Genomic DNA, 57,411 nt, shown 5'->3' with positions numbered 1-57,411 from the left:
CGAGCCGGCGGTGCTTGAAAGCATGGCAGCGTTGCTCGAAGGTTGGGGTTGTGAGGTGTTTCCCGCCGACGGCGAATCCAGTGCCCTGGACATGCTGAGCGAGGGCCTGCTCCCCGACGTGATTCTGGCGGATTTCCACCTGGACAATAACGCAACCGGTTGTGAGGCTGTCTACGCCGTTCGCCGTGCACTTGACCATGATGTTCCGGCAGCCATCATCACTGCTGATCGCAGTGATGAAGTGCGCACGCTGCTTAGGGCCCAGTACCTGCCCATCCTTAACAAACCGGTCAAGCCCAACCGCTTACGGGCGCTGCTGGCGAGTCTTGCCGCGCAGTCAACCTGACCCCACGCGCTTGCGCTTTACGACTACACTTATTCCTGAACCAGTCCTTGATTCAGGAGACCGTCATGAGCCACACCGAGCATTCCCTTACCAACCATGAAGTCACCGTTTGCCTGGCCGGCGGAGCTGTGCTTGGCCCATTCAATGCGACCTGGAGCCAGGATGAGGGCGGCGACGTGCGGGAGCTTGTCCGCGAATACGATGCCTTCCTGCAGGGTGAGAAACAGCGCCGTTACAAATTTCATCTGCATGACACCTACACCAACACCGTCCACACACTGATTCTCAATTTTGAGCAAGTCACCGGCATTTGCGACCATGTCAGGCTAAGATCGCAGGACCGAGGGGCTTAGTGTCCCGCCTGGCAAGCAAAAAGGGAGGACGCAATGAGTGAGTTCAGAACGGAAAAAGACAGCCTGGGTGACGTGAAGGTGCCCGCGAATGCCCTGTGGGGCGCGCAAACCCAACGGGCCATCGATAACTTTCCGGTCAGTGGTCAGCCGATGCCGGCCCGGTTCATTGTGGCGGTGGCGCAAATCAAGTGGGCGGCAGCCCAGGCCAACGCGTCTTTGGGGTTGCTGGATGCCCGTTTGCGGGACGCTATTGCCGAAGCCTGTGATCAACTGATCCAGGGCGAACACGCGGACCAGTTTCCGGTGGATCGGTATCAGACCGGCTCCGGCACCAGCACCAACATGAATGTGAACGAAGTGATTGCGGCCATTGCCCGGAATCAGGGTGTCGATGTCCACCCTAATGATCACGTTAATATGAGCCAGAGCTCCAACGATGTGATACCAACGGCTATCCACGTCAGCTCGCTTTTAGCCGTAAAAGAGCAACTGCTGCCGGCCCTGTCGCACCTTCGGGGTGTCATTTACGAGCGGGAAGCGGAACTGAATGCCCAGGTCAAAACCGGTCGTACTCACCTGATGGACGCCATGCCGGTGACCCTGGGGCAGGAATTACGGACATGGCGGGAGCAGCTGGCCCTGGCTGAGAAACGTCTTGAGCAGGCAATGGATGAACTGGCGGATGTGCCCCAGGGCGGCACCGCAGTGGGCACCGGTGTGAATGCGGCGTCTGAATTCTCTGGTCAGTTCATCAAGTTCCTGCGCAGCAACACTGGCTACCCGTTCCGTTCCATGGAGCACAAGTTTGTTGGTCAAAGTGCTGTGGATGCGCCTGTCGCCCTGTCAGGCCAACTGCGGGGTGTGGCGGTGGTGCTCACCAAAATTGCCAACGATCTGCGCTGGATGAACAGCGGCCCGATTCACGGGCTGGCAGAAATCAGCCTGCCGGCATTGCAGCCTGGCAGTAGCATCATGCCGGGCAAGGTGAACCCGGTTATTCCGGAGTCGGTCGCCATGGTGGGCGCCCAGGTGATGGGGCTGGACAATGCGGTGGCCATTGCCGGCCAGTCCGGAAACTTTCAGCTCAATGTGATGCTGCCTCTGGTGGGGGGCAACCTGCTGGACATGATCGGTCTGTTAACCGGGGCCTCCGCTATCCTCGCGGACAAAGCGATGAAAGGCTTTACGGTGAACGCCGATAATCTGAATGCCGGTGTCGGGCGTAATCCGGTACTGGTGACGGCGTTGAATCCAGAGATTGGCTACACCTTGGCGGCGGATATCGCCAAGGAAGCCTACCGCACCGGTCGGCCGGTGATTGATGTGGCCGAGGAGCGCAGCGGTCTCAGCCGTCAACACCTGGAAAAACTGATGGACCCGCTCAAGCTCACCCGTGGCGGGTTGACCTGAGCGGGCAAGACCGGAGGAGTCATTCTTGCTGCTGTCCCTGGAGCTGTTTGTCATGCTGGTTCTGGCCAATGGCTCGCCGGTGGTCGTGGCCAGGCTGTTGCATCAGACCGGCAACCGGCCTGTGGATGGCGGTCGGGTTTGGCGGGACGGTCGCCCGGTGCTAGGCCCCAGCAAGACCTGGCGAGGGTTGGTCGCGGGCACGGTGTCTTGTCTGCTGTTTTCGGCCTGGGTTGGGCTGGGCTGGTTGTTTGGCGCGTTGTTCGGTTTGCTAGCCCTGCTGGGGGACCTTGTCAGCAGTTTTATCAAACGCCGGAAGGGTCTCGAGTCCAGTGCCCGGGCATTATGGCTGGACCAGTTGCCCGAGGCCTTGCTACCCATGGCCATGGCGTGGCTCTGGTTATCCTTGCCGTTGTGGGAAGCGGTTGCCGTGGCGCTGCTGTTTGCGCTCAGCAATATGCTGTTCTCTCCGGTGCTTTATCGTCTGGGTATCCGCAAACAGCCCCATTGAGTAAGCTATCCCGGCCCCCGGGACAAGGTGTGCAAGGTAACCTCCGGCGGGCAGTTCAGGCGGACATTCAGCACAGATGTGCCAGCGCCTGGCGAGGTGTAGCCTTGCATGCCGTTAACCTGCCAGAAACCGCGGCCAAGCCGGCGAGGGCAGTCGGAGTCGAGGGTGACCGGAACGCCCCCGGGCAGACAAAGTTGCCCGCCGTGGGTGTGTCCGCACAGAAACACGTCGTATCCGGCATGGGCAGCTTCCCGCCAGATCTCGGGCGTGTGGCTCAGCAGCAGGCTGATGCCGCCGGGAGGAATATCATCGCCGGCCCGGTGCAGGTTGTGAACCTTGTAGTAATGGGCATCGTCCACGCCGGACAGGTAGAGCTTGCTTGCTCCGCGGGCAATGGGTGCCATTTCGTTCATCAGCAGCCGGTAGCCCATGTCTTCGAGGGCAGGTACCATGCGCACGCTGTCGTGGTTGCCCAGTACCGCGTAGGCATCGCCCCGGATGGCCTGGCGCAGGCGGGCCATGCCCTCAAGGGCTGCGTCAATCGGCCCCCAGGTGAGCTTCCGGTAATCGCCGGTCAATACACACAGGTCATAGTCCAGAGGCGTGATCTGATCGATCACTGCATTCAGGTTCTGTTCATCCATATCAACGTGAAGGTCGGTCAGGTGCAGGATGCGAAAACCCTCGAACGCCTCGGGCAAATCGGGCAGGGTAAAAGTGTTCCGGGCAGTGGTCAGCTTGCGGCTGTTCTCCCGGGCCCGGCCAAACAAGCCAATGGCTTGCAGGCAAAACCGAATCAGCCTTGGCGCGTTGGCGACATTCTCAAGGTGGAACGAGCGACGATCGCGCCCGAACACCCGGGCCTCGGCTTCCTGTTCGATGCCCAGTCGCTGGCGGGCATGCACCGGGCCAAGCCGAAGGCTGAGTCGGTACTGGAGAAGTTCGTTCTGATCTTCTGGTGCGCGAACCCTTGCGGTCATGTGAATCGTCCTGATGCCGAGCGGAATCTTATGTTTGATTCCTTCACTCATTATGGATGGTCAGCGGGGTAGTGCAACCGGATAGACACAATGTTCATGTTTTACTGATGCACCGCAAATCCAGGAGAGACAACGAGTAATGACTGAATCCTACAAGCCGGTGCGATTAGGCAGCTGGCAGGTATTCCTGATCTTTCTGCGGCTGGGGCTGACGTCTTTTGGTGGCCCGGCAGCTCACCTGGCGTATTTCCATGATGAGTTTGTCAAGCGCCGGAAGTGGCTGTCAGACAGCGCCTACGGTGAGGTAGTGGCGCTTTGCCAGCTGTTACCGGGCCCCGCGTCCAGCCAGGTCGGGCTGACCATCGGTTTTCTGCGGGGGCATTATGGCGGTGCCTTGGCGGCCTGGGTGGGTTTTACCTTGCCCTCGGTACTGGTCATGGCGCTGTTTGCCTTCGGGCTTACGCTCTGGCCGGACCTAGGTGAGGGTGGCTGGGTCAGCGGCCTCAAGCTTTTTGTGGTGGCGGTGGTGGCACAGGCGGTCTGGCAGATGGGGCAGTCGCTGTGCCCTGATCGGCCTCGCATCGTCATTGCCATGTTGGTGGCGGTTGTTCTGCTGTTGGCTGGTGCCGTGTGGATGCAGGTACTGGTTCTGGCGTTGGCAGCCGTTGCAGGAGCGGCATTGGGATTGCCCTCGCAAAATAAGCAAGAATCCTTGCAGGTGCCGTTGCAATCGCGAAAGCCGGGAATGTTTGCTCTGCTGTTTTTGGTGTTGCTGGCACTGTCCTTTGTTCCCCAGGTAACGGGATCCCTGGCCTGGATCGGTGCGGAGCTTTATCGCGCCGGCGCCCTGGTATTTGGCGGCGGTCACGTGGTGTTGCCATGGCTCCAGGAGGGCTTTGTGGTCTCCGGTAATATGTCGGCCGATACCTTCCTGGCTGGCTACGGTGTCGCGCAGGCGGTGCCGGGGCCACTGTTCAGTTTCTCTGCGTTTCTCGGGGGTGCCGAGGGCGGCATTGCGGGCGTTCTGATTGCAGTGGTTGCGGTGTTTCTGCCTGGAACCCTGTTGGTGTTCGCCGGTCTACCGTTATGGCAGTGGTTACGTGAGCACGAGAAAGCACGAGCGGCACTGGCGGGCGTCAACGCCGGGGTGGTGGGCTTGCTCCTTGCAGCGCTGTACGACCCGGTCTGGACGTCGGCCATTCACGGTGCCGGCTATTTCGCTCTGGCATTGGTGTTCTGGCTGGCACTGGTCATCGTTCGGGTGCCGGTATGGCTGCTGGCACCCGCCAGTGCGCTGCTCGGAGCGGTCTTTTTGTAACACCCGTACGTATAAGAGCGTGAACTCCCCGTTTGGAATTCCGAACCAGAACCGCCACAATCGAATAAACTGAACCCACTGGAGCAACCTGATGAGTGACGCATGCAACATTCCAGGACTGACCGTGCCTCGTAGCCGGTTTCCGGCACCTGAGAAAGACCTGCACGAGCCCGCGGGTGAATCCCGGGTGGTTCTGGCTGGAGGTTGTTTCTGGTGTGTTGAAGCGGTTTTGGTGGCGATTGACGGTGTCATCCGTGTGGAATCCGGATACGCCGGTGGTGCGGCCGAAGCGGCCAACTATGAGGCTGTCTGCAGCGGGACCACCGGCCATGCGGAGGTGGTGGATGTTCACTACGACCCGGCGAAGGTCAGCTTTGGCGAGTTGCTAAGAGTGTTCTTTTCGGTGGCTCACGACCCCACCCAACTGAACCGCCAGGGTAACGATATTGGGAGCCAGTATCGCTCAGCGGTGTTCTACGAAACGGATGATCAGAGGCAGGTGACCGAGGCGTACATTCGCCAGCTTGATGCCGCCGGCGTGTATTCCGATCCGATTGTTACCCGGCTGGAGCCGCTCACCGCGTTCTACCCTGCGGAGGCATACCATCAGAATTTTGCGGCTCGTAATCCCAGGCAGCCATACATTCTGGCGGTGGCAGCACCCAAGATGGCCAAGCTGGTCAGCACCTGGCCAGACCACCTGAAACCTGAATTCAGTGACGATGATCCTGACCGGGCCTGAGGAGTTTCCCAATGACGGTATCGGCAAAAGGCTATGACCTGACCCCTCTGACGAAAGCAGAGGTTGAGGAAAGGGCAGCGGGATTGACCGCTGAGGAAAAACGGGTACTGCTGGATCACGGCACCGAGCACCCGTTCTGTGGCACCTTGCTGGATAACAAGAAAGCCGGGGTTTACCTGTGCCGGCTGTGTGATCTCCCGTTGTTCAGCTCGGACGCCAAATTTGATTCCGGAACCGGCTGGCCCAGTTTCTTTCAGCCGTTCGCCCCGGAGCATATCCGGTACATTGAAGACCACAGCCTGGGTATGAGCCGCACCGAGATCCGCTGCCCGCGCTGTGACAGCCACCTTGGGCACGTGTTCCCGGACGGCCCGGCGCCCACCGGTCAGCGGTATTGCCTGAACTCCATCGCCATGGTGTTTAAGGAGCAGGGGTGAAGCCCAAGGGGCTTTCCCCTTGGGCTTACTGGTCAGACGTGACCGACAGGATGTAGTCGGCCAGTGCCTGAATCTGTTCGGAAGACAGTGAATCTTCGAATGCCGGCATGACACCCACGCCGCCAAGCACTGCGTTGACGATCTGATCCCGGGTTGGCTTTAGCTCGTCCAGGTCCGGGCCGATGGCGCCGGACGAGCCAGCATCGGCGAGAGCATGGCAGATAGTGCAGGAGGGTTGTGCTGTCTGAGTGAAGACTTCCTTACCCAGGTCGGTATTGTCGGCCATTGCCCAGGGGCTCAGTCCGGCCAGGGCTGCGAGTACTGCAGTTTTTCGCATCTTGTTGTTTCCGTTTTAGCCAGGGCGAGTGGGGCTCCACCGCTCGCCCTGTCATGGTTCAACTGACGGTGACCGTTACTCCGTGGTCACTCCAGCCGTTATGGCCATAGCCACGTTCATTATCAACCCGGCCTTCGGGCTGGCTGTTGCCTTCTGCATCAGTGGCTCGGCTGACAATGCGGTGCTCCCCCGGTGTCAGTTCAGTGGCCATGACAAATGGTCTCCAGGCATAAGGGCCCAGATCAGGCCCCAGGAATCGGGCCTGTTTCCAACTTTTGCCACCGTCTATGGACACTTCAACCTTTTCCAGTGCGGTCACACCGCCGAACGCCACGCCGTATATCATGTTTCGACCACTGCGGCCTGTTTCCAGGGGTGCGGTCACCCAGGATTTGACGTTCATCTCCCACATGGAGGGCTGATCCGGGGAACCGGGTTTGCCAACCTCCCGAACCCGATAGCCTGAGGCCTGGATCTTGGCGTCGGTCTGGTTTTCGGTGAAGGCAATGTTCTTCACATACTTCACATTGTTCACGCCGTAGTACCCGGGCACCACCAGCCGTAGTGGCCCGCCATGGGTGTGCGTCAACGGCGTATCATTCATTTCCCAGGCCAGAAGTGCGGTGTCCAGGGCCCTTGTGGGTACCGAACGTTCCACCATGATGCTCTTGGGGTCCAGGCCATCAGGCAGGGATTCGCCGCCTGTGCCGGTGATGTATCGGACACCATCGGCCATACCGCCAAGCTCTTCAACCACGTTTTTCAGGGGAACGCCGGTCCACATCACGCAACCCGCCGCGCCGGTTTTCCACTGTGTTCCGCCTGCGCCGTGTGGGAAGAAGGCACGCCCGTTGCCGGAACACTGGAGTACGGAGGCTACTGTGGTGACGCCCATGGTTTTGAGTTCGCCTACGGTGAGGGTGCGCGGATTACGAACACCTTCAATGCGAACCTCCCAGGCATCGGCATTGTCGGTGATGGATGAGGGTGGCGCTGGAAGGTTGTTGCGCACAAACAACCGGTCGCTGGCGGTGATCACACCATTGCCAATGGCCCCCCTCTCGGTTTCCATGGTGTTGGCACTGTGAACGATCAGCGCAGTGCGATCCTTCCAGGCGGCGTAGTCGGGGAGTGATTTCGGCTCACTGGCTTTGGCCAGGGGCGTTATGCCCAGCAGACTGACCGCCGCCATGGCACCGGCACTGCCCACCAGAAGGTTTCGGCGTGTCGGGTTTTCCAGCCCAGGATCGTTGGGCCCCCGTGCAAGGGCTTGCTGCTGTTTCATGTTCCGTCTCCTTATTGGGATTGTCGTTGGACGGTGTACTGCCCGTATGGGCAGGTTATAACTTTATTACTTATAGTCGCTGGTCAAGAATTGAGCAATACGTTTGGCCGTTATTCACAGGGCGGTCGAACCGCTATAATTCGGTCCAGTTACACCGGTCCCATCGTGGCCCGGCTCATAGCGGAAAGGACGTGTGCATGAAACGATTGAACTTGAGCCCCCTGACGGAGTCTGCGACGCTGCTAAGACGTGCCGCTGTTGTATTGGGCTCGGTAGGGCTTACCGCCATCTACTCCTCGCTGGTGCTACTGAGGGCGTTGTTTGGTCGTTTGAATCGGCCGATTGTCGACAAATACTGCCGGGAGTGGTCTGCCGCGCTGCTGAAGCTGGTGCGGGCAAGCCTGACGGTGCGGGGCGAGGTTCCGGACTTCAATGACGGGCGTCGCTACATCATCATGAGTACCCATGCCAGCCACTACGATATTCCGGTGAGTTTTGTGTCTTTGCCAGGCTCCATCCGGATGCTGGCCAAGAAGGAACTTTTCCGGATTCCCCTGCTGGGGCAGGCGATGGCGGCAGCGGAGTTTCCCTCTATCGACCGGTCTAATCGTATCCGCGCCGTCCGGGACCTGGAGCGGGCAAAGCAGATGATGGAAAGCGGTATTGTGCTCTGGGCGGCTCCGGAGGGCACCCGCTCCTCCGACGGCACACTGTTGCCGTTCAAGAAAGGCTGTTTTCACCTGGCACTGGATACTGAGGCGGTGATTTTGCCGGTAGCCATTCGCGGTATACATCAGGTGCTACCGGCTCGGAGCTTGCAAATCAATCTTGGTCAGCCGGTCGACGTTCGAGTCGGAACGCCCATTGAAACAGCGGGTAAAAGCAAGGAAGACCTGGCGCAGATCATGTCAGATGTACGCCAGAGCCTGGAACAACTGTTGGGTGACGGAGAGCCCGAGTAACCGGGCTCTGTATTTTCTAGCCGCCTGTATTGGCGGCCACCACGGTGTAGAAAAGGTAGCCAGTGTAGGCGAAGTACACTGTCACCAGTATTGTGCCGTCCACCCGCGAGACCAGCTTGCGCCAGCCCGTCAGGCCGAAGCCCATCAACAGCAGGCCAACGGTGAGTGCCAGCATCAGAGTCCAGTCCCGGTAAAGCACTTCCGGGTCTACGGATAATGGCTGAATGGCAGCGGCCAGGCCAACCACGGCCAGGGTGTTGAATATGCCCGAACCAAGGATGTTGCCCAGAATCAGATCGTGCTCATTCTTGCGCACCGCTGCGATGGCCGAGGCCAGTTCCGGTAGTGACGTGCCAATGGCCACAATGGTCAGCCCGATGATCAGATCGCTTACGCCAAGAGTCTGGGCCACGGTGACGGCTCCCCAAACGAGCAATCTGGAACTGGCAATAAGCAGAACCAGCCCGATGATCAGCCAGATGACGGCGTGCTTTAGCGGCATGGGATGTTCTATCAATTCGGCATCGGCAGCGTTGCCCAATGGGTCGTCTTTGTTCTTGACGCCCTGGTAGATTGACCAGCCCATCACCGCTGCAAAAACGCCCAGTAACACCCATCCATCCAGTCGCGTTAGTTCACCATCTATTAATTGGGCCCCAGCGATGAGGGTCAATACCACCAGCAGTGGTAATTCCTTGCGTATGACCTGGGAGCGCATGGTGATGGGGGCTATGATGGCCGTCAAACCGACGATAAGGGCAATATTTGTGATGTTCGAACCGTAGCCGTTACCCAGTGCCAGACCGGGATTGCCATCGGAGGCGGCCATCGCAGATACCGCCAGTTCCGGTGCCGAGGTGCCGAAGCCGATAATCACCATGCCGATCAGCAGTGACGGTACGCCCAGATGCTTGGCGGAGGCTGCTGCGCCATCAACAAATTTGTCAGCGCTCCAGACCAGCAGGACAAGACCAGCAAGAATGGCACCTATCGCCATCAGCATAGAATAGACCTCAATCAAAATGGAGTGGCCCCCACGCAGGACTGCCGGTGGGGAACGGGTGGCGCACAAGATACCGCAAGTGGTGGATTCAGGTCAGCCCTGTTGGCAACGAACTTTTTGTTACTGGCACTGATCCGCACTATCAGGAAAGGGGTATCAGACTAAAGTGGCGCTGATATTGTTAACAAAACGCGCGAAAATCGTGGCAAACCATAATAGTTAGCCCGACACACATCGATTGACAATCGCAATTTATTATTCCGGCAAAAATCGGGATAATGCGCCCAATTTCAGACCGGAGGCATACAGCAGCGCCGTCTACCTCGCGCCCCGCTGGCTTCCGACAGGCCGCTTTCGCTGATCGTGGAGTGGCAACAGGCTCAACACTAGCTAGGGTGAAAACCAATGGCCGTTAGACAGGCAGACGTAGTGCTGGTCGGTGGGGGCGTCATGAGCGCAACCCTCGGCATGATGCTCAGGCAGCTGGACCCGTCACTGGATATCGTCATGGTGGAGCGTTTAGACCACGTTGCCCATGAAAGCACAGACGGATGGAATAACGCAGGTACCGGCCACGCCGGCTACTGTGAACTCAACTACACCCCCGAAACCGACGATGGCGACGTTGAAATTGCAAGAGCACTGCAAATCAATGCGCAGTTTGAGGTGTCACTGCAGTTCTGGTCGTACCTGGTAGAGCAGGGCATTCTGCCGGAGCCTTCTACTTTTATTAACCGCACGCCACACCAGAGCTTTGTCTGGGGCGAGAAAGACGTCGCTTTCCTAAAGCGTCGTTACGAGCGCCTGAAAGAACACCATCTGTTTCGCGAGATGGAATATACCGAGAGCCCAGACGATCTGTCCGAGTGGATGCCGCTGGTGGTCAAGCATCGCGACCCGATGCAGCGTGTGGCGGCAACCCGTATCAAGCACGGTTCGGATGTGGATTTCGGTTCCCTTACCCGCAGCATGGTCGAATGGCTGGAAACCCAGCCCAACTTTGAGTTGATGCTCAGCAGCCCGGTGCATTACATCGATCAGCGGGACAATGGCCGCTGGAAGTTGCGGGTGAAGAACCAGAAGACCGGCGAGCTGACCAAACTGGAGGCCGGCTTTGTGTTCCTGGGTGCCGGTGGCGGCGCGCTGCCGCTGTTGCAGAAATCCGGCATTGATGAAGCCCGCGGTTACGGCGGCTTCCCGGTCAGTGGCCAGTGGCTGGTGTGCCAGAAGCCGGACATTGTTGAGCAACATGATTCCAAGGTATACGGTAAAGCGCCCATTGGCGCGCCGCCGATGTCCGTTCCGCACCTGGATACCCGGATCATCAACGGTGAACCTGCACTTCTGTTCGGACCGTTCGCTGGTTTTACCACCCGCTTCCTGAAGCAGGGTTCGGTGTTTGATCTGTTCGGTTCCGTTCGCGCCACCAATCTTAGACCGATGCTCTCGGTGAGCAAAAGCAATATGGATTTGACGCGTTACCTCATTGGTGAGGTGTTCCAGTCCCATGGCGACCGGGTTGAATCTTTGCGCAATTTTTTCCCGGATGCCCGGGAAGACGACTGGAAGCTGCAGATGGCTGGCCAGCGGGTACAGATCATCAAGCAAACCCCGGAAGGGGGCGGCAAGCTGGAGTTTGGTACCGAGATCGTGGCAGCAAAGGATGGTTCGCTGGCGGCCCTGCTGGGCGCGTCTCCTGGCGCATCGACAGCGGCTAACGCAATGCTGAACGTGATTGAACGTTGCTTCCCGGAGAAGTTGAAGACGGACCAGTGGCAGGAGCGGATGAAGGAGCTGGTGCCTTCCTACGGACAATCTCTGGTGAACGATGAACAGCTGCTCAACCGGGTTCGAGAGCGCACGCTCTCGACTTTGAAGCTGGGTTAATCGGCACCGATTGATACACTCAGGCTGTCTCTTTAACGGGCTCCAGATTTGGTTCTGGCGCCCGTTTTTGTTTGACGTCGCTCTGCCCAAAAGTTGCGATTTTCAGCTAACAGGTGCAGGCTGAAAGGCCAACCCTGACGAGGAGAGCGCTGTGACTGAACAGAACTATAATCCCGACAAAGGGTATGTCGCCCTGCTGGGCTGGAGCCTGAATGCCGTCGAAGCGGCAGACAAGTTTGACCGCCGTTACGTGGTGGTGGCGCCAGACTGGGCAGAAGCCTATTGTGCAGAACACAACATTCCATACGTTCCCTGGAACTTTGAACGCCTGAACGACCGTTCCTTTGAAATTGCCCAAACGCTTCAGAAAATGGGCGTTGATGTAGCCATCCCCCTGTTTGAAGAAACGGTGGAGTGGGCTGGCGCTATCAACTCCGTACTTCTGGATAACCCGAGATTGTTCGGGCAGGCCATGCTGTTGCGGGATAAAGCCCTGATGAAGCGGCGTGCCCAGCTCGGTGGGATACGAGTGGGTATTTTCGAAGAAGCCCACGACCGTGATGATGTGGTCCGTTTCCTGAAACGGGTGAACCAGACCTTGCTAAAACTGGACGGCGATCCCAACGACCCAATCCACCTCAAGGCCTTTGATAAAGCGGGCTGCCTGGGCCATCGGGTTATTCGGACCCCTGATGAGGTCGACACCATTCCTGATGAGGAATTTCCGGTGTTGATGGAGTCCCACCTGGACGGCTGGGAGTTTGCCGTAGAAGCCTGGATTCACAACGGCAAGATCTGTTTTCTTAATATTTCCGAGTACGTTACGCTCGGCTATTCTGTGTTCGTTCCGGCCACACCGGACCTTGAGAAATACCGGGCACAGATCACGGCAGAAATCGAAAAGCTGATCAAAACCTTCGATATCGACTTCGGCTTTGTCCACCCGGAATACTTCGTGACCAGTGATGGCACCATGTACTTTGGCGAAGTGGCCTACCGCCCCCCTGGCTTCAAAGTGTTCGAACTGCTTGAGCGTGCCTATGGCTTCAATGCCTATCAAGGATTGATCATGGCCTTTGACCCGAAAACCACGGAAGAGGAAATCAAAGCCTTCTTCCCGAAAGAGGTGGTGGACGCCAAGGGCTATGCCGGCTGCTTCGGGGTATACCCACGCCGCCGTGTGGTCAGCCGCCTGGAGATCCCGGAGGAGACCGAAAGCCACGACTACTTCGAGTCCCACGAATTGACGCCACCGCTCGAAGAAACGGTGACCAAACGCACCGCCTTTGGTACCCACTGGGGTCTGGTGTATTTCTTCGGTGAGGATCCCTATGTTCTGAGGGATCTGCTCAAACATCAGGAAGAGCTCGATTTCTATGTATAATCAAGGAATGCATTAACGGAAAGGGTTTGATGCAGGCCCTGAGGAACCTCGTTTGAGTGATCACCAACCGGCCAGCCAGGTGCCAACTGTCAATATAGACAGGCTGGTGCAAAAACTGGACGAGTCCATTGTGGCTCTCGAGGAGAGCCGGCCGTTTGCAAAGGCCGGCAAGCTCCCGAAGCTGTTCGACCTTGCCCGGCGGGTACTGCTGCAACCGGGTGGTTGTGAGGTCATTGAAGCGCGATCCCGGAAGCTCGAACAGGCCGGGGTTTTCGCAGGCACTGACTGGGCCGATCCCTCCATCTTGTTACCTTCGCTGACCACCTATTCCCTGCAAAGCCCGAACGCCGACACGGTGGTTATCGAAGCTCTGAGCGAGTTGCGCCTGCTGGCCGTGGCCAAGGGAGATTATCAGCATACGGGCGTGTCAGCGGAACAAGCGCATCATTACCTGACCCAGGTGCTGGCCATCAATCTTGGATTGCTGTTTGGAATGACCGGCGAAGCCGAGCGCGAACAGGGCAAACTGGCTCTCATTGCGCAGGCGCTGGTTCAATATGTGGCCAGACACATCGGTTATGAGCATGTGATCGACAGCCTGATCGAAGAGATCTGGCGGATACTCGAGCAGCGGCCGATCCGCGTCAGCGACGTGCGCAGGATGATTACCCAGATTGCCATCTGCCGGGCAGAGCCCAATGCTGATCTGGGAACCGCAGGCCGGGGGGCGGATCGGCTGATTTCCAGTCTCTATGGCCCAACCCGGGCCTGTAGCGAAGACCCCGGCATCACGATCTACCAGCAGCGCCTGGAGACGATGGACAACTCGGCCTTGCAGAACGAAGCGACCGGGTTTGCGCGCTCCATGCATGACACGGGGCTGGTTTCGCCTTACCACGCGGTTTTCGTGCGCTATATTCTGGACGGTCAGGATTCATTGCTGAGCGACGCGCTGGGGTTATCCAGCACTGGCCGCGATTGCCTGCTGTGCTACCGGGAGTTGGCGCACGCCCTGATCCTCGAGTCCGCATTTCCTGAGACCGCCCAGGGGTTGTATGGCCTGGCACTGCTGCTTGAGCGAGGCATTCTATACCAGCCCCCGGTGGCACCGGCGCTCTGGCGCCAGTTACGGCTATCGCTGTGCCCACAAGCCTACGAGCGTTTGCAATTTGCCTATGGCTATCAGCCAAACCCCTCAGCCTGGTTGATTCAGGGCGTGTTGAACATGCTGGGCCAGCCGTTGGGGGTCGGGCAGGGTAATAATCCTACCTGCCAGTCTGCCCGGGCATTGTCCATGTGGGCCTACAATGATCCGGACTACCTGCTGCAGATGGTGGCCTGGGCCGCCCGGGACAATGAGATTGTCATGCACTTTGAGGGGCAGCCGGTGTCATCCGCCCAGAGCTTGGGGGGCGTGGCGTCAGAGGTGACTCTGGATCTGGACCCGGTGTCTCTGATTGTTGTGCCGCATCTTGACCGCATATACGCCGAAATGGGGCGGCTATGCATAGGCCGTGAAGGCGACCCCCATAAGTGGGTTAACCCGGAATTTCATGGTTGGTCCGCTGGCCGGGGCTTTGCCATCAACGTCGACGTGGCCACCGGAAAACTGACCGACCTCGAAGGCTTTATCCGCTACTTCTATGCCAGTTACCACCCGTACTACAACGGCAACCAGCCATTGATTCACCCTCAGCCGGCCGGTATCGCGGTTACCGACAGCGCCGCCCGCTTCATTGGCTGGCATGCAATTACCATTCTCCGGGTTGCGCTGGACCCGGACAGTGAGATGCGAGTGTATTTCTTCAATCCGAACAACGACAGCGGCCAGAACTGGGGCGACGGTGTGCAGGTCAGCACTTCTGGCTTTGGTGAGCGCTTCGGGGAATCTTCGCTGCCGTTTGAACAGTTCACTTCTCGCCTGTACATCTACCATTACGACCCACTGGAGCGCGGTGAGCCTGCCGAAGTGAACGACGACGAGCTCGGTCGTGTAATAGACGGAGTGTACCGTAGTTGGGGAGTAGACCGGGTGCCCGCAGATACCCTGCAAGCGGAACCACCGAGAACCGATTGATCCAGAAACTCACTGATCACGAGGGCGAGCATGGCTAAAGAGCAACAACCCGTCGGTAATGGCGCTGAATTGTTCATCCGCGCGCTGGAAAACGAGGGCGTTAAGTACATTTTCGCCGTGCCAGGTGAGGAAAACCTGGCCTTTCTGGATGCCCTCAGGAACTCCAGCATCGAACTGGTGCTCAATCGCCATGAACAGGCCGCAGGCTTTATGGCGGCCACCTACGGGCGGCTTACCGGGCAGGTGGGCGTTTGCCTGTCCACACTTGGCCCAGGCGCCACGAACCTGGTGACCGCCGCTGCTTATGCCCAATTGGGTGGCATGCCAATGATGATGATCTCCGGGCAGAAGCCGATCAAATCGTCGAAACAGGGCCTGTTCCAGATTCTGGACGTGGTGGACCTGATGCGCCCTCTAACCAAATACACCCGGCAAATCAGCAATGCCAATACCATTCCCGCGAAAGTCCGGGAGGCCTTCCGTCTTGCCTCTGAAGAGCGCCCAGGGGCCGTTCATCTCGAGTTACCCGAGGACATCGCAGCGGAGCAACCGGCCCGCGACACCCACATCTTCCAGCCCAGTGACGCCCGCCGGCCCTCGGCCAGCGGGAAGAGCCTGGAAATGGCCTGCGACATGCTGCGCGAGGCAAGACACCCATTGATCATGATCGGTGCCGGCGCCAACCGCAAACGGGTATCCCAGGCCTTGCTGCACCTGGTGAACGTAACCGGCATTCCCTTCTTCACCACCCAGATGGGCAAGGGCGTGGTCGACGAACGCCACCCCGGATACCTGGGCAACGCAGCGTTGTCTGCCGGTGACTTTGTGCACTGCGCCATAGACCGGGCTGACCTGGTGATCAACGTGGGCCACGATGTGGTAGAAAAGCCGCCATTTTTTATGACCCCCGGCGGCAAAAAAGTCATCCACGTGAATTTCAGTGCTGCGGATGTCGACCCAGTGTACTTTCCCCAGCATGAAGTGGTCGGCGATATTGCAAACAGCGTCGAGTATCTGGCCGAGCACTGTGGCCAGTGTGCGAACCATGACTTCGCCGGTCTGATGGAGGTCAAAAAGGCTGTGGATGCGCATTTGCAGGAACGGGCGGAAGATGGCCGGTTCCCAGTGATTCCCCAGCGGATTGTCCACGATGTGCGCCAGGTGATGCCCGACGACGGCATCATTGCCCTGGATAATGGCATGTACAAGCTCTGGTTTGCCCGAAACTATCCGGCCTACGACAACAACACCGTGCTGTTGGACAACGCCCTGGCATCCATGGGAGCAGGCCTGCCCAGCGGGATGATGGCGGCCATGCTGTACCCGCATCTGAAGGTGATGGCCATCTGCGGTGACGGCGGCTTCATGATGAACAGCCAGGAGCTGGAGACTGCAGTCCGCCTAAAACTTAACCTGGTGGTGCTGATCATTAATGACAGCGCCTATGGCATGATCAAGTGGAAGCAGGGCCAGGAAGGCTATGCCGATTATGGCCTGGATTACCGCAACCCGGATTTTGTCACCTATGCCCAGTCCTACGGCGCCAAAGGGCACCGCGTAACCCGGACAGAGGACCTTCACCCTACCTTGGAAAGCGCCCTGGCCGAGGGCGGTGTCCACCTGGTGGATGTGCCAGTGGATTACAGTGAGAACCGGAGGGTGTTTGATGAGGAACTGGCGGAACTGACCTGTCGGCTGTGACGCGTGTATGATGCGAGAAAGTATTGTATGCAAGGTGCTGATGAATGATTCGTCTTGGTGTTCATGGATTTTTGATGGCGCTCGTTGTGCTGGCGATAACCGGCTGCAGCAAGCCTGAAACGCCCCAGGAAGTGGCAGCGGCTTTTTGGCAGGCCATGGCCGACAACGACGCAGGTGACGTGGTGAGATTCTCCACACTGGACGACCCCCGTGACGTTGACGGCTACCAGCGAAGCTGGGCCAACGCCGTTCCTTCCTTTGGCCGGGTTGTTATTGATGAGCGTGAAGCAACGATCGTTACCCGCCTACCGGCGGAAGAACGCTCCGGCGGAGAACGTCTGGAACTGACCACCTATCTGGTGCGGGAGCAGGCCCAGTGGCTGGTGGACTATCAGCGCACAGGGGAGGCCATACTGAACCCGTCCCCGTTCAGTAACATCATGGGTGAGTTGAGCCGGCTGGGGCAGAGGCTCAGTGCGACCTTTTCCTCTTCAAGCAGCGAGCTTGAAGACAAAATGGAGCAGTTGGCCAGAGACCTGGAAACCTACTCTGACGAGATGAGCCGAAGGGCTGAGAGCGCAATGGAGGATTTTGCCCGGCGATTGCAGGAATCCATGCGCGCCCTTGAGCGTTCGCTTGACGAGGCACTCAAGGATGATCAACCTGAATCCGCCGACGACCAGGCTATCATGGAGCAGACCGCACGGGACCTTGGGCGGCAGGCAGATGAATTGAGCGAGCCCACCCTCGAGGCCCTGGCCAATGCCAGCCGCACCGTTGCGGAAACCGCTGAGCGCTTCAGCCGGCTCAGCCGGGAAACGCTCAACCGGTATCAGGAAGAGCTGAACGAAAAACTTGCCGAAATGCGGGCCGACGCCGAAGCCTTCATCGAAGACATTCGGCCTTAACTGGCTTGCTCGGCCCCTCTCAGCATTGCCTCCATCAGTTCCTCGGCATCAAACTTGGTGAGCGCCTCGTTGGCGCCCACCTGGTTGGCATAGCTCAGGCTCATCTCGCTGTTCAGGGACGTGTGCAGAATAATGTAGGGTTGTTTCAGGGCGTTATTGTCGCGAACATTGAACGTCAGTTCGTAGCCGTCCAGCCCTGGCATCTCGATATCGCTGACCAGGATGTCGATCGGTGTACCCCGTTCGTGCTGGCTGAGCAGCACCTGCAGGGCATCGTCACCGTTGGTGGTCACATGGTAGGTAATGTCTTTGCTGTCCAGCACATCGCTGAGCTGCTTGCGGGCCACCTGTGAATCATCCACCAGCAGAATGTTCAGGGACCGCAGGGTTTCACTCTGAACATCTGACAGCACCACCTCGCCGGCGTCCAGAGACTCCGGGTACACCTTCGCCAGCAGCAGCTCCACATCCAGCAGCTGAATGATGTCGCCTTCCACATCCAGCAGGCCCGTGATGAAGGCATTGGTGCCCAGCGCCTTGGGTGGCGGCATCACACTCTTCCAGTCGGTTTCGATAATCTGCTGAACGCTGCGCACCAGAAAGCCGATCTCCTGGCGCTGAATGTCGGTCACGATGATGGAGCCCTTGGCCTGCTCTTCTTTTGTCAGCGCCGGATAACCAACCGCAGCCGACATATCAATAACAGGAACCGCTGAACCCCGGAACGTAGCAGTGCCAATAACCGCGTGATGACTATGGGGCAACTTGGTCAGCCGTTGAAAGGGCAGGATTTCCCGAATCTTGAGCGTACCCAGACCAAAAAGGCGCGATCCGAAAAGGCGGAACAGTAAGAGTTTCTGGGACTGCTTCGCTTTGCTGGACATACAAAAGGATCCTTGCAAACACAAAAGCCCCTACGGTGAGGAGCTGTTCTGTAGAAGTTGGAATTCATCTGTAGCAATAGTAGCAGCTTTGCTGTGATGCAGGGTTTCACTGGTTTGTATCAATTGGTGACAGGGCTTTTCCCTACCACTCAAAACCGCAGTTGCGTTGACACTTTGTGGACACTTTCAGGCGTTGAATCATAGCAGTAGATTTGGCGAGAAATGCCAACCTCAGCGTCGCTGAATTCTAGAACGCCAATGGCTCACCAATGCACTTTTCAAAAATTTCTGCGAGGGGAGCGTAGTTACAAACCACGGCCGCTTCGTTCGCTTTAATCCACCTCTCTGGATCAATTCCGTTCCAAGAAATGTCGAACCCAGCGTTCACGATGAGGTGTTCGAAGAAGATCCTTTGTGCCCGTCCGTTACCCTCTCTGAATGGATGAATCATATTGATGTCACCGTAGTACTCTGCGGCCTTTACGACCAACTGATCCCGGGGTAGCGAAGTGAGGTATTCCTCTTTCTTGAGGCAGTCGAAGATCTTATCCGATTCTTTCTCAATTCGTCGGACAGTGCAGAAACGCGTATCGGCTTTCGAGATATCAACCGTTCGTAATTCACCGGCCCAGGAATAGATCTCCTGGAAAAGCACCCGATGAATCGATCTGAGGTAATCTAAATCATAAGGGGGAGGGCTGAACTCGATGGTATCGGCATTGACGTTCGAGATCTCGCGCTCTGCTTCGTGTAGCAGTTCGCCGTCCCTTATGTCGAAGAGGTTGATTAAAACATCTGAGTTTTTATAGCAGTAGCTGTCGTTACCGACGCCATACTTATCAAGCACACTTCATAGCCAGCTTTTTGTATTTCCGGATCAATGTTTTCTTGTTCGACGCTTTGGGGCCTTCCTTCACGCAGAAGCCTTCAAGGCGCATGCTGGCATGATAATTGGCCATCCTGGTTTTTCTGACGTGTGCCGCTTTCTGCTCGTCTGACGGCATTTTAGCTTCTGCGTTTCGAGCCATCGTGACATAACCCTATATTGGCCGCTAAATTTGATCGGTTGCAGCAAGATTATACGTGCTCTAGAGCCTTAACCGGTCACCTCAGTATATCAGTTCTTCAAATCCTTACCATTAAGGCTAGATCAGTAAATCGACCGACTGATCCTATGTTGTGTTGCTACCTAACAACCGCATTGGGTAATCTTCACATAACCATTTTCAAAGGAGTGAATGATGTCTTGGTTAAAGATCTTCTCTGCAGTCCTTGCCGCGAACCTCGCCACAGCCGTTATCGGCTTCCCAGGCAGAACGAATCGAACCGGATTAGCCGGCATCGCAGAAAGGGCAATGTAGTAAAAGTCTCACCCCGGATTAAGACAAAACGACTAAACGTTACAACGTGTAACGTTACATTGGCAGTGAGCTGATTGGTCAGGAAGACCGGGGCTCACCGACGGCAGGGATGCCAGGGATTCTACACCGTTTCCAAGGGAGGCTCATGCGTATCTTCCGTGGACTAAATGTGGACACTAAAGGGGAATAGCTTAGCAGAGGCATAAAAAAAGCCCCTAAAATCAGGGGCTTTTCTCTTGGAAGTTGGTGGAGACGGCGGGAATTGAACCCGCGTCCGCCAGCACTAGGCCTTGAGATCTACATGTTTAGTGTCCTTCTATTAATTTAACCTCTTGCGACCCGAAGGCCAGGGTGCGAGAGGCGAGCTCTTTAAATCTTAGCCTTTAGCCAGTGAGCTCTGGATAAAGGAGCATCCCGTAAGCGATGACGTCCTGAGATGTTGCTTCCGGGCTACGGGCGACCCGGTCAGGACGACTAGCAGCTTACGCTGCTAGTGCGTAGTTTTCGTCGTTTGCGACTATTGCGTTGCAGCTTTGGATTAACGAGATTGGCTGCCATCTCGACATGCACCCAAGGGTTCGCCACCAGCGTCGAAGCCATGTCGTCCCCTTATGATCAGTATATGTGTCCGGTTTGCCGGACTTCAAGGCTTGTTTGTCACTATTTGTACTTATCCTGTTCACGAGGCCTGTGCAATGTGCAGGCCATGGGCGTGAGACATGGCCGCGTCGTACAGGTGCTGGAAGCTGTCCCGGAAGTAGTTCATCACTGCTTGCGGGTCGGCCTGGATGCCCTTGTCGACGGTGATGCCGAACTGTACGGTGTCGGCGTAACTGAATATGCTCATGCCAATGCCGATGTTGCCGCTCTGGGGCACCCAGAACATGGGTTGCACCAGTTTGCTGCCAGCCAGGTAAACCGGATGCCTCGGGCCGGGCACGTTGGTCAGTACTGCAGAGGCCTTATTACTGAGCAGGTCCAGGGCCCGGCGCTCAAGAATATCCGGGCCCCGGCCAAACAGGTCCAACAGACTGTAGGTTACCTGGGCCTGGTAGGACTGTTTGAGCCTATTCATGTTTTCCTGCACCTGGCGGAAGCACATCAACGGGTCATGTACTTCCACGGGTAGGCATACCAGAACCAGGCCAAACTGATTGCCCAATGACTCAATGGGTTGGTCCAGGGGCCGAAGGTTGAACGGCACCGCAACGCGAATACCGCAATCGGGTATGGTTTGCTTGTGTTCGGTAAAGTGCCGGCTCAGGGCGCCGGTGGCGGCGCACAGCAATACGTCGTTGACCGTTCCACCCAGGGTCCTGGCGCAGTGTTTGACATCATCCAGGGCCAGGGGCTCCGCCCAGGCCACTTTCTTGCGGCCTACCAGTTGGCTCTTCAGGCTGGTTTTTGGCTCAAAAGGGGCCAGCCCGAGTTTCGCCAGGTCCATGGCGATGCCACCGGCGGTCCGCGCCAGTTTCAGGGGGTAATTGGGCTCTTGCCGAACGGAATCCAGGAACAGTTGCGCCTGTTGCCAGCCGGCCTGGCTGCTGTCCACCAGGCGGTGCAAAAAGCGGGTGGCAGCGTTGCCCTGGGGTTTGGGAATGGCGACTTTCTTGGCGATGCGTTCCAGTTTGGGTTCTGGTGTCCGGTCGGTGAGCGATAGCAGAACCCGAACCAGTGAAATGCCATCGGCAATGCAGTGGTGAATGCGGATCAGCAGGGCACAGCCGCCGTTGAAGTTATCGATGTAGTGGATTTGCCAGAGTGGCCAGCGAAAGTCGAGCGCCGTGCTGTTGAAGTCGCTGGCCAGTTCCTGCAGCTCTTTCTTACTGGCTTGTCCTGGCAGTGCAATGCGGTGCAGGTGGTTGTCGAGATCAAAGTTGGGATCGTCTTCCCAGTAGCATTTGTCCCCCTTCTCAACCACCCGTTGGCGAAAGCGCCTGAATCTCAGAAATCGTTCTTCGAGTGTGCGTTTTAGCCGTTTGATCGGAATCGGTTGCTCGAACATCAGCACCGCGGAGATCATCATGGGGTTCTCCGGGGTGTCCATACGCAGCCAGGATCGGTCGACTGACGTCATTGCCGTCCGTTCAGATGACATAAGCTCTCCCTTTGCTGTTTGCCAACTAACAGGGGCTCCAGGTACTGCCTGTGGGGTCGGAGCAGGTGTGAACACCTGAGTATAGGAGGGATTCCGAGGCCGGGAAAGAGGCGGTAAAAGCGACAGTGCGAGCGAGGCTCAGGTATTGGCCTCGCGCATGATTCTCTGTTTCTGGCGGTTCCAGTCACGCTCTTTTTCGGTGGCACGCTTGTCAAACAGCTTCTTGCCTTTCACCAGGGCAATTTCGCATTTCACTTTATTGCCTTTCCAGTACAGGGCGAGCGGTATGCAGGTATGCCCGGCCTGATTGACCTGGCCGATGATCTTGGCAATTTCCTTCGCGTGCAGCAGCAGTTTGCGGGTACGGGTCGGATCGGCGATCACATGGGTGGAGGCGGTGTTGAGCGGCGTGATATGAGCGCCCAACAGCCAGGCTTCACCATTTTTCAGAAGTACGTAGGCGTCTACCAGCTGAGCCTTGCCGGCCCGCAGCGATTTCACTTCCCAGCCCAGCAGGGCAAGGCCGGCCTCAAAGCGTTCTTCAATATGATATTCGTGCTTTGCCTTCTTGTTCAGGGCAATGGTGTTGCTGGTTGGTCCGTTTGCTTTCTTCTTGCTCATGAATCCTGTCCGGGATCGGAAGAATGTGTGTGCCGGCCGGGTGACTGTTGGCCGGTAAATCGGGCATTGTAGCCCAGGACTGCCAGACGGGTCACGATTTCACCGCCGGGCTTGTAGATCCAGTCGTTCCGGGATGCCGCCTTCGGCTACAATGGGGCGCATTTGACTGTCAGGGATCGCCATGGCGAGCAAGTATCACACGTCCATCGGGTCATTTACCCGAAAATCCACGTTTTTCTGGGCCTCGGTGGGCGCAACCGTGGGCCTGGCCAATCTGTGGCAGTTTCCATACCTTGCCAGTATTCACGGTGGCGGGTTGTTCATTTTCCTGTATCTCGCCTGCCTGCTGCTGGTAACCCTGCCCCTGATGGTGACCGAGGCGGTGCTTGGGCGGCACTCACGCCATGGCATCGTGCTGGCGATGGACGGCATGGTGAAAGACGCAGGCTGTTCGCCGCTGTGGCGCCTGGCCGGCCCCTTGAGTGTGCTTGCCGCGTTCCTGGTGTTGTCATTCACGGCGGTGTTCGGTGGCATCGTGCTGGCCTATGTCTTCTTTGGGGCAGCAGACAGTTTCAGGGCAGCGACGCCCGAGGCGGCGACCGGTATCCTGACGGACCTGGTGTCCAGGCCGGGTGGGCACCGTGAGTTTATGGCCTGGCATGCGTTCTTCCTGGTTCTCGTGGTCTGGGTATCGGCCCAGGGCGTTGTGAAGGGGTTGGAGCGATCGCTGCGATTTCTGGTGCCCGCAGCGTTGCTGCTGATGCTGGGGTTATTTGCCTTGTCGGCCAGTCATGGGCGGCTGGATTCGGGTATTGAACACATCCTGGCGTTGCGGCCGGACGACGTTGGTTTCAATAGCGTCAAGGCGGCCTTTTTTCACGCTTTCTATACCCTTGGCCTTGGGATGGGGGTGTGGGCGATCTTCGGCGCTTATAGCACGTCACATACCCGGTTGAAGCGGTCATTGCTGGCGGTGGTGTTGATGGACACTCTGGTGGCCATCCTGGCGGGGCTGATGATGTTCTCGGTGGCGCTGGATGGTGCCAGTCTTGATGGTGAGCGTGGCTTCGGGTTGTTGTTTGTCTCCCTGCCGGTCACGCTGGCCCAGTTGCCCCACAGTCAGTTGATCATTGCGGCGGTGTTCCTGCTGGTGCTCATGATCGTGTGGGCGACCGCCATATCGCTGTTGGAGCCTGTGGTGGGCTGGTTCCGTGAGTGGACTGGCGCACCCAGGGGGTGGTCTGCGGTTATTGCCGGTGTTGCCGTGTGGGCTGCCGGCCTGGGTTCGCTATTCTCCTTCAATCTCTGGGCGGACTACCGGTTTGCCGGTGCCACCCTTTTCCGATGGCTGGAGCTGACGACGGGCGGCATACTGATTCCGCTGGTGGCCCTGCTGATTGCCACCTTTGCCGGTTGGTGCCTGACCCGGCGCTATGCCGCAAGGATTCTTGGCAGCACCCCGGTGGCTATTCGCAAGATCTGGTATTGGGTCATGCGCCTTGTTCTGCCGGTTCTGGTGGCCTGGATTGGCATACAATACACAGTATTCTCGTTGTCAAACCTGTGTGATAACGGCAGCGCCGCCATTTGGTGCGCACAAGATGGCGCGCCAAAAGAACCGATGCCTGCGACGGCAAACGATGACGGTGACGGTTTGCCCGTAAGCCCGCACAGTGAGGGCCCGGGGCCAGAAGGTAACGCGTCTGGTCAGGGCGCAGAAAGCCAGCCGACGGAAAACGCCCCCAACGGGGACGATATCCTTTATCATAGTGTGTAGTTGGCCTTCGCGGGCCAGTCAGGCTCTTTTGTTGCAAAAAACGCAGGAATCCCGGTTTTCATGGCGCATCAGATTGATAAGACCGCATTGGTCATGCACTCCGCAGAGCGCATGTTCCATCTGGTCAATGATATTGCACGGTATCCCGAGTTTCTGCCCTGGTGCGCCGGGGCAGAGGTGCACGAACAGACGGATGCAGAGATCATGGCGTCACTGGAGATTGCCAAGGGCGGTGTGCGCCATCGCCTGACCACACGTAATCAGCTGTTGATGCCCGAGGCGATCGAGATGAGCCTGGTGGATGGTCCGCTGAAAAATCTGCGGGGGCGGTGGCATTTCAAGGCGCTCAACGAGCAGGCCTGCAAGGTGATCCTGACCCTGGAGTTTGAGTTTTCGGGTTCCCTGTCCCGAATGACCTTTGGTCCGGTATTCAATCAGGCGGCCAACACCATGGTGGATGCGTTTTGCCGCCGGGCAGACCAGATTTATCGGGGAGGGGTAGTTTGATGCAGGTAGAGGTAGCGTATGCCCGGCCAGACAAGCAGCAAATTGTGGCGATTGAGGTGCCTGAGGGAACCACAGCCATCGAGGCCGTGAAACTGTCTGGAATAACGGATATTTTCCCGGAAATTGACGCGAACGCAACGGATATGGGCGTGTTTGGCAAAGTCATTAAAGACCCCGCGGGCCATGAGCTGCGCGAGGGAGACCGGGTTGAACTATACCGGCCGCTGAAGATAGATCCCAAACAGGCCCGGCTGAACCGGGCCAAAAAGAAAGCCTGAACAATCAGTAGGCGGGAGTTTCTTCCAGCAGTCGCGCGTCGTAATGGCTGAACTCGTCACCTTCGTAATAGACGATGATGCGCTGCTCCTGGATATCCCCACCCCGGCGCTGGAAGGTGTACACATAGTACTCGCGCGAGGGGTCCACCGGGTTGAGCATCAGCGGCGACCCGAGAACCGCATGAACCTGACTGCGGGCCATGCCTTGAGAGAGGCTCTTGAGGTCGTCTTCGGTCACGATGTTCCCCTGTTGCACATTGATTTTGTAAACGCCAGGGAATGCGCAACCGGACAAGGATAAAATGCTAATAAGAACGATAGCGGTGAGCTTTTGCATCGCCGGGGGAAATCCTCTATCTTGAAATCGCCTGCATCAAGCAGGTGTGAAACGGGTAGTCCGTTGAACGGCGGCTTCATCATACCGGAAGCCGTGAGGCACACCAAAGAGTGAATAGTAACATGTCATCTGAAAACGCCGAATTACGAAAGGTCGGTTTGAAGGTTACTCTCCCGAGAGTCAAAATCTTCAATATTCTGGAGAACGCCGAAGAGCACCATCTGAGTGCTGAGGATGTTTACAAGAAGCTGCTGGATCAGGGAGATGACGTGGGGCTGGCAACCGTCTACCGGGTGCTGACTCAGTTCGAGGCCGCGGGCCTGGTGTTGCGCCATAACTTTGAGGGTGGCCACGCCGTCTTCGAAATGGCGGGCGATGATCACCATGACCACATGGTATGCACGCAAACCGGAGAAGTGATCGAGTTTGTGGATGAGATCATCGAAGAGCGCCAGCAGAAGATCGCCAGGGAGCACGGCTATGAGATTGTTGATCACAGCCTGATCCTCTACGTTAAGCCTTTGGGCTCTTCCAAGAAATAAGTCAAAAAAAAGGGGCCAGCAAGCGCCGGCCCCAACAGCTCTCCGAATCGAGAGGGGGATTCAGTGATGGGTCGCCTGACCCTTAACGAACATCTCCCTGGCGTGGGCAATGGTGTGCTCTGTCATGTCTACGCCGCCCAGCATTCTTGCCACTTCGCTGATTCTTCCCTGGTCATCCAGCGTTTCAATGCGTGAATACGTTGCGTCCTGTTCGGTGAATTTGCTGACGAACAGGTGCTGGTGGCACTGAGCTGCCACCTGGGGCAAATGAGTGACACACAGTACCTGACCGTTGCTGCCCAGAGACCGGAGCAAACGCCCAACTACCTCGGCTGTGCCGCCACCAATACCCACGTCCACTTCGTCAAACACGAGGGTGGGGGTAGTGGAGGTCTGGGCGACCACTACCTGAATGGCGAGGCTGATCCGAGACAGTTCGCCCCCGGAGGCAACCTTGGCCAGTGGGCGTGCGGGTTGCCCCGGGTTGGCGCTGACCAGGAACTCGACATCTTCCATACCGTGGGGGGCTGGTTCGTCATTGCTGTTGCGGCCCAGTTTGGTAACAAACTGTACGGCCGGCATGCTCAGCTGTGCAAGCTCCTGAGCAATTCGCTGATCCAGTTCCGCCGCTGCCTGCTCCCGCTTGGCCGTTAATTGCCCGGCCAGTTCATCAAACCGTTTGCGCAGGGATTGCTGCTCTGCCTCAAGCTGCTCGAGGCTGCCTTTGCCGCCATCCAGTTCTGCCAGTTCGTTCGACAGGCGTTGGTGCAGTTCCGGCAATTCCTCCGGTGTGATGCGGTGCTTTCGAGCCATCTGATAAATGGCGCTCAGGCGTTCCTCGACCTCGGTCAGCCGTGCGGGGTCTGCTTCGTAGTCTTCAACAAAATGCCGAAGGTTGTCCCCGGCTTCTGAAATCTGGATCTGTGCTTCGGTCAACATCTGGATGGTGTCAGCCAGTGCCGGCACATCCACTGGGAGTTGCTCCAGTTGCTGAAGTGCCTGACGCACCAGGTCGGCGGCACTGGTTTCGTCCTCAGTGCACAGCAGGGCAGCCTGATGGCTGCTATGCAGTACCGCGTCGGCCTGGCTCAGCTGCGCTTGTTCCTGTTCAAGCGCTTCCTGTTCGCCATCGCCCAGGGCGAGCCGGTCCAGCTCCTCCACCTGGTACCGGAGCAGTTGCAGTTTTGCCTCCGCCTCGTCGGCGTTCTGGCGCCGCTGTTCCAGTTTCTGGCTGGTTCTATGCCAGGCTTTCCAGGCATCCCGGGTTTGCTCTGCCAGGTCTTCGGCGCCGGAGAATTCGTCCAGCAGTTTCCGATGAGTGTCTTTTTGCAGCAGTGACTGATGTTGGTGCTGGCTGTGAATGTCCATCAGCAAGCCGCCAAGGTCCTTGAGCTGGGAGAGTGGGCAGGGCTGGCCATTAATAAACGCTTTTGAACGACCATCCTTGCTGATGGTCCGGCGTAGGATGCAGTCGTCTTTGTCATCCAGTTCGTGTTCTTCCAGCCATTGCCGGGCAATCGGAATACGTGAGATGTCGAAGCTGGCGGTGATATCCGCTCGTTTTGCGCCGTGGCGCACGGCACCGGCATCTGCTCGGCCGCCCATGGCCAGGCTGAGGGCATCCAGAACAATGGATTTGCCGGCGCCGGTTTCACCGGTCAGGGCCGTCATGCCTTTGCTGAAATGCAGGTCGACCCGTTCGGCGATGGCGTAGTTGGAGACCATAAGTTGTGTGAGCATGCCGATAACCTCCGCTCAGGATTGGAGACTCTCTGAAAATTGTCTGGATACTGTTGATCTATACAGTTGCTGTGAATATATACAGGCTTTTTCCTGTTTGCAAACAATCGAATCGTGAAAATCTGAAAGAATGCATCGTTTGAGGTTGAAACCTGAGGGGTGGGCCCCATATCCGTTCGCAAAGTCGTATTTTCCTGCCTGTGCAAGGCGGGGCTCATTTAGCCGCAGGCCCTCGGGCCCAGGGAAAGTCATCAGGAGTTGTCATGAGTGCTGACGATAAGCGCAACGAACAAGTAGACGAGCTGAACGAGGCAGTAAACGCCACAGAAGAGCAGGGCGAAGCAGAAACCGCCGGTGCTGAAGAAGGTTCCGAACTGGAATTGCTGAAGGCGCAGTTGCAGGAATACCAGGACCAGGCGCTGAGGGCCCAGGCTGAGATGCAGAATGTGCGTCGTCGAGCCGAAATTGATGTGGAAAAGGCCCACAAGTTCGCTCTGGAAAAGTTTGTGAAAGAGCTTCTTCCGGTGGCGGACAGCCTTGAAAAGGCAGTGGAAAGTACTGAAGGACATGAAAATGCGGGTGAGCTGGTTGGCTCCATTCGCGAAGGCGTGGAAATGACTTTGGGCCTGTTCATGAACGGCCTCAAGAAATTCAACGTTGAACAGGTGAACCCGGTGGGTGAACCGTTCGATCCGCAACAGCACGAGGCGATGTCTATGGTGCCCGCGCCAGATGCCGAGCCGAATAGCGTGGTTGCCGTGGTGCAGAAGGGCTACCTGCTGAACGGTCGCGTGGTTCGTCCCGCCATGGTGGTTGTGGCTAAGGCCGAAGATGCACCAAAAATCGACGAGCAGGCTTGAAAAGCCGATTAAAGCGCCAATATAGCGATTAAACAGCGACAGTCAGGGCAAACCTCCCTGGGACAGCATTCAGAAAGATTTGGAGTGATTCGATGAGCAAGATTATTGGTATCGACCTGGGAACCACCAACTCCTGTGTGGCCATCATGGATGGTGACAAGGTAAAGGTTATTGAAAACGCTGAGGGTGATCGTACTACTCCCTCCATTATCGCGTACACCGACGATAACGAGACCCTGGTTGGTCAGTCCGCCAAGCGCCAGGCGGTCACCAATCCCCATAACACCCTGTACGCCATCAAGCGTCTGATCGGTCGTCGTTTTGAGGACGATGTGGTTCAGAAAGACATCAAGATGGTGCCCTACAAGATCACCAAGGCCGACAACGGCGATGCCTGGGTTGAAGTAAAGGGCCAGAAGATGGCACCGCCCCAGATCTCTGCAGAAGTTCTGAAGAAAATGAAGAAGACTGCAGAAGACTACCTGGGCGAGAAGGTAACGGAAGCAGTGATTACCGTGCCGGCTTACTTCAATGACAGCCAGCGCCAGGCCACCAAAGACGCGGGCAAGATCGCCGGTCTGGAGGTGAAGCGGATCATCAACGAGCCGACCGCGGCTGCCCTGGCTTATGGCCTGGACAAGAAGAGCGGTGACCGCACAGTTGCTGTATACGATCTGGGTGGTGGTACTTTCGACCTCTCCATTATTGAAATTGCCGATGTCGACGGCGAGCATCAGTTCGAGGTTCTGGCCACTAACGGTGACACCTTCCTGGGCGGTGAAGACTTCGACCTGAAGGTCATCGAGTACCTGGCAGACCAGTTCAAGAAAGACAGTGGCATCGACCTGCGCGGCGATTCCCTGGCCATGCAGCGCCTGAAGGAAGCCGGTGAGAAAGCGAAGATCGAGCTGTCCAGCAGCCAGCAGACAGACGTGAACCTGCCGTACATCACTGCAGACGCGTCTGGGCCCAAGCACATGAACGTGAAGCTGACCCGCGCCAAGCTGGAAAGCCTGGTGGAAGATTTGGTTCAGCGCAGCCTGGAGCCCTGTAAAGTCGCCCTGCAGGACGCCGGCATGAAGGCGTCTGAAATCGACGAAGTTATCCTGGTGGGTGGTCAGACCCGTATGCCGCTGGTGCAGGAAAAGGTAAAAGAGTTCTTCGGCAAAGAAGCCCGTAAAGACGTGAACCCGGACGAAGCCGTGGCCATGGGTGCTGCCATCCAGGCGGCTGTTCTTTCCGGTGACGTGAAAGACGTGTTGCTGCTGGACGTAACCCCGCTGACCCTGGGCATTGAAACCATGGGTGGCGTGGCGACGCCGCTGATCGACAAGAATACCACCATCCCGACCAAGAAGTCGCAGACGTTCTCGACAGCGGATGACAACCAGACTGCGGTAACCATTCACGTAGTCCAGGGTGAGCGCAAGCAGGCTGCCCAGAACAAGTCACTGGGCCGTTTCGACCTGGCTGACATTCCGCCGGCTGCTCGCGGTGTGCCGCAGATCGAAGTCACCTTCGATATCGATGCCAACGGTATCCTGAACGTGTCTGCCAAAGACAAGGCCACCGGTAAAGAACAGTCCATCGTTATCAAGGCCTCTTCCGGTCTGAACGACGACGAGATCGAGAAGATGGTTCGCGATGCCGAGGCCAACGCCGAGGAAGATCGCAAGTTCGAAGAGCTGGTTCAGGTCCGCAACCAGGGTGATGCCATGGTTCACGCCGTGCGCAAGACCCTGACCGAAGCCGGCGACAAGGTTTCTGACAGTGAAAAGGAGTCTATCGAGGCGGCCATCAAGGATCTGGAAGAAGCCCTGACCGGCTCTGACAAGGAAGCCATCGAAGCCAAGACTCAGAAACTGACTGAGGTTTCTTCCGAATTGGCCCAGAAGATGTACGCGGATCAGGCTGAGCAGGCCCAGCAGGCTGGCGGGCAGGAAGGTGCCCAGTCTCAGGCGGCTGACGATGCGGTGGACGCCGAGTTCGAAGAAGTCAAAGACGACGACAAGAAGTAAATCCTAAGTACATCAGGTAGTTGGAAAACGCGGGGGTAAGCCCCGCGTTTTCCGCGTTATAGCAACAGGGTTTTAAGCATGGCCAAGCGCGATTATTACGAAGTACTCGGGGTCTCCCGGGACGCGGACGAGAAGGACATAAAGCGGGCTTACCGAAAGCTTGCGATGAAATACCATCCGGACCGTAACCCGGACGACAAAGACGCCGAGAACAAGTTCAAGGAGGCCAGCGAAGCCTACGAAATTCTTGCCGATGGTAGCAAGCGTGCGGCCTACGACCAGTTTGGTCATGCCGGCGTGGATGGCCAAGCCGGCGGTGGCTTTGGCGGCGGTGGTGCCAGCTTCTCCGATATCTTTGGTGATGTATTCGGTGACATCTTCGGTGGCGGTGGCCGGGGCCGCAACACTCGCGGTTCCGACCTGCGCTACACCCTGGAAATCGATCTGGAAGAGGCCGTCAAAGGCAAAACCGTCAAGATCAACATTCCTGGCCACAAAGAGTGTGAAGCCTGCGATGGCAGTGGTGCTGAAAAAGGCTCCCGTCCTGAAACCTGTGGTACCTGCCAGGGTATGGGGCAGGTTCGCATGCAGCAGGGTTTCTTCACCGTGCAGCAGGCATGCCCGACCTGCCGGGGCTCCGGTCAGGTTATCAAGAATCCCTGTAAAGTGTGCCACGGCCAGGGCCGCGTGAGGCAGGAAAAAACCCTGTCTGTGAAAGTGCCACCCGGTGTGGATACCGGCGATCGCATTCGTCTCTCAGGTGAGGGCGAGATGGGCGTTGATGGCGGGCCGCCAGGTGACCTGTATGTGCAGATTGCCGTGCGCGAGCATTCCATCTTTACCCGTGACGGCCGTAATCTATACTGCGAAGTGCCGATCAGCATCGTAGATGCAGCCCTGGGTGGTGAACTGGAAGTGCCGACCCTGGACGGCCGGGTCAAACTCAAGATTCCACCAGAAACCCAGACCGGCAAACTCTTCCGCCTGCGCAACAAAGGCGTAAGCCCCGTTCGCGGTGGCCCTGCCGGCGATTTGCTGTGCCGCGTGATGGTGGAAACACCGGTCAACCTGACCAAGCGCCAGAAAGAGCTGCTGGAAGAGTTCCAGGAAACCCTGAGCGGCAACAACGGCACCCATCATGCTCCGAAGAAAACCTCCTGGTTTGAGGGTGTGAAAAGCTTCTTCGACGAAATGAAATTCTGAGGGCATAACAGATGCGGGTAGCAATCATCGGCGCCGCCGGGCGCATGGGCAAAGTACTGATCGAAGCCGTAGACGGCACCGAAGGCCTCGAACTCGGTGCTGCCATCGTCGAGCCAGGCAGCAGCCTGATTGGCGCCGACGCCGGCGAAATGACTGGCATCGGCAAAACCGGAATCAAAATGGCCGGCAGCCTCGACGACGTCAAAAACGACTTCGACGTACTGGTGGACTTCACCTTCCCGGACCTCACCCTGGAAAACGCAAAGTTCTGCAGCGCCAACGGCAAAATGATCGTCATCGGCACCACCGGCATGACCGCCGCCGAAAAAGAACAGTTGGCCCTGGCCGCCGAATCCACCCCAGTGGTCTTCGCACCCAACATGAGCGTTGGCGTCAACGTCGTCCTCAACCTCCTGCGCACCGCAGCGGCTACTTTGGGTGACGACTACGACGTAGAAATCATCGAGGCCCACCACCGCCACAAAAAAGACGCCCCCTCAGGCACCGCCCTGCGCATGGGCGAAGTCGTGGCTGACGCCCTCGACCGCGACCTGAAAGAATGCGCTGTCTTCGGCCGCGAAGGTTTCACCGGCGAACGCACCCGCAAGGAAATCGGCTTCGAAACCATCCGCGCCGGCGACGTGGTGGGCGACCACACCGTTCTGTTTGCCACCGAAGGCGAGCGCATCGAAATCACCCACAAGGCCAGCAGCCGGATGACCTTTGCCAAGGGGGCTATGCGGGCGGCCCTGTGGCTCGATGGTAAGGCAGCCGGTTTGTACGATATGCAGGATGTTTTGGGATTGAAAGGTTAATCCCGAACGACATTTTCAGAGGCAAGTGGCGCAGATCTCCCTTCCGGGAATCTCGGAGGCCATGGATGGCCGGAGCGAAGCGCACAGGGAAGTGCTCGTAGCGTTTCCCGGAAGGGAGATCTGCGCCACTTGCCGGAGTCTGAGTCTGCATCCAGGCTGAATTGGCCGTGGACAAAAATCGCCAGAAATCTTACAATAAGGCGATTTGACTGCACCAAGCGTACCTTTGAAAAGTTTATAAGAAAGCGGGACCGGGTTTTTACCTTGTCTCGCTTTTTTGCAACCTGAATTTGCGCTTGCGTTCCTGTTCGTGACGAACTTACGCCACTCGATGAGGATACAAGCCTTGAGCACACCAGCAATCCTTGCACTCGCAGACGGAAGCCTCTTCTACGGCACCGCCATCGGCGCAGACGGAGAAACCAGCGGCGAGGTAGTGTTCAACACTGCCATGACCGGCTATCAGGAAATCCTGACCGACCCGTCCTACTCGCGCCAAATCGTCACCCTGACGTATCCCCACATTGGCAACACCGGTGTAAACGAAGAAGACGTAGAATCCGACCGCATCCACGCATCCGGCCTGATCATCCGCGATCTGCCCCTGGTCGCCAGCAGCTGGCGTAACCAGCAGAGCCTGGGCGAGTACCTGCGAAGCAACAACATTGTTGGCATTGCGGACATCGACACCCGCCGCCTGACCCGCATCCTGCGCGACAAAGGCTCCCAGAACGGTGCCATCATCGCTGGCGAGAACGCCACCGCCGAGCGCGCCCTGGAACTGGCGAAAGCCTTCCCAGGCCTCAAGGGCATGGATCTGGCTAAAGAGGTTACCAGCGAGAAATCCTATCAGTGGAGCCAGGCCGAGTGGGATATCTCAGACGGTTATGGTGACCAGGCCGCCGCCAAATTCAAGGTCGTTGCCTGGGACTACGGTGTGAAGTTCAACATCCTGCGCATGCTCGCCGCCCGTGGCTGCGACATCACCGTTGTGCCTGCGCAAACTCCGGCCTCGGAAGTGCTGGCCATGAATCCGGACGGCATCTTCCTGTCCAACGGCCCCGGCGACCCGGAGCCGTGCGACTACGCTATCAAAGCCATTCAGGACGTCCTGGAAACCGAAATTCCAGTGTTCGGCATCTGCCTGGGTCACCAGTTGCTGGCTCTGGCCAGTGGCGCCAAAACCATGAAAATGGGGCACGGCCACCACGGTGCTAACCATCCGGTGCAGGACATTGCCAAAGGCACCGTGATGATTACCAGCCAGAACCATGGGTTTGCGGTAGACGAAGCAACCCTGCCGGCTAATGTGGAGGCCACCCACAAGTCGCTGTTTGACGGCACTCTGCAGGGTATTCGCCGCGCAGACAAGCCGGCCTACAGCTTCCAGGGTCACCCGGAAGCCAGCCCGGGCCCCCATGATGTGGCGCCCCTGTTCGACGAGTTTATCCAGCTGATGGAAGCGCGATCTGCCTGAGGGCAAGGCCATCACAGATAGCTCACTGGCGCATCGTACGCGCTGAAAGAATTCAAAAGTTGCTGACAGGTTTACCGAGACATGCCAAAACGTACAGACATCCAAAGCATCCTGATCCTGGGCGCAGGTCCCATTGTGATCGGGCAGGCGTGCGAATTCGATTACTCCGGGGCCCAGGCCTGCAAGGCGCTGCGCGAAGAGGGTTACCGGGTTATCCTGGTGAACTCTAACCCGGCCACCATCATGACCGACCCGGCCATGGCCGATGCCACCTACATCGAGCCCATCACCTGGAAGACGGTCGAAAAGATCATTGAGAAAGAAAAGCCGGACGCCCTGCTACCCACCATGGGTGGCCAGACCGCACTGAACTGTGCGTTGGATCTGGAAAAGCACGGCGTGCTGGAGAAGCACGGCGTCGAAATGATCGGTGCCAATGCCGACACCATCGACAAGGCCGAAGACCGTGACCGCTTCGATAAGGCCATGAGAAAGATCGGCCTGGAATGCCCGCGCGCGACCATCGTTCACTCCATGGCCGAAGCCTGGGCAGCGTCCGAAGACATTGGCTTCCCGTGTATCATCCGCCCGTCCTTCACCATGGGCGGCTCAGGCGGCGGTATTGCGTACAACAAGGATGAATTCGAGGAAATCTGTACTCGTGGTCTCGACTTGTCCCCGACCAACGAACTGTTGATCGACGAGTCTCTGATCGGCTGGAAAGAGTACGAGATGGAAGTTGTTCGCGACAGGAACGACAACTGCATCATCGTCTGCTCCATCGAAAACTTCGATGCCATGGGCGTGCATACCGGTGACTCCATCACCGTGGCACCGGCCCAGACCCTCACTGACAAGGAATACCAGATCATGCGGAACGCCTCGCTGGCGGTACTGCGTGAAATCGGTGTGGAAACCGGCGGTTCCAACGTGCAGTTCGGCATCAACCCGGACACCGGCCGCATGGTAGTGATCGAGATGAACCCGCGGGTGTCCCGTTCCTCGGCCCTGGCCTCCAAGGCCACCGGCTTCCCGATCGCCAAAGTGGCGGCCAAGCTGGCGATTGGCTATACCCTCGATGAGTTGCAGAACGAAATCACCGGTGGCGTGACTCCGGCCTCGTTCGAGCCGAGCATCGATTATGTGGTCACCAAGATTCCCCGGTTTACTTTCGAGAAATTCCCCCAGGCCGACGCTCGCCTGACCACCCAGATGAAGTCTGTGGGGGAAGTCATGGCTATTGGCCGCACCTTCCAGGAGTCCATGCAGAAAGCGCTACGCGGGCTGGAAGTAGGTTCTGAAGGTTTTGATGAGAAGCTGGACGACCTGGATTCCGAGAATTCCCGGGAAACCCTGACCCGCGAACTCAACGTGCCGGGCGCTGACCGCGTCTGGTACATCGGCGATGCATTCCGTGCCGGCATGACCGTGGAAGAAGTGTTCCAGCACACCAAGGTGGATCCCTGGTACCTGGTCCAGATTGAAGATCTGGTGCGCGAAGAGGCTGCATTGAAATCCGCGGGCAAAGCGGATATTGATCAGGCCACCCTGTTCCGTCTCAAGCGCAAGGGCTTCTCCGACGCTCGCCTGGCCAAACTGCTGGGCATTTCCGAGGTGAGCCTGCGCAAACTGCGTCACGACCTGGGCATCCGCCCGGTCTACAAGCGCGTCGACACCTGCGCCGCCGAGTTTGCCTCAGACACCGCCTACATGTACTCCACCTACGAGGAAGAGTGCGAGGCAGATGCCAGCGATCGCGAGAAAATCGTGGTGATCGGTGGTGGCCCGAACCGGATCGGCCAGGGCATTGAGTTCGACTACTGCTGTGTGCACGCGGCCCTGGCCATGCGTGAAGACGGCTACGAAACCATTATGATCAACTGTAACCCGGAGACCGTGTCCACCGATTACGACACCTCCGACCGGTTGTATTTTGAGCCGATCACCCTGGAAGACGTGCTGGAAATCATCCACGTTGAGAAGCCCAAGGGCGTGATCGTGCAATATGGCGGCCAGACTCCGCTGAAACTGGCTCGTGGTCTTGAGGCGGCCGGTGTGCCGATTATCGGCACCAGCCCGGATGCCATTGACCGTGCCGAAGACCGTGAACGTTTCCAGCAGATGATCCAGCGCCTGGGTCTGAAGCAGCCGGAAAACGCCACTGTGCGCAGTCACGAGGAAGGCATCCTGGCAGCCCGCGAAATCGGCTACCCGCTGGTGGTGCGCCCGTCCTACGTGCTGGGTGGTCGGGCGATGGAAATCGTCTATGACGAAACCGAGCTGGTGCGTTACATGCGTAACGCGGTGCTGGTGTCCAATGACAGCCCGGTGCTGCTGGACCACTTCCTGAATGCCGCCGTTGAGGTGGATATTGACGCCATCTGCGACGGCACGGATGTGGTCATTGGTGGCATCATGCAGCACATTGAGCAGGCCGGTGTTCACTCCGGTGACTCCGCCTGTTCGCTGCCGCCATACAGCCTGCCTAAAGAGGTGCAGGATGAAATGCGCGAAGCGGTCAGGAAGATGGCCATCGAGCTGGACGTTATCGGCCTGATGAACGTGCAGCTGGCGTGGCAGGATGGCGAAATCTACGTGATTGAGGTCAACCCCCGCGCCTCCCGTACCGTGCCGTTTGTCTCCAAGGCCATTGGTGTGTCCCTGGCGGCAGTGGCGGCCCGGGTAATGTCCGGCAAGACCCTGAAAGAACTGAACTTCACCCAGGAAATCGTGCCGACTTACTATGCGGTAAAAGAATCGGTATTCCCGTTCAACAAGTTCCCGGCGGTAGACCCGATCCTTGGGCCGGAAATGAAGTCCACCGGTGAGGTGATGGGGCTGGGCGACAGCTTCGACGAAGCTTTTGCCAAGGCGGCTCTGGCCATCGGTGAGCGCCTGCCTGCCCAGGGTACCGCGTTCATGTCTGTGCGGGATGTCGACAAGCCCGGTGCGGCGAAGGTGGCCCGTGACCTGGTTGAGGCCGGGTTCAAGGTGATTGCCACCACCGGCACCGCCAAGGCGCTGGAAGCCGAAGGTGTTGCCGTGGAGCGGGTAAACAAGGTTCGCGAGGGTCGCCCGCACATTGTTGACGCCATCAAGAATGGTCAGGTTCAGCTGATTATCAATACCACTGAAGGTCGCAAGGCGATTTCCGACTCGGCCCAGATTCGCCAGTCCGCCCTGCAGACCAAGGTAACCTACACAACCACACTGGCAGGCGGCGAAGCCTTCTGTCGGGCCATCAAGTTTGGCCCGGAGCGCACAGTACGTCGCCTCCAGGATCTACACGCAGGAAAGTAAGACTATGGCTGACAGAGTACCCATGACCAAGGCGGGCGAAGCCCGCCTGCGCGAGGAGCTGAAAAAGCTGAAGTCCGAAGATCGTCCCCGGGTAATTCAGGCAATCGCCGATGCCCGGGAGCACGGTGATCTCAAGGAAAACGCCGAGTACCATGCCGCTCGTGAGCAGCAAAGCTTCATCGAAGGCCGGATTCAGGAAATCGAAGGCAAGCTGTCGGTCGCCCAGGTGATAGATGTGACCACCATGGAGAACACCGGCAAGGTGATCTTCGGCACCACGGTACACCTGGTGAACATGGATACCGACGAAGAGGTTAAATACCAGATCGTCGGTGAAGACGAGGCCGACATCAAGGCCGGCAAGCTTTCTGTATCCTCACCGATTGCCCGTGCGCTGATAGGCAAGAACGAAGGCGACGTAGTCGCCATCCGCATCCCCTCCGGCACCGTAGAATACGAAATCTCCGAAGTAGAGTACGTCTAGGGTCAAAGGGTCTGTCCAACGGGTCTGTCCTACGGGTCTGTCCCCGAACGGGGACTGACCCCCTTTTACCCCGCCGATCTCCCAAGCCAAACAAAAAAAGCCGCACTATCCAGCGCGGCTTTTTACATCAACCCTGGCGAAAAACTACTTATTCCGTAACAAATTCGACAACTTCGGATTAGGCTTCTTAGCCCGCCGCAGAATCACCGCAATCTTACCGATCGTCTGCACCAGCTCCGCCCCGGAGCTCTCGCACAACGCCTGAATCGCTTCCTGGCGCGCTTCGCGATCAGTGCTGGCCACCTTGATCTTGATCAGCTCATGATCGTTCAGGGCGCGCTCAAGCTCATCCTGCAAGCCCTCAGACAGGCCTTTATCGCCAACAATAATGACGGGCTTCAGATTGTGGGCAATCGCCCGGTATTCCCGGCGCTGTTCCGGTGAAAGACTCATGATGTAATCTCTTTATCGGTGCAATTAACAAAAGGTCAGCGGCGAAACGGCTGACGACGTCGTATAATTTCGCAATTGTAACAGATAGATTCCCGCCACAAATGGTCGTAATCACCTACAGTCGCGCCCACTGGCGCGGTGTCGTGCGGGATGACGGGCCTTAACGCGCTCCCGGTTGTCGGCTGGAACCTTCCTGTACGGTCAGAGTCAAAGGTTTCGCGAAATCTCCAGTGGTGCTGGTTACAGTCCTCAGGTTGTGTTTTTGCCGGGGCAGTCAGCGGGTCTGTGGTCGATACGGATGGGCCGTTTCTGGTGGACAGGCGTACAATTGGTGTAAGGTGTCGGAAAAGGGTTGATGGCCACATGGCTGCAGCCCCGCAATTCACAGGTGATGATCCTTGAACGATATGGCAAAAAATCTGGTTCTCTGGCTAATCATAGCCGCCGTGCTGTTGATGGTGTTTCAGAATTTCTCTCCCACCACCACCGGCCAACAAGTCAACTATTCCCAGTTTGTGGAGATGGTCCAGCAGGGCCAGGTCCGGCAAGTGACCATTGATGGTCTTCAGGTGCAGGGTGTCCGCGGTGACGGGTCCCAGTTCCAGACCATTCGCCCGCAGGTCTCTGACAACAAGCTGATGGATGATCTGCTCGCCAATAACGTCGAAGTGATCGGCAAGGAGCCTGAGCGCCAGAGCCTGTGGACGCAGTTGCTGGTGGCCGCGTTCCCGATTCTGATCATTATTGCGTTGTTTGTGTTCTTCATGCGCCAGATGCAGGGCGGTGGCGGCGGCAAAGGCCCCATGTCCTTTGGCAAGAGCAAGGCGCGCCTGCTCAGTGAAGACCAGATCAAAACCACCTTTGGCGACGTCGCCGGTGTTGATGAAGCGAAGGAAGACGTTAAAGAGCTGGTCGACTTCCTGCGTGACCCGAGCAAATTCCAGCGTCTGGGTGGCCGAATCCCGAAAGGCGTGTTGATGGTGGGGCCGCCGGGTACTGGTAAGACGCTGCTGGCAAAAGCCATTGCCGGTGAAGCGAAAGTGCCGTTTTTCTCCATCTCCGGTTCTGACTTCGTAGAGATGTTCGTGGGCGTGGGTGCTTCCCGTGTTCGTGACATGTTCGAGCAGGCCAAGAAGCAAAGCCCCTGTATCATTTTTATCGATGAGATTGATGCGGTCGGTCGCCATCGTGGCGCCGGCATGGGCGGTGGCCATGACGAGCGTGAACAGACCCTGAACCAGCTGTTGGTTGAGATGGACGGCTTTGAAGGCAACGAAGGCGTCATCGTGATCGCTGCTACCAACCGTCCGGACGTTCTGGACCCTGCGCTGCTGCGTCCGGGTCGCTTTGACCGCCAGGTGGTGGTGAGCCTGCCAGACATTCTTGGTCGAGAGCAGATTCTTAAGGTGCACATGAAGAAAGTGCCCCTGGCCGACGGTATTGATCCGGCGGTTATCGCTCGCGGTACGCCTGGCTTCTCCGGTGCCGACCTCGCTAACCTGGTAAACGAGGCTGCCCTGTTCGCGGCGCGTCGTAACCAGCGTCTGGTTTCCATGGAAGAGCTGGAACTGGCGAAAGATAAAATCATGATGGGCGCCGAGCGCAAATCCATGGTGATGAGCGAGAAAGAAAAGCGGAACACCGCGTACCATGAGTCTGGCCATGCCATTGTTGGTCGCCTCGTGCCTGAACATGATCCTGTCTACAAGGTCAGTATCATCCCCCGAGGGCGCGCCCTGGGTGTGACCATGTTCTTGCCGGAAGAGGACAAGTACAGTCACTCCAAGCGCTACCTGACCAGCTCAATCTGCAGTCTGTTCGGTGGCCGAATTGCCGAAGAGCTGACGCTTGGCTTTGATGGTGTGACGACTGGTGCCTCCAACGACATCGAGCGTGCCACCAGCCTGGCTCGCAACATGGTCACCAAGTGGGGGTTGTCGGAAAAGTTGGGTCCCCTGCAGTACGATACCGACAGCGAAGAGCCGTTCCTGGGTCGTTCTGCTGGCCAGTCGCACTCCCATCACTCTCCGGAGACCGCCCAGCGGATTGACGAGGAAGTTCGAAATATCATTGATGAGTGTTATGCCACGGCCAAGCAGATCCTGATTGAGAACCGTGACAAACTGGACCTGATGGCTGAGGCCCTGATGAAGTACGAGACCATTGATCGCTACCAGATCGATGACATCATGGCAGGCAAAGAGCCGCGGCCCCCGAAAAACTGGGGCGATAGTGGCCCCACCGGCGGAGTGAAAGCTGAAGAGCCAGCTCCGGAGCCCCGGTCATCGGATGACGGGCGTCAGCCCGGAGTAGGCAGGCCTGCCGGCGAGCACTGATCGCCCGCACAAGGCCTAGTCAAATACAGCGCCGCCCGGCCTCCGGGCGGCGTTTGTTTTTGTTACCCCTGAACAGAAAATTTCGGAATACCTGCTATGAAAATGAATTTTGCTGGCCGTTTGGTGGATCTGTCCCGGTGCCAGGTAATGGGGATTCTCAACGTTACGCCTGATTCCTTTTCAGATGGCGGCCGGTTCACGACCGCCGATGCAGCGCTTGTTCGTGCCCGGACCATGGTGGAAGACGGCGCATCCTTTATCGATGTTGGTGGTGAATCGACCCGGCCGGGAGCGGAGCCGGTATCGACCCAGGAAGAGCTGGACCGGGTTTGCCCCGTGGTGGAGGCCATTGCCCGTGAGCTGGATACCGTGATTTCAGTGGATACCAGCAACCCCGCCGTGATGGAGGAGGTGGTCAGGCTCGGCGCCGGTTTGATCAACGATGTGCGGGCGCTCCAGCGAGAGGGTGCACCGGAAGTGGCAGCCAAAGCCGGCGTGCCCGTCTGCATCATGCACATCCAGGGTGAGCCGGACACCATGCAGAATAACCCCCGATACCATAACGTTCGGCGCGACGTGAGTTCGTTTCTGACCGAACGGATGCGAGTGGTCGAAAAGGCCGGTGTGCGGCCGGAAAACATCATCCTGGACCCGGGATTTGGCTTCGGGAAAACTGTGGATCACAACATCCAGTTGTTGGCGACTCTGGAACAGTTGCATTTGCTGGGGCATCCGTTGTTGATCGGGGTGTCCCGGAAATCCATGCTTGGAGCAATTACTGGCCGAGACGTCAACGAAAGGTTGCCGGCAAGCCTCGCTGCCGCGACAATATCCGCCATGAAAGGCGCAAGCATCCTCCGGGTGCATGATGTGCGGGAGACGGTGGACGCCGTCAAGGTCGTGACGGCAGTTAAGGAGGCAATCTGATGTCCCAGCGCAAGTATTTTGGAACCGACGGAATCCGGGGGAGAGTGGGCGAAAGTCCGATTACCCCGGAGTTTATGTTGCACCTTGGGTGGGCAGCAGGTCAGGCATTCAAGAGGCAGGGCCAGCGAAACAGCGTGCTGATTGGAAAGGATACCCGCTTGTCAGGTTACATGTTTGAATCCGCACTTGAGGCGGGTTTGTCCGCTGCGGGGGTGGATGTGAAATTGCTTGGCCCAATGCCGACGCCGGCCATTGCCTACCTGACCCGAACGTTTCGGGCATCCGCAGGTATTGTGATCAGTGCCTCTCATAACCCGCACCAGGACAACGGCATCAAGTTCTTCTCGGCTAACGGTACCAAGCTCGATGACGCCTTGGAGGCTGAGATCGAGCGCTGGCTCGAGCAGCCGATTCAGGTGTGCGAACCCAATGAGCTGGGCAAGGCAAGCCGTGTCGACGACGCTCCGGGCCGGTACGTGGAGTTCTGCAAGAGTACTGTGCCCAATGAGTTTACCCTCGATGGACTGCATATCGTACTCGACTGTGCCCATGGCGCCACATACCACGTTGCCCCCAAGGTGTTTAAAGAGCTCGGAGCCAGGGTTTCGGTGATTGGCGCAGAACCGGACGGGCTGAATATCAATCTCAACGTGGGGTCCACCCACCTGGATGCCCTGAAACAGGCAGTCTCTGAGAAGCAGGCTGACATGGGTATTGCTTTCGATGGCGATGGCGACCGTGTGCTGATGGTAGACCGCGACGGCTCAGAGGTGGATGGTGATGAATTGCTGTTTATACTGGCCTCCCAGCGTCATGCCGAAGGTCGGTTGAACGGTGGCGTGGTTGGAACCCTGATGACCAATCTGGGGGTTGAACTGGCACTGCGTGAGATTGGCATCGAATTCGAGCGTGCCAATGTGGGTGACCGTTATGTGATGGAGCGGCTGCTGGCCAATAACTGGATTATTGGCGGAGAAGGCTCCGGCCATATGGTGATTCGTGACTGTACCAGTACCGGCGACGGTATTGTCTCTGCGTTGCAGGTGCTGTTGGCGGTTCGCCGGTCTGGCAAGACCCTGGGAGAGCTGCGTCAGGGTATGGCCAAGTTGCCCCAGACGATGGTGAATGTGCGGGTGGCCCAGCGATTTGATCCGCTCAGCCGGTCAGACATCGTTGAGGCGATGCGCAGGGCAGAGGCTGACCTGGGTGAGGCCGGCAGAATCCTGTTGCGGGCGTCAGGAACGGAGCCCCTGATTCGGGTGATGGCAGAAGGTCAGAATGCCGATGACATTGCCCGGGTTGCCGAGCAGCTGGCCCTTGTCGTGGAGCGTTCAACACCCTGATTTTGTGGAATAGGGCGGGTTGTGCGAGACAAATGTCTGCTGTATAGTTCGCCCTCCCTCAGGTTGGGACGATTGAGATTTGGTATGCGTCGCAAGATCGTAGCTGGAAACTGGAAGATGAACGGGTCGAAAGACCTTGTGCAGCAGCTGGTCGGTCAGGTCCGCGAGCAGGTTGCCAGTCTTGATGCCAGGGCAGAGGTGGTTATCATACCTCCTGCCCTTTATGTTGACTCTGTGGTTGCGCTTTGTGGCTCTGAATTGGTTGCTGGCGTGCAGAACGTCAGCCAGTGGCAGTCAGGTGCCTACACTGGTGAAGTCTCCTCTGATATGGCGAAAGATCTGGGGTGTCAGTACGCCCTCGTTGGTCATTCCGAGCGTCGCCAGTTGTTTGGTGAGTCCGACGAAGTGGTTGCCAGGAAGATCGAGCAGGTTCTGGCATCCGGGCTGACGGCAGTACTCTGCGTCGGTGAGACTCTGGAAGAACGCGAAGCCGGTTCGGCTGAGCGGGTAGTGGCCAGCCAGGTTCAGCAAGGCCTGGCGTCGGTGGCTGGTGAGCAGTGGTCGAAAATTGTGGTTGCCTACGAGCCGGTATGGGCGATAGGTACCGGAAAGACGGCGACTGCAGAAGATGCCCAGGCCATGCACGCGGACATTCGCCGGGTGCTTGCAGAGATGGGTGCGCCGTCTGAGACGATTTCAGTACTTTACGGCGGCAGTGTAAAAGCGGATAATGCGGCCGCTCTGTTTGCAGAGCCCGATATTGATGGCGGTCTTATAGGTGGTGCTTCCCTTAAGGCTGAAGATTTTGTAAGTATCTGCCGTGCGTTTCCGGTGGGTGCGTAAGCCAAAACGTTTACGAGAGTCTGTATGGATTGGATGGAAACAATGGTAGTCGTTGTTCACGTCGTGATCGCCGTGGCTCTGGTGGGTCTGGTCCTTATCCAGCAGGGTAAGGGTGCAGATGCCGGTGCTGCTTTCGGTGGCGGTGCCTCCCAGACCGTGTTCGGTAGTCAGGGTAGTGGCAGCTTTCTGACCCGTCTGACCACGTTTATGGCGGTTGTGTTTTTTGTGACAAGTTTTTCGCTGGCAATCTTCGCCAAGCAGCGTGCTGAAGTGGCAGGTGAGGCCGGTATTCCGACAGTTCAGGAATCCCGTCAGGCGCCAGCTGAAGCTGCGCCGGGTATCGAAGAATCTGCAGGTAGCGAAAGCGAGGGTGGGGAGTCTCAGCTCCCTGACCTCGAGTAAAGAATGTTGCCCGGGTGGTGAAACTGGTAGACACGCCATCTTGAGGGGGTGGTAGCGAAAGCTGTGCCGGTTCGAGTCCGGCCCCGGGCACCATATTTGAGTAAGACGGCTTGGAAGTTCCAGGCCGTTTTTTTTGGTCAGTCCTTGACCAGTCTGCGCGGCGTCTCTATACTCCGGCGGATATTGGACCTTGCAACGGCGTTGTAGTGTCCAGGCAGGCCAGGTGTCTGTCGGCAGAGGGCAGAGTTGGGTTAGCTTTCTGCGAATTCTTGCAACAAAAGGCCCCATTCATAGGGGCTTTTTGATTAAGGGGCCTGGCGCAAAGGGCCCTGGTGCATAAAAAGGGCTGATCAACAGCCCTTTTTTTGTTTTTGTAGTCCGAAAATCTGAATACGGAGGCGGCGACACTTGTCAGCCAAGCTTAAACAACTGGAAGACATTCTGCGCCCGGTAGTGGAAGGGCTCGGGTATGAATTCTGGGGTATCGAATACCGTTCCCGGGGCTATCAGTCCATGCTTCGGGTGTTTATTGATGATGCGGAAAATGGCATCAGCATTGAAGACTGCGAGAAAGTCAGCCGTCAGATAAGCGGCGTGATGGATGTGGAAGACCCCATCCAGAGTGAATACACCCTGGAGGTGTCGTCGCCGGGTATGGACCGGCCGCTGTTTCGTCTCGAGCAGTATCAGGAATTCGTTGGCCATCAGGTTCAGATCAAGCTGCGCATGGCGTTTGAAGGCCGGCGCAAATTTACAGGCTTGATCAAAGGTATAGAGGGCGATGAAGTCATCGTGGTTGTTGATGACCACGAATACCTGTTGCCTTTTGACAGTATTGAGAAAGCCAACATCGTACCGGTTTTTGAATGACCCATTCGAACAAGACTGTGGATGCATCGATTATATTGAGGGCAGGGCAATCCAATGAGTAAAGAGATCTTGCTGGTAGTAGAATCCGTCTCGAACGAGAAAGGTGTCGAGAAAGACGTGATTTTCGAGGCGATCGAGCTGGCGCTCGCGACCGCTGCCAAGAAGCGTTATGAAGATGAAGAAGCGGACATCCGGGTTGCCATTGACCGCCGCACCGGAGAGTACGAGACCTTCCGCCGCTGGTTGGTGGTGGACAACGACGCCGTTCCAGCGCTGGGTACAGAGCTTACCTTCCAGGAAGCCGAAGAGATCAGTCCAGACCTGAAGCCGGGTGACATCCACGAAGAAAAAGTGGAATCAGTCGCCTTTGGACGTATCGGTGCCCAGGCTGCCAAGCAGATTATTTTCCAGAAGGTTCGCGAAGCTGAGCGCATGAAGATCGTCGACAGCTACCGCGACCGCGTTGGCGAGCTGGTTTCCGGAACGGTCAAGAAGGTGACACGGGACAACGTTATTGTGGATCTGGGTGGCAATGCCGAAGCACTTCTGCCCCGTGAGCATCTGATTCCCCGGGAAACCTTCCGCATGGGCGACCGCGTGCGTTCCCTGTTGCTGGAGATTCGCACCGATCATCGGGGCCCGCAGCTGATCCTGAGCCGTACCGACGCGCAGATGCTGATTGAGCTGTTCCGCATTGAAGTGCCGGAGATTGCTGAGGACCTGATTGAGATCCGTGGTGCAGCCCGTGATCCCGGCTCCCGTGCCAAGATTGCCGTGAAGACCAACGATCGCCGTATTGATCCCGTGGGTGCCTGCGTGGGCATGCGGGGCTCTCGGGTCCAGGCCGTGTCCAACGAACTGGGCGGCGAGCGTGTTGATATTGTGCTGTGGGACGACAACCCGGCCCAGTTGGTCATCAACGCCATGGCGCCGGCCGAGGTTGCCTCCATCGTGATGGATGAAGACCGCCACACCATGGACGTTGCCGTCGCCGAAGACAATCTGGCCCAGGCCATCGGCCGTAACGGCCAGAACGTTCGTCTGGCCACCGAGCTGACCGGCTGGACCCTGAACGTGATGACCGAGGAAGAAGCCGGCGAGCGCCAGGAGCAGGAATACTCTCGCCTGGTTGAGCACTTTACCGCGCACCTGGACGTTGACGAGGAATTTGCCGGTGTCCTGATCGACGAAGGCTTTACCTCGATTGAGGAAGTGGCGTACGTGCCGATGGAAGAAATGCTGGCCATCGATGGCTTTGACGAGGAAACCGTCACAGAGCTGCGCCGTCGTGCCAAAGACGTCCTGTTAAACCAGGCGCTGGCGAGTGAAGAAGCCTTGGAGGGCGCAGAGCCCGCCGAAGATCTTCTCAACATGGAAGGCATGGACCGTTCACTGGCGTTCAAACTCGCCGGTATGGGCGTGCGTACGATGGAAGATCTGGCTGAGCAGTCAATTGACGAACTGCTCGAAATTGAAGGTATGGATGAAGAGCGTGCTGGTCAGCTGATCATGACCGCGCGTGCCCCCTGGTTTGAAGACCAGGCCTGATTCGGGAGAGGAGGACCAGTATGGCTGATGTAACGGTAAAACAACTGGCCGCAGATGTAGGCGCTCCCGTGGATCGTTTGCTGAAGCAGATCGTGGAAGCGGGCCTGAAAGCCCGCAGTGAGAACGACGCTGTCACCAGTGATGAGAAGCAGCAGTTGCTGACCTATCTGAGAAAGACCCACGGTGAAGCTCAGGCAGAGCCGAACAAGATCACCCTGAAGCGTAAAACCACCACCACGCTGAAGGCCGGTAAGGCCAAGACCGTGAACGTGGAAGTGCGCAAGCGCCGCACCTATATCAAGCGTGCGGAACTGCAGCCGGAACCAGAGGTTGAAGCACCGAAGCCGGAAGAGGTAGCGGAACAGCCTGTGGCTGAATCCCCGGTGGTCGATGAAGCACCAAAAGTGGCTGCAGAGCAGCAGGAACAGCCAGCAGAAACCGTCGCTCCATCAGAGCCGGCAGCGGCTGAGCCTGTTCAGGAAGAAAAGTCCGAACCCGAACTGGAAACAGCGCCGGAGGACATTCCCATGCCTCCGCCTGAAGACGAAGGTCGGGATCGCAAGCCAAAGAAAAAGAAAGAAAAGGTACGCGAGCGCGGCGACGATATCGAAGAAGGCAAGCCGAAGAAGAAGCAGGCTGGCCATCGCGGCCCTCGCAGCCGTCCGGTTGAAGAACCGCTGGTTATTTCCGAAGACGAGGAAGAAAGCCTTCCTCGTAAGCAGCTGCGGGCTAAAAAGAAACCGAAAGAAAAGCGTCATGCTTTCGAGAGGCCAACCAAGCCCATGGTTAGAGAAGTACAGATTCCGGAAACCATCACCGTCGGTGATCTTGCCCAGCGCATGGCTGTCAAAGCCGCTGATGTTATTAAAACCCTGATGGGAATGGGCGTAATGGCCACCATCAATCAGGCGCTCGATCAGGAAACTGCGGTTCTGGTGACTGAAGAGCTGGGCCACAAGCCCAAGGCAGTCAGCGAAGATGCCTTTGAAGAAGAAGTGCTGAGCGAGATTACCGAGCTGCACGAAGGCAAAGAAAAGATCAAGCGCGCCCCGGTAGTGAGCGTGATGGGTCACGTTGACCATGGTAAGACATCCCTGCTGGATTATATTCGTCGCACCAAGGTTGCGGCTGGAGAATCCGGTGGTATCACCCAGCACATCGGTGCTTACCACGTAGAAACGGATCACGGTATGGTGTCTTTCCTGGATACCCCGGGCCACGCAGCCTTTACCGCCATGCGTGCACGCGGTGCCCAGTGTACGGATATCGTAATCCTGGTTGTGGCCGCAGATGACGGCGTTATGCCGCAAACCAAGGAAGCGGTTCAGCACGCACGCTCTGCCGGTGTGCCGCTGGTGGTCGCCATCAACAAGATGGACAAGGAAGAGGCCGATCCGGACCGCATCAAGAACGAACTGTCCGCACTGGATGTGATTCCGGAAGACTGGGGCGGCGATGTACAGTTTGTGCCTGTGTCGGCTCATACCGGTCTTGGCATTGATGATCTGCTGGAAGCCGTCCTGCTGCAGGCCGAGATTCTGGAACTTGAAGCGTCACCGGATGCCTCCGCCCGTGGTGTGGTTGTTGAATCCAGCCTGGAGCGTGGTCGGGGTTCTGTTGCGACCGTTCTGGTTCAGAACGGCACCCTGCGCCAGGGCGACATGGTCGTGGCTGGCTCATTCTACGGCAAGGTTCGGGCGATGACCGACGAAGCCGGCAAGCAGGTCAAGGAAGCTGGCCCGTCCATTCCGGTCGAGATCCTTGGCCTGAACGGCACACCGGATGCGGGTGATGAGTTCTTCGCCGTGGCTGATGAGAAGAAGGCCAAAGAACTGGCCGAATTCCGCCAGACCCGCGAGCGCGAGCAGCGCCTGCAGCGCCAGCAGGCCGCCAAGCTGGAGAATATGTTTGAGAACATGGGTAAAGACGAAGTCAAAACCCTTAACGTTGTTCTCAAGACCGACGTTCGTGGTTCCCTGGAGGCCATCACCAAGGCCCTGCAGGACCTGGGTAACGAGGAAGTTCAGGTCAAGATTGTCTCGTCTGGTGTCGGCGGTATTGCCGAGACAGACGTGAGCCTGGCCATGGCCACTAACGCGGTTATCTTCGGTTTCAACGTGCGTGCGGATACCGCTTCCAAGCGCCTGGTGGAGCAGGAAGGTCTGGATCTGCGCTACTACAGCATCATCTATAACCTGATTGATGATGTTAAGTCCGCCCTGACTGGTATGCTCAAGCCAGAATTCCGGGAAGACATCGTGGGTATCGCCGATGTACGGGACGTGTTCCGTTCACCGAAGTTTGGCCAGGTGGCCGGCTGTATGGTGACCGAGGGTACCGTATACCGTAACAAGCCGATCCGCGTACTGCGTGACAACGTGGTTATCTTCGAGGGCGAGCTGGAATCCCTGCGTCGCTTCAAGGATGACGTACCGGAAGTCCGCAACGGTATGGAGTGTGGTATCGGTGTTAAAGGCTACGACGTGAAAGTGGGCGATCAGATCGAGGTGTTCGATCGCGTTCGCGTAGAGCGTCAGCTCGAATCAACGGGGGCCTGATGGCGCGGGAATACAGTCGCATAGATCGTATCGGCGATCAGATGCAACGTGAACTGGCCCAACTCATCCAGCGCGAGGTCAAAGACCCTCGCGTTGGCATGGTCACGGTGAATGCCGTCAAGGTCAGCCGTGATCTGGGCTATGCCGATATTTACGTTTCCCTGTTGTCGACCGAAGAGCTTACCGAGCAATCTCCGGAAGTTCAGGATTCCCTGGCGGTGCTCAACAAGGCCTCGGGATTCCTGCGAGGTCAGGTCGGGCGGGCGATGAAGCTGCGGGTGGTACCCCACCTGCGTTTCCACTTCGACAGCCTGCTTAACCAGAGTCGCAAGATGGACCGTCTGATTCGGGAAGCCGTGGGGGATCAGCCCGCTGTTCCTCGCGATGATAACGACGATCCGGTTTCTGATAATCCGGAGCGTGATGCTTGAGCCGAAGACGTAAAGGCCGTGACGTAAATGGCATCCTGGTGATCGACAAGCCCCAGGGTGTCACCTCCAACGGGATTCTGCAGCAGATCAAGCGCCTGTATGGGGCGGCCAAGGCCGGCCATACCGGTGCCCTTGATCCACTTGCTACTGGTGTTTTGCCGCTGTGTTTTGGCGAAGCCACCAAGTTTTCCCAGACCATGCTCGACAGTGACAAGGCGTATATCACTACCGCGCGGTTGGGCATACGGACAGAAACCGGTGATAGCGAAGGCGCAGTGGTTGAAGAAAAACCGGTGCCAGCGTTGACCGAAGCCCAGGTGGAAGCGGTGTTAGAGCGGTTTCGGGGCGATATCCAGCAGGTACCGTCGATGTATTCCGCGCTGAAGCACAAAGGCCGGCCACTGTACGAGTATGCCCGCGAAGGCATTGAGATCGAGCGCCCGGCGCGTCCTGTCACCATCTACGAGTTGACCCTGTTGGCGGTTCGCGAGCAGGAGCTTGACTTGGCGGTGACCTGTACCAAGGGTACGTATATACGCTCACTGGTTGAAGATATTGGTGCGGTACTTGGGTGCGGTGCCCATGTCAGTGCACTTCGGCGTACCCTGGCCTCTGGCTACACGCTGGAAAATGCTCACGATGTCAAAGACCTGGAAGCCATGCGTGAGCGCGGTGAGAGCCTGGACGGCTTGCTGCTGCCGCCGGAAAGCGCGCTGACGATGTTTCCCGAGCACCGGCTGTCAGGCTCGGCACTGGTATCGATATTGAACGGACAACCGGTTAGAATATCGGGTCAGTCCCTTGAAGGCTTCGTGCGTGTCTACGGCGATCGTAACTTCGTGGGATTGGCAGAAGCTATGCCGGAGGGCGATGACACCAAACTGGTGCCGCGCCGTCTGGTAAAGAACAGTGGCGGGTAACACCGCCGCTGATTAGCCGGGCTGTAGAGATGCGCGGTTCGGCCGGATTTATCAGCATCGCAAACCATGAGGTGTAATATGGCACTGTCTGCCAATGAGAAAGCTCAGATCGTTAAGGATTTTCAGCAAGTTGAAGGCGATACCGGTTCTCCTGAAGTTCAGGTTGCACTGCTGAGCGCCAACATCAACAAGCTGCAGGATCACTTCAAGGCCAACAAGCAGGATCACCATTCCCGCCGCGGCCTGATCCGGATGGTAAACCAGCGTCGTAAGCTGCTGGACTACCTCAAGCGTAAAAACGCCGACCGTTACCTGGAACTCATCCAGCGCTTGGGTCTGCGTCGCTAATCCGGTTTAGCGACCTGAAGGCTGGCCCGGGGTTGCCCGGGTACAGCCGCGCTTCTCTCCCACTGTCTGTGTGTACCCGCTCAGGGGATGCCAGACGGTGTTTATGCTGCAGTTGATTTGTCAGTGAAACCGAAGGATTTTCTCTGTCTAATGGAAAGCCGATATTGATAGCAGGTTGTTGAAAAGCCCGGGAGCCGCACACCGCTGGCAGCTCGCCATACCGGGGTTTTGCAACAGCCTGTTAGCTTTCAGACGGGTTGCCTTTCGGTTCACAGATCAGACTGCTGCGGTGGTAAAGAAAACCTGGCGAGGGTGAGTGTCACCCGGTCAGGTATTAACCGTTGAAAAGAGCAGGAGTTTATTGTGGATCTGCAACCACGTAAGAAAACGTTTGAAATGGGTGGCGAAACCTTCACCCTGGAAACGGGTCGTGTTGCCCGTCAGGCAACCGGTTCCGTTCTCGTGTCTACCGGCGATACCGCTGTGCTGGGTACCGTTGTCGGCGCCAAAGAAGCCAAGCCTGGTCAGCCTTTCTTCCCGCTGACCGTTAACTACTTCGAGAAGACTTACGCGGCCGGCAAAATCCCCGGTGGTTTCTTCAAGCGCGAAGGCCGTCCGTCCGAGAAAGAGACGCTGACTTCCCGCCTGATCGACCGTCCGATCCGCCCGCTGTTCCCTAATGGCTACATGAACGAAGTACAGGTTATCTGTACCGTCATGTCTGCCAGCAAGAACCACGATCCTGACATCGCGGCGATGCTGGCGGCCTCTGCTGCGCTGGCGATCTCCGGTATCCCGTTCGATGGTCCTATCGGTGCCGCCCGTGTTGGTTTCACCAACGATAAAGGCTACTTCCTGAACCCCACCTTTGAAGAGCTGGCCAGCTCTGATCTGGACATGGTGGTTGCCGGTACCGAAGACGCCGTACTGATGGTTGAGTCCGAGGCCAAAGGCCTGACCGAAGACCAGATGCTGGGTGGCGTACTGTTCGGCCATCAGGAAATGCAGGCGGCCATTACCGCCATCAAGGAATTTGCCGCTGAACACGGCAAGCCGCGCTGGGAGTGGCAGCCTGAAGCCGAAAACACCGAGCTTCTGAATGCCATCAAATCCGAATTCGGTGGTGCCATCGAAGAAGCTTACGCCGTGCGCGACAAGATGGCTCGCTACGAGCGTCTGGGCGAGATCAAGGCTGCCGCCGTTGAAAAACTGGCCGGTGAAGAAGAAGGTCAGCCTTCTGAAGAACTGGTGAAGAAGTATTTCGGCAAGGTTGAGAAGTCTGTGGTTCGCCAGCAGGTTATCGATGGCAAGCCGCGTATCGACGGCCGTGACAACAAGACTGTACGCCCGATCGAAGTGGAAGTTGGCATTCTGCCGTCTGTTCACGGTTCTGCCCTGTTCACCCGTGGTGAAACTCAGGCCATCGTAACCGCCACTCTGGGTACCACCCGTGATGTGCAGATCATTGATGCACTGGAAGGCGAGCGCAAAGACCCGTTCCTGTTCCACTATAACTTCCCTCCGTATTCCGTAGGTGAAGCCGGCCGCGTTGGTACTCCGGGCCGTCGTGAAGTGGGTCATGGTCGTCTGGCCAAGCGCGGTGTTCTGGCGGTTATGCCGACCATTGAAGAGTTCCCGTATGCCATTCGTGCGGTTTCCGAGATCACCGAATCCAACGGTTCCAGCTCCATGGCTTCCGTGTGTGGTTCTTCTCTGGCACTGATGGACGCGGGTGTCCCGATCAAGGCACCGGTGGCTGGTATCGCCATGGGTCTGGTCAAGGAAGGTGACAAGTTCGCCGTTCTGACTGACATCCTGGGTGACGAAGACCACCTGGGCGATATGGACTTCAAGGTTGCCGGTACCAAAGAGGGCGTTACCGCCCTGCAGATGGATATCAAGATCCAGGGCATCACCGACGAGATCATGGAAATCGCCCTTGAGCAGGCCCACGCTGCGCGTCTGCACATCCTGGACGAGATGAACAGGGTGATCTCCACGCCGCGTGCCGAGCTGTCTGAGCGTGCACCGAGCATCACCACCATCAAGATCCATCCGGACAAGATCCGTGACGTTATCGGTAAGGGCGGTTCTGTGATCCGTTCTATCTGTGACGAGACCGGTGCGTCTATTGACCTGGACGACGATGGCAATGTGAAGATCTATGCCGATAACGCAGCAGCCGCACAAGCCGCCGTGAATCGGGTGAAGGAAATCACCGCCGAGATCGAAGTGGGCGCAATCTACAAGGGCCGCGTTGAGCGCATTGTGGACTTCGGTGCCTTCGTTAACATCCTGCCTGGCAAGGATGGTCTGGTGCACATTTCCCAGATCTCTGAGCGCCGTATCGAGAACGTGACTGACGAGCTGAGCGAAGGTCAGGAAGTTCTGGTGAAGGTGCTGGATGTGGACAACCGTGGTCGCGTTAAGCTGTCCATGAAGGAAGTTAAGGAAGGCGAGCAGCCGACTGACTTCGCTGACTGATTTTCAGTTAGTCAGTAGTGAGAAAACCCGCCTTATGGCGGGTTTTCTCGTTTCTGGGCCTCGGACTATGGTGCCCTGCAGGGGTTGGGAGAGCCTTTTCAAAAGACGCTACGAGCACTTCCCTGTGCGCTTCGTTCGGGCCATCCATGGCCCTCAAGACTTTTGAAAAGGCTCTCCCAACCCCTGCTTAAACATTGTTCGGGGAGTCTCGTGTCTTTTCGTCCGTGAGTGTCCGTGTCGTCCGTGGCTAAAAAGCCCCGTCCATGAACTCCAGTACCGCCTCCCGATACGCCGGAAGAACAAACGTCGCGCCATGGGGTGTGTCGGTCCTCAGGAAGTCTTTGGGCTGTTCTGCGGCTTCATACAGTCGCATACCGTGGTGGAACGGGATAATGCCGTCACGGGCGCTGTGGATGATTTTGACGGGGACCGGGGCGATGTTGGCGATGCGGTCTACACCTTCATAGTCGTCGGTGATGCTCCAGCTCAGGGGGATCTGAAACGGCCAGGTGAGCCAGAACTCACCGAGTTTTTCACGGGCGATCAGGCGGAAGCCGGAGAAGGTGCCGTCGAGGATCACGCCGCTGAGCTGGGGTTGTTCGCTGCGTTGCACCCATTCACTGGCCAGGGCGATGCCGAGGCCGCCGCCGAGGCTTTGGCCGAGGAGGAACAGGGGATGGTCGTTTTCGGGGTGGCGTTCTGCGAGCCAGCGCAGGCCGGTTTCGGTGTCGTGCAGGGCGCCTTCTATGTCTGGCGCGCCGGTGGATTGGCCGTAGCCCCGGTAGTCTATGGCAAATACGTTGTAGCCTTGCTCCGGCAGCCAGGCGACGTTGAGGATGTGGGCGCTGACGTTCTGGGCGTTGCCGTGCAGGTAATAGACCGTGCCTTTGGCGGGTTCTTCTGTGAGGGCGGGCAGCCACCAGCCGTGGAGGGTTTCGCCATCGGCGGTGTCCAGGTAGATGTCTTCATACTCCAGGTTCAGGCGGTCCGGGGTGATGTAGGTTACCTTGTCCGGGTAGAAGAACACGCTGCTGCAGCCGGTTTGCAGCAGAGCGAGCAAGACCAGCAGGGTGGGTGTTGCCGGCCGCTTGCCCAGCCTGGAGAGCGTCAGAAATACGCGTGAATGCCAGCCTGCCATATGCTTTGGTACCTGTTGAAGTGGTCTTCCCGGGTGAATTCGGCAAACAGGCTGAATTCCCGGCCTATGTGCAGATTGCCTTTAACGTACAGCTGGTCTTGCCGGTGTTGGCTGCTGATGATCCAGGCCTTGGTTTTGGCGCCGGCCAGAAGGCTGAACCGGTTGTTCTGGTGCAGCAGGCCCAGGTCAGCGCCCGGAGCGAAGTCGTAGCCGCGGCGGATGTCATCGTCGATTTCCAGGTCGGCGGTGGCGACGGCGAAGGCCTGGGTGTTGTAGTTCAGGCTCCAGCTCCCACCGGCACCGCCCTCCAGGTAGGGCGTGAGCACTCGCTGTGTGCCGGTGTCTGTGCGCCGTCCGCCGAAGCCTACCTGCCAGGAAATGGGAGAGAAGAACTGGTTGCGAGGGCTCAGGGATCGGATCTCCACACCCACAATCTGTTCCACCTGCAGTTCGTCATTGTCGTGGTAGAGCCGGGCGTCCAGCCGCAGGAACTGTAGCTGGGCGCCGGAGCGGTAACCCTCCGGCGGGTCCAGTACGTCATGGTAGGCGGGGCGCAGGGTGAGCTGGGTGAATTCGGCGTGGTCCAGTTGGCCACTGCCGAGGCTTACCCGAAAAGTGTCGTGGCCCTGGTCGTCGCGAACCAAAGGCTCCGGGACAGCAGGTATCTCCTGCGCGTCGTCTATCTGGCTGCGTGAAATCAGTAGCTGATGCGACAGGGGGGCGGAAAATTCCCTTGGCCAGCCACGGGCTTCGCTTTGATAGCGCACGTAATCGTAGGTGGCGTCCAGTACCCAGGCTCTTTCCTGTGTCGAGAGCTGTTGCATCTCAGGGCCATTCACCTGCACGTAACCATTGGCGATGGCTGCGGCCAGGGTTTGATGGTCACGGGGCAGGGTATCGAGGCTGTGGCTAACAGCTGTGGCGGCCGAAGGCCGGTAATGAATGCTCTCGACAAGGTCTGCATCCCGAACCCAGCGTACCGTGTCGGAGGGGATTGCGTGAGTGCTTACTTCTCCCAGCAGGTTGGTGCCCGGGCGCGCGGCATCAATCAGTGCCAGCAAGCGATAGGCGCAGTTCTCGTCAAAGAAGTAGTAATCGAAGTTTTTGTCCTGAATCTCCCAGGTGTGGGCCAGCATGGTGTCTACTTCCGGCTGGGTCAGGTTCAGGGTGTATTCCCATAAGTCCCGGTGTTCGATGTCGTTATACAGCCGGATCATCTCGTAATAGGGCCGGATGGAGGTAATCCCGGGATAACCGCCGAAAATACCCCGGTAGGCAAACAGCAGCTCGCTGTCGTGCTCGGCGGCGTCCGCTGCGTAAGAAATGGTATTGGCCAGCAGCAGGTCGGCTTCTTCATCCTCCTGGGGTGGGTCCAGTCGAAGGAAGGTGTGGCCGAACATGGACGATGGGCTGTTCAGATACGAGGCGGCGAATACCAATGTGACCTTCTCGGTGTTCAGTTCGGCCGCCCACTCGTCATAAGCGGGGCAAACGACAGGATCAGCGGGCAGGTCGAGCTGTTCCCGAAGCCAGGCATCCCGGGCCGGAAAACGGCATCGGGCGTGATTGTTGCCTTCGCCTGGCTCCTGAATAGCGGCAAGCGTTGCTTCCAGTTCTTCCCTGGGTGAGGTTTTGCCGTTCTCGCTCAGAAAAAACGAAGAGTCGTCCGCCTGACTGGTGTAGCCGGCGCCAAATCGGTCAGGCTGGTAGTGACCGAGGGTCAGCCATACCGGGTGCTGGTGAAGTTCATCGGGTGCAACGGCAAGGGCGGCCTCGGCCGAGAGTGAGCATGCAAGCCACAGAGCGGCCTGCCGGGGGCGCAAGATGTTACCCATAGGGGAGATCAGAGTCCGGATTGCGATTGGGTGCAGGAGGGCGCCATCCGTGGCGCCGCGTCAATCCTTTGGGAATGCGTTATTACGCAGCCACGTACTTGCTCAGAGACTCGTTCTGCTCAAGCAGGGAAACGATAGCATCTACCGCTTCACCAGAGGTGGTGTCAGAGTTCGGGAAAATGCTGGCGAAGTTGTCTTGCAGCACTTTGCGGAAGGCCTCACGGTCAGCCGCGTCTACACCCAGCAGTACCGCCAGGGTTTCCAGGTTTTCACCGGAGCCACGGGACATGTCACGGGCAACCTTGTCGATGTTGCTGTCCATGTACATGGCCATGGACTGAACAGACTGGTTAGTCTGGCAGCCGAGGGTACCGGTAGTCATACCGAAAGTCTGGTTACCGAAGGTTCCGTTGGTGGTGGCGGCCAGTACGTGCGGCGCAACGCCGGACTGTCCTTTCCAGATCATGGCGCCTACGCCACAGCCAGGCTGAGCGAATGCCATGGAGGAAGCACCAAGAAGAATTGCACCTGCGATCAGTTTTTTCATTATCCACTCCTTTATGTGGTTTTTTGCTTTCGTCGCATACCCTGCAACCTGTAAGTCCTGAATCGGCTGCAAGCTAACGGCCCCGATATGGTTACCGGTGATTGGTGTGACCGTTGGGTTCAGTATAGATGAAAACCCGTGTTTGGGAAGAATACAAACTGACGGATCAAAGGGTTATTGATATCTGTCACTTCGAATTCTGTCGTTGTCGGCGGCGGGTAACGATCACCCGCCCAGATAAGCCTCTCGCACTTCCGGATTGGCCAACAGGTTCTTGCCGGTATCGTGCAGCCGGATACGCCCGGTTTCCAGCACATAGCCCCTGTCCGCCAGATTCAGGGCTTGATGGGCATTCTGTTCCACCAGGAACACGGTGATGCCTTCCTCCCGGAGGTGGCCGATGATCTCGAAGATCTGTTTGATGATAATCGGCGCCAGACCAAGTGACGGCTCGTCCAGGATGATCATCCGGGGTTTGCTCATCAAAG

General features: G+C 57.6%; 52 protein-coding genes, 1 tRNA gene and 1 other RNA gene (2 of these 54 cut by a window edge). 37 read left to right on the top strand and 17 right to left on the bottom strand.

Going from position 1 to position 57,411, the window contains the following annotated elements:
- The 4 genes from QUE75_RS16865 to QUE75_RS16850 form a co-directional block, all read left to right on the top strand.
- Window positions 1-346 carry the final stretch of a NahK/ErcS family hybrid sensor histidine kinase/response regulator gene (locus QUE75_RS16865; RefSeq protein ID WP_286251914.1) on the top strand. The gene continues 1,403 nt to the left of window position 1, outside the view, so only the last 346 of its 1,749 coding nucleotides appear in the window; the start codon falls outside the window, past its left edge; the stop codon is at window positions 344-346.
- Window positions 347-411: 65 nt separating this feature from the next.
- Complete coding sequence (locus QUE75_RS16860) at window positions 412-699, top strand: hypothetical protein (protein ID WP_061330666.1); 288 nt, start codon at window positions 412-414, stop codon at window positions 697-699.
- 33 nt (window positions 700-732) lie between these two features.
- Window positions 733-2,109, top strand: coding sequence for a class II fumarate hydratase (locus QUE75_RS16855; RefSeq protein ID WP_286251911.1), 1,377 nt, complete (start codon window positions 733-735; stop codon window positions 2,107-2,109).
- A 25-nt stretch (window positions 2,110-2,134) separates the two neighbouring features.
- Entirely contained in the window at window positions 2,135-2,617 is a 483-nt protein-coding gene (locus tag QUE75_RS16850) for a CDP-archaeol synthase (RefSeq protein ID WP_106693826.1), read from the top strand.
- A gap of 5 nt (window positions 2,618-2,622) precedes the next feature.
- Here the strand turns inward: QUE75_RS16850 and QUE75_RS16845 are convergent, their stop codons facing one another.
- Window positions 2,623-3,597: a metallophosphoesterase gene (locus QUE75_RS16845; protein ID WP_152439106.1), complete on the bottom strand. Its 975-nt coding sequence runs from the start codon at window positions 3,595-3,597 to the stop codon at window positions 2,623-2,625.
- Window positions 3,598-3,736: 139 nt separating this feature from the next.
- Between QUE75_RS16845 and chrA the strand changes: the two genes are divergently transcribed.
- From chrA to msrB, 3 genes are all read left to right on the top strand, one after another.
- A complete protein-coding gene (chrA, locus tag QUE75_RS16840; RefSeq protein ID WP_286251908.1) occupies window positions 3,737-4,915 on the top strand; it encodes a chromate efflux transporter in 1,179 nt (392 codons plus the stop codon).
- Window positions 4,916-5,006: 91 nt separating this feature from the next.
- Window positions 5,007-5,657: a peptide-methionine (S)-S-oxide reductase MsrA gene (gene msrA / locus QUE75_RS16835; protein ID WP_286251906.1), complete on the top strand. Its 651-nt coding sequence runs from the start codon at window positions 5,007-5,009 to the stop codon at window positions 5,655-5,657.
- Window positions 5,658-5,668: 11 nt separating this feature from the next.
- Window positions 5,669-6,094, top strand: coding sequence for a peptide-methionine (R)-S-oxide reductase MsrB (msrB, locus tag QUE75_RS16830; RefSeq protein ID WP_106693822.1), 426 nt, complete (start codon window positions 5,669-5,671; stop codon window positions 6,092-6,094).
- A 25-nt stretch (window positions 6,095-6,119) separates the two neighbouring features.
- On the opposite strand, the gene sorU is transcribed toward msrB, so the two are convergent.
- Both sorU and sorT read right to left on the bottom strand, forming a co-directional pair.
- Window positions 6,120-6,431, bottom strand: coding sequence for a SorU family sulfite dehydrogenase c-type cytochrome subunit (sorU, locus tag QUE75_RS16825; protein ID WP_286251904.1), 312 nt, complete (start codon window positions 6,429-6,431; stop codon window positions 6,120-6,122).
- A gap of 58 nt (window positions 6,432-6,489) precedes the next feature.
- Window positions 6,490-7,716 carry a SorT family sulfite dehydrogenase catalytic subunit gene (gene sorT / locus QUE75_RS16820; protein WP_286251902.1) on the bottom strand — a complete coding sequence of 409 codons (1,227 nt, stop codon included), beginning with the start codon at window positions 7,714-7,716 and terminating at the stop codon, window positions 6,490-6,492.
- Window positions 7,717-7,913: 197 nt separating this feature from the next.
- Here sorT and QUE75_RS16815 point away from each other — a divergent pair, with 197 nt between their 5' ends.
- Window positions 7,914-8,678, top strand: a complete 765-nt coding sequence (locus QUE75_RS16815) for a lysophospholipid acyltransferase family protein (protein WP_286251900.1) — start codon at window positions 7,914-7,916, stop codon at window positions 8,676-8,678.
- A gap of 16 nt (window positions 8,679-8,694) precedes the next feature.
- Here QUE75_RS16815 and QUE75_RS16810 read toward each other — a convergent pair whose 3' ends face one another.
- Window positions 8,695-9,681 (bottom strand): calcium/sodium antiporter, encoded by a 987-nt coding sequence (locus QUE75_RS16810; protein WP_286251898.1) that lies wholly within the window; start codon window positions 9,679-9,681, stop codon window positions 8,695-8,697.
- 405 nt (window positions 9,682-10,086) lie between these two features.
- On the opposite strand from QUE75_RS16810, the gene mqo reads away from it, so the two are divergent.
- The 5 genes from mqo (at window position 10,087) to QUE75_RS16785 (ending at window position 17,638) form a co-directional block, all read left to right on the top strand.
- Window positions 10,087-11,568, top strand: coding sequence for a malate dehydrogenase (quinone) (gene mqo / locus QUE75_RS16805; protein ID WP_106693820.1), 1,482 nt, complete (start codon window positions 10,087-10,089; stop codon window positions 11,566-11,568).
- Window positions 11,569-11,719: 151 nt separating this feature from the next.
- Window positions 11,720-12,952: an ATP-grasp domain-containing protein gene (locus QUE75_RS16800; RefSeq protein WP_286251894.1), complete on the top strand. Its 1,233-nt coding sequence runs from the start codon at window positions 11,720-11,722 to the stop codon at window positions 12,950-12,952.
- Between the two features lie 52 nt (window positions 12,953-13,004).
- Entirely contained in the window at window positions 13,005-15,029 is a 2,025-nt protein-coding gene (locus QUE75_RS16795; RefSeq protein WP_286251893.1) for a hypothetical protein, read from the top strand.
- Window positions 15,030-15,059: 30 nt separating this feature from the next.
- Window positions 15,060-16,730, top strand: a complete 1,671-nt coding sequence (locus tag QUE75_RS16790; protein ID WP_286251892.1) for an acetolactate synthase large subunit — start codon at window positions 15,060-15,062, stop codon at window positions 16,728-16,730.
- Between the two features lie 74 nt (window positions 16,731-16,804).
- Window positions 16,805-17,638: a hypothetical protein gene (locus QUE75_RS16785; protein ID WP_286251891.1), complete on the top strand. Its 834-nt coding sequence runs from the start codon at window positions 16,805-16,807 to the stop codon at window positions 17,636-17,638.
- Here QUE75_RS16785 and QUE75_RS16780 read toward each other — a convergent pair.
- From QUE75_RS16780 to smpB, 6 genes are all read right to left on the bottom strand, one after another.
- Window positions 17,635-18,522 (bottom strand): chemotaxis protein, encoded by an 888-nt coding sequence (locus QUE75_RS16780; RefSeq protein WP_286251889.1) that lies wholly within the window; start codon window positions 18,520-18,522, stop codon window positions 17,635-17,637. The two genes, QUE75_RS16785 and QUE75_RS16780, sit on opposite strands and share 4 nt — an antisense overlap.
- Window positions 18,523-18,769: 247 nt before the next feature.
- Entirely contained in the window at window positions 18,770-19,369 is a 600-nt protein-coding gene (locus QUE75_RS16775) for a putative adenosine monophosphate-protein transferase Fic (protein ID WP_230714774.1), read from the bottom strand.
- Window positions 19,362-19,481, bottom strand: a complete 120-nt coding sequence (locus QUE75_RS20620; protein ID WP_230714772.1) for a YhfG family protein — start codon at window positions 19,479-19,481, stop codon at window positions 19,362-19,364. Before QUE75_RS20620 ends, QUE75_RS16775 begins: the two co-directional genes overlap by 8 nt.
- A 646-nt stretch (window positions 19,482-20,127) precedes the next feature.
- Window positions 20,128-20,492: a transfer-messenger RNA gene (ssrA, locus tag QUE75_RS16770) on the bottom strand.
- Window positions 20,493-20,562: 70 nt separating this feature from the next.
- Window positions 20,563-21,981: a wax ester/triacylglycerol synthase family O-acyltransferase gene (locus tag QUE75_RS16765; RefSeq protein WP_286251886.1), complete on the bottom strand. Its 1,419-nt coding sequence runs from the start codon at window positions 21,979-21,981 to the stop codon at window positions 20,563-20,565.
- Window positions 21,982-22,119: 138 nt separating this feature from the next.
- Window positions 22,120-22,602, bottom strand: coding sequence for an SsrA-binding protein SmpB (gene smpB, locus QUE75_RS16760; protein ID WP_058092531.1), 483 nt, complete (start codon window positions 22,600-22,602; stop codon window positions 22,120-22,122).
- 181 nt (window positions 22,603-22,783) lie between these two features.
- On the opposite strand from smpB, the gene QUE75_RS16755 reads away from it, so the two are divergent.
- Genes QUE75_RS16755 through QUE75_RS16745 form a run of 3 tightly spaced genes read left to right on the top strand, consistent with a single transcriptional unit; the run spans window position 22,784 to window position 25,164 of the window.
- Window positions 22,784-24,379, top strand: a complete 1,596-nt coding sequence (locus QUE75_RS16755; protein WP_286251885.1) for a sodium-dependent transporter — start codon at window positions 22,784-22,786, stop codon at window positions 24,377-24,379.
- A 60-nt stretch (window positions 24,380-24,439) separates the two neighbouring features.
- Window positions 24,440-24,886, top strand: coding sequence for a type II toxin-antitoxin system RatA family toxin (locus QUE75_RS16750; RefSeq protein WP_061330648.1), 447 nt, complete (start codon window positions 24,440-24,442; stop codon window positions 24,884-24,886).
- Window positions 24,886-25,164, top strand: a complete 279-nt coding sequence (locus tag QUE75_RS16745) for an RnfH family protein (protein WP_061330647.1) — start codon at window positions 24,886-24,888, stop codon at window positions 25,162-25,164. The genes QUE75_RS16750 and QUE75_RS16745 overlap by 1 nt, the downstream gene beginning before the upstream one ends.
- 4 nt (window positions 25,165-25,168) lie before the next feature.
- On the opposite strand, the gene QUE75_RS16740 is transcribed toward QUE75_RS16745, so the two are convergent.
- On the bottom strand, window positions 25,169-25,501 hold the full coding sequence (locus QUE75_RS16740; protein ID WP_058092535.1) for an outer membrane protein assembly factor BamE: 333 nt from the start codon (window positions 25,499-25,501) through the stop codon (window positions 25,169-25,171).
- A 122-nt stretch (window positions 25,502-25,623) separates the two neighbouring features.
- Between QUE75_RS16740 and fur the strand changes: the two genes are divergently transcribed.
- A complete protein-coding gene (gene fur / locus QUE75_RS16735; protein WP_106694153.1) occupies window positions 25,624-26,043 on the top strand; it encodes a ferric iron uptake transcriptional regulator in 420 nt (139 codons plus the stop codon).
- Between the two features lie 60 nt (window positions 26,044-26,103).
- Here fur and recN read toward each other — a convergent pair whose 3' ends face one another.
- Entirely contained in the window at window positions 26,104-27,783 is a 1,680-nt protein-coding gene (recN, locus tag QUE75_RS16730) for a DNA repair protein RecN (RefSeq protein WP_286251877.1), read from the bottom strand.
- 263 nt (window positions 27,784-28,046) lie between these two features.
- On the opposite strand from recN, the gene grpE reads away from it, so the two are divergent.
- The 7 genes from grpE (at window position 28,047) to greA (ending at window position 37,940) form a co-directional block, all read left to right on the top strand.
- Window positions 28,047-28,643, top strand: a complete 597-nt coding sequence (gene grpE / locus QUE75_RS16725) for a nucleotide exchange factor GrpE (RefSeq protein WP_061330645.1) — start codon at window positions 28,047-28,049, stop codon at window positions 28,641-28,643.
- Window positions 28,644-28,735: 92 nt separating this feature from the next.
- Complete coding sequence (gene dnaK, locus QUE75_RS16720; RefSeq protein ID WP_286251876.1) at window positions 28,736-30,661, top strand: molecular chaperone DnaK; 1,926 nt, start codon at window positions 28,736-28,738, stop codon at window positions 30,659-30,661.
- Window positions 30,662-30,739: 78 nt separating this feature from the next.
- Complete coding sequence (gene dnaJ, locus QUE75_RS16715; protein WP_058092540.1) at window positions 30,740-31,864, top strand: molecular chaperone DnaJ; 1,125 nt, start codon at window positions 30,740-30,742, stop codon at window positions 31,862-31,864.
- A gap of 11 nt (window positions 31,865-31,875) precedes the next feature.
- Window positions 31,876-32,679 (top strand): 4-hydroxy-tetrahydrodipicolinate reductase, encoded by an 804-nt coding sequence (gene dapB, locus QUE75_RS16710; RefSeq protein ID WP_286251875.1) that lies wholly within the window; start codon window positions 31,876-31,878, stop codon window positions 32,677-32,679.
- A gap of 346 nt (window positions 32,680-33,025) precedes the next feature.
- Entirely contained in the window at window positions 33,026-34,156 is a 1,131-nt protein-coding gene (gene carA, locus QUE75_RS16705) for a glutamine-hydrolyzing carbamoyl-phosphate synthase small subunit (RefSeq protein WP_286251874.1), read from the top strand.
- An 81-nt stretch (window positions 34,157-34,237) separates the two neighbouring features.
- Window positions 34,238-37,456 carry a carbamoyl-phosphate synthase large subunit gene (carB, locus tag QUE75_RS16700; RefSeq protein ID WP_106694149.1) on the top strand — a complete coding sequence of 1,073 codons (3,219 nt, stop codon included), beginning with the start codon at window positions 34,238-34,240 and terminating at the stop codon, window positions 37,454-37,456.
- Between the two features lie 22 nt (window positions 37,457-37,478).
- Window positions 37,479-37,940, top strand: coding sequence for a transcription elongation factor GreA (gene greA / locus QUE75_RS16695; RefSeq protein ID WP_061330935.1), 462 nt, complete (start codon window positions 37,479-37,481; stop codon window positions 37,938-37,940).
- 144 nt (window positions 37,941-38,084) lie between these two features.
- On the opposite strand, the gene yhbY is transcribed toward greA, so the two are convergent.
- Entirely contained in the window at window positions 38,085-38,393 is a 309-nt protein-coding gene (gene yhbY / locus QUE75_RS16690; RefSeq protein WP_058092544.1) for a ribosome assembly RNA-binding protein YhbY, read from the bottom strand.
- 398 nt (window positions 38,394-38,791) lie between these two features.
- On the opposite strand from yhbY, the gene ftsH reads away from it, so the two are divergent.
- The 13 genes from ftsH to pnp all read left to right on the top strand — a co-directional run bounded on the left by ftsH (window position 38,792) and on the right by pnp (window position 53,403).
- Window positions 38,792-40,729, top strand: a complete 1,938-nt coding sequence (ftsH, locus tag QUE75_RS16685) for an ATP-dependent zinc metalloprotease FtsH (protein ID WP_171039986.1) — start codon at window positions 38,792-38,794, stop codon at window positions 40,727-40,729.
- Between the two features lie 96 nt (window positions 40,730-40,825).
- Entirely contained in the window at window positions 40,826-41,656 is an 831-nt protein-coding gene (gene folP / locus QUE75_RS16680; RefSeq protein ID WP_061330640.1) for a dihydropteroate synthase, read from the top strand.
- Window positions 41,656-42,999, top strand: a complete 1,344-nt coding sequence (glmM, locus tag QUE75_RS16675; protein ID WP_061330639.1) for a phosphoglucosamine mutase — start codon at window positions 41,656-41,658, stop codon at window positions 42,997-42,999. The genes folP and glmM overlap by 1 nt, the downstream gene beginning before the upstream one ends.
- 84 nt (window positions 43,000-43,083) lie before the next feature.
- Window positions 43,084-43,842, top strand: a complete 759-nt coding sequence (gene tpiA, locus QUE75_RS16670) for a triose-phosphate isomerase (RefSeq protein WP_106694145.1) — start codon at window positions 43,084-43,086, stop codon at window positions 43,840-43,842.
- 24 nt (window positions 43,843-43,866) lie between these two features.
- Complete coding sequence (gene secG / locus QUE75_RS16665; RefSeq protein ID WP_286251873.1) at window positions 43,867-44,244, top strand: preprotein translocase subunit SecG; 378 nt, start codon at window positions 43,867-43,869, stop codon at window positions 44,242-44,244.
- Window positions 44,245-44,252: 8 nt separating this feature from the next.
- Window positions 44,253-44,337: transfer RNA gene (locus QUE75_RS16660), tRNA-Leu, on the top strand.
- A 315-nt stretch (window positions 44,338-44,652) separates the two neighbouring features.
- Window positions 44,653-45,114, top strand: a complete 462-nt coding sequence (gene rimP, locus QUE75_RS16655) for a ribosome maturation factor RimP (protein ID WP_058092549.1) — start codon at window positions 44,653-44,655, stop codon at window positions 45,112-45,114.
- A 54-nt stretch (window positions 45,115-45,168) separates the two neighbouring features.
- Window positions 45,169-46,662 carry a transcription termination factor NusA gene (nusA, locus tag QUE75_RS16650; RefSeq protein ID WP_152439077.1) on the top strand — a complete coding sequence of 498 codons (1,494 nt, stop codon included), beginning with the start codon at window positions 45,169-45,171 and terminating at the stop codon, window positions 46,660-46,662.
- A gap of 20 nt (window positions 46,663-46,682) precedes the next feature.
- Window positions 46,683-49,220 (top strand): translation initiation factor IF-2, encoded by a 2,538-nt coding sequence (gene infB, locus QUE75_RS16645; RefSeq protein WP_138435761.1) that lies wholly within the window; start codon window positions 46,683-46,685, stop codon window positions 49,218-49,220.
- A complete protein-coding gene (gene rbfA / locus QUE75_RS16640; protein ID WP_061330634.1) occupies window positions 49,220-49,651 on the top strand; it encodes a 30S ribosome-binding factor RbfA in 432 nt (143 codons plus the stop codon). The genes infB and rbfA overlap by 1 nt, the downstream gene beginning before the upstream one ends.
- Window positions 49,648-50,571, top strand: coding sequence for a tRNA pseudouridine(55) synthase TruB (gene truB / locus QUE75_RS16635; protein ID WP_061330633.1), 924 nt, complete (start codon window positions 49,648-49,650; stop codon window positions 50,569-50,571). The genes rbfA and truB overlap by 4 nt, the downstream gene beginning before the upstream one ends.
- 78 nt (window positions 50,572-50,649) lie before the next feature.
- Window positions 50,650-50,919 carry a 30S ribosomal protein S15 gene (gene rpsO, locus QUE75_RS16630; RefSeq protein WP_058092554.1) on the top strand — a complete coding sequence of 90 codons (270 nt, stop codon included), beginning with the start codon at window positions 50,650-50,652 and terminating at the stop codon, window positions 50,917-50,919.
- Window positions 50,920-51,288: 369 nt separating this feature from the next.
- On the top strand, window positions 51,289-53,403 hold the full coding sequence (pnp, locus tag QUE75_RS16625) for a polyribonucleotide nucleotidyltransferase (RefSeq protein WP_286255725.1): 2,115 nt from the start codon (window positions 51,289-51,291) through the stop codon (window positions 53,401-53,403).
- 247 nt (window positions 53,404-53,650) lie between these two features.
- On the opposite strand, the gene QUE75_RS16620 is transcribed toward pnp, so the two are convergent.
- The 4 genes from QUE75_RS16620 to QUE75_RS16605 all read right to left on the bottom strand — a co-directional run.
- Window positions 53,651-54,541, bottom strand: coding sequence for an alpha/beta hydrolase (locus tag QUE75_RS16620; protein ID WP_286251872.1), 891 nt, complete (start codon window positions 54,539-54,541; stop codon window positions 53,651-53,653).
- Entirely contained in the window at window positions 54,511-56,376 is a 1,866-nt protein-coding gene (locus tag QUE75_RS16615) for an Lnb N-terminal periplasmic domain-containing protein (RefSeq protein ID WP_286251871.1), read from the bottom strand. Before QUE75_RS16615 ends, QUE75_RS16620 begins: the two co-directional genes overlap by 31 nt.
- A gap of 82 nt (window positions 56,377-56,458) precedes the next feature.
- Window positions 56,459-56,923 (bottom strand): DUF3015 domain-containing protein, encoded by a 465-nt coding sequence (locus tag QUE75_RS16610; RefSeq protein ID WP_061330628.1) that lies wholly within the window; start codon window positions 56,921-56,923, stop codon window positions 56,459-56,461.
- Between the two features lie 225 nt (window positions 56,924-57,148).
- On the bottom strand, window positions 57,149-57,411 hold the 3' end of the coding sequence (locus tag QUE75_RS16605) for an ABC transporter ATP-binding protein (protein WP_106694139.1). 439 nt of this gene lie beyond the right edge of the window; only the last 263 of its 702 coding nucleotides appear in the window; its start codon lies off the right edge, out of view; its stop codon occupies window positions 57,149-57,151.

It is taken from the genome of Marinobacter shengliensis (assembly GCF_030297115.1).
Classification (GTDB): domain Bacteria; phylum Pseudomonadota; class Gammaproteobacteria; order Pseudomonadales; family Oleiphilaceae; genus Marinobacter; species Marinobacter shengliensis.
This window is presented reverse-complemented; position numbering and strand designations above follow the sequence as displayed.

Excerpts from the sequence above, each read along its gene's own strand:
- recN (WP_286251877.1), bottom strand. The coding sequence starts at position 27,783 with ATGCTCACACAACTTATGGTCTCCAACTACGCCATCGCCGAACGGGTC.
- QUE75_RS20620 (WP_230714772.1), bottom strand. The coding sequence starts at position 19,481 with ATGGCCAATTATCATGCCAGCATGCGCCTTGAAGGCTTCTGCGTGAAG.
- QUE75_RS16745 (WP_061330647.1), top strand. The coding sequence starts at position 24,886 with ATGCAGGTAGAGGTAGCGTATGCCCGGCCAGACAAGCAGCAAATTGTG.
- secG (WP_286251873.1), top strand. The coding sequence starts at position 43,867 with ATGGATTGGATGGAAACAATGGTAGTCGTTGTTCACGTCGTGATCGCC.
- QUE75_RS16740 (WP_058092535.1), bottom strand. The coding sequence starts at position 25,501 with ATGCAAAAGCTCACCGCTATCGTTCTTATTAGCATTTTATCCTTGTCC.
- folP (WP_061330640.1), top strand. The coding sequence starts at position 40,826 with ATGAAAATGAATTTTGCTGGCCGTTTGGTGGATCTGTCCCGGTGCCAG.
- rbfA (WP_061330634.1), top strand. The coding sequence starts at position 49,220 with ATGGCGCGGGAATACAGTCGCATAGATCGTATCGGCGATCAGATGCAA.
- QUE75_RS16810 (WP_286251898.1), bottom strand. The coding sequence starts at position 9,681 with ATGCTGATGGCGATAGGTGCCATTCTTGCTGGTCTTGTCCTGCTGGTC.
- QUE75_RS16765 (WP_286251886.1), bottom strand. The coding sequence starts at position 21,981 with ATGTCATCTGAACGGACGGCAATGACGTCAGTCGACCGATCCTGGCTG.
- nusA (WP_152439077.1), top strand. The coding sequence starts at position 45,169 with ATGAGTAAAGAGATCTTGCTGGTAGTAGAATCCGTCTCGAACGAGAAA.
- msrB (WP_106693822.1), top strand. The coding sequence starts at position 5,669 with ATGACGGTATCGGCAAAAGGCTATGACCTGACCCCTCTGACGAAAGCA.
- tpiA (WP_106694145.1), top strand. The coding sequence starts at position 43,084 with ATGCGTCGCAAGATCGTAGCTGGAAACTGGAAGATGAACGGGTCGAAA.
- QUE75_RS16610 (WP_061330628.1), bottom strand. The coding sequence starts at position 56,923 with ATGAAAAAACTGATCGCAGGTGCAATTCTTCTTGGTGCTTCCTCCATG.
- carB (WP_106694149.1), top strand. The coding sequence starts at position 34,238 with ATGCCAAAACGTACAGACATCCAAAGCATCCTGATCCTGGGCGCAGGT.
- rpsO (WP_058092554.1), top strand. The coding sequence starts at position 50,650 with ATGGCACTGTCTGCCAATGAGAAAGCTCAGATCGTTAAGGATTTTCAG.
- smpB (WP_058092531.1), bottom strand. The coding sequence starts at position 22,602 with ATGAGCAAGAAGAAAGCAAACGGACCAACCAGCAACACCATTGCCCTG.
- QUE75_RS16750 (WP_061330648.1), top strand. The coding sequence starts at position 24,440 with ATGGCGCATCAGATTGATAAGACCGCATTGGTCATGCACTCCGCAGAG.
- chrA (WP_286251908.1), top strand. The coding sequence starts at position 3,737 with ATGACTGAATCCTACAAGCCGGTGCGATTAGGCAGCTGGCAGGTATTC.
- QUE75_RS16615 (WP_286251871.1), bottom strand. The coding sequence starts at position 56,376 with ATGGGTAACATCTTGCGCCCCCGGCAGGCCGCTCTGTGGCTTGCATGC.
- greA (WP_061330935.1), top strand. The coding sequence starts at position 37,479 with ATGACCAAGGCGGGCGAAGCCCGCCTGCGCGAGGAGCTGAAAAAGCTG.
- QUE75_RS16620 (WP_286251872.1), bottom strand. The coding sequence starts at position 54,541 with ATGGCAGGCTGGCATTCACGCGTATTTCTGACGCTCTCCAGGCTGGGC.
- QUE75_RS16815 (WP_286251900.1), top strand. The coding sequence starts at position 7,914 with ATGAAACGATTGAACTTGAGCCCCCTGACGGAGTCTGCGACGCTGCTA.
- QUE75_RS16860 (WP_061330666.1), top strand. The coding sequence starts at position 412 with ATGAGCCACACCGAGCATTCCCTTACCAACCATGAAGTCACCGTTTGC.
- mqo (WP_106693820.1), top strand. The coding sequence starts at position 10,087 with ATGGCCGTTAGACAGGCAGACGTAGTGCTGGTCGGTGGGGGCGTCATG.
- QUE75_RS16845 (WP_152439106.1), bottom strand. The coding sequence starts at position 3,597 with ATGACCGCAAGGGTTCGCGCACCAGAAGATCAGAACGAACTTCTCCAG.
- infB (WP_138435761.1), top strand. The coding sequence starts at position 46,683 with ATGGCTGATGTAACGGTAAAACAACTGGCCGCAGATGTAGGCGCTCCC.
- QUE75_RS16780 (WP_286251889.1), bottom strand. The coding sequence starts at position 18,522 with ATGTCCAGCAAAGCGAAGCAGTCCCAGAAACTCTTACTGTTCCGCCTT.
- dnaJ (WP_058092540.1), top strand. The coding sequence starts at position 30,740 with ATGGCCAAGCGCGATTATTACGAAGTACTCGGGGTCTCCCGGGACGCG.
- sorU (WP_286251904.1), bottom strand. The coding sequence starts at position 6,431 with ATGCGAAAAACTGCAGTACTCGCAGCCCTGGCCGGACTGAGCCCCTGG.
- QUE75_RS16785 (WP_286251891.1), top strand. The coding sequence starts at position 16,805 with ATGGCGCTCGTTGTGCTGGCGATAACCGGCTGCAGCAAGCCTGAAACG.
- sorT (WP_286251902.1), bottom strand. The coding sequence starts at position 7,716 with ATGAAACAGCAGCAAGCCCTTGCACGGGGGCCCAACGATCCTGGGCTG.
- QUE75_RS16790 (WP_286251892.1), top strand. The coding sequence starts at position 15,060 with ATGGCTAAAGAGCAACAACCCGTCGGTAATGGCGCTGAATTGTTCATC.
- QUE75_RS16755 (WP_286251885.1), top strand. The coding sequence starts at position 22,784 with ATGGCGAGCAAGTATCACACGTCCATCGGGTCATTTACCCGAAAATCC.
- glmM (WP_061330639.1), top strand. The coding sequence starts at position 41,656 with ATGTCCCAGCGCAAGTATTTTGGAACCGACGGAATCCGGGGGAGAGTG.
- QUE75_RS16855 (WP_286251911.1), top strand. The coding sequence starts at position 733 with ATGAGTGAGTTCAGAACGGAAAAAGACAGCCTGGGTGACGTGAAGGTG.
- msrA (WP_286251906.1), top strand. The coding sequence starts at position 5,007 with ATGAGTGACGCATGCAACATTCCAGGACTGACCGTGCCTCGTAGCCGG.
- yhbY (WP_058092544.1), bottom strand. The coding sequence starts at position 38,393 with ATGAGTCTTTCACCGGAACAGCGCCGGGAATACCGGGCGATTGCCCAC.
- dnaK (WP_286251876.1), top strand. The coding sequence starts at position 28,736 with ATGAGCAAGATTATTGGTATCGACCTGGGAACCACCAACTCCTGTGTG.
- dapB (WP_286251875.1), top strand. The coding sequence starts at position 31,876 with ATGCGGGTAGCAATCATCGGCGCCGCCGGGCGCATGGGCAAAGTACTG.
- grpE (WP_061330645.1), top strand. The coding sequence starts at position 28,047 with ATGAGTGCTGACGATAAGCGCAACGAACAAGTAGACGAGCTGAACGAG.
- fur (WP_106694153.1), top strand. The coding sequence starts at position 25,624 with ATGTCATCTGAAAACGCCGAATTACGAAAGGTCGGTTTGAAGGTTACT.